Source organism: Clostridium sp. DL-VIII (assembly GCF_000230835.1).
GTDB lineage: Bacteria > Bacillota > Clostridia > Clostridiales > Clostridiaceae > Clostridium.
The window spans coordinates 405,001-462,671 of the sequence record NZ_CM001240.1 but is presented as its reverse complement, the minus strand read 5'-3'; the positions used below and the strand labels follow the sequence as shown (position 1 = coordinate 462,671).

General features: G+C 32.8%; 64 protein-coding genes, 3 tRNA genes, 2 rRNA genes and 1 other annotated feature (2 of these 70 only partly in view). Of the genes, 3 read left to right on the top strand and 66 right to left on the bottom strand.

The features are described 5' to 3' along the window. The 49 genes from map to radA all read right to left on the bottom strand — a co-directional run. Positions 1 to 492, bottom strand: partial view of a type I methionyl aminopeptidase gene (gene map, locus CDLVIII_RS02245; protein WP_009167834.1) — the 5' portion only. The gene continues 258 nt to the left of window position 1, outside the view; the window shows 492 of its 750 coding nt (coding positions 1-492); it begins with the start codon at positions 490 to 492; the stop codon falls past the left edge of the window. Then, positions 492 to 1,142: an adenylate kinase gene (locus tag CDLVIII_RS02240; RefSeq protein WP_009167833.1), complete on the bottom strand. Its 651-nt coding sequence runs from the start codon at positions 1,140 to 1,142 to the stop codon at positions 492 to 494. Before CDLVIII_RS02240 ends, map begins: the two co-directional genes overlap by 1 nt. Before the next feature lie 25 nt (positions 1,143 to 1,167). Continuing rightward, the gene (secY, locus tag CDLVIII_RS02235) at positions 1,168 to 2,454 is read right to left on the bottom strand and encodes a preprotein translocase subunit SecY (RefSeq protein ID WP_009167832.1); all 1,287 of its coding nucleotides are present in this window, start codon (positions 2,452 to 2,454) and stop codon (positions 1,168 to 1,170) included. Position 2,455: 1 nt separating this feature from the next. Continuing rightward, positions 2,456 to 2,896: a 50S ribosomal protein L15 gene (rplO, locus tag CDLVIII_RS02230; protein ID WP_009167831.1), complete on the bottom strand. Its 441-nt coding sequence runs from the start codon at positions 2,894 to 2,896 to the stop codon at positions 2,456 to 2,458. A 20-nt stretch (positions 2,897 to 2,916) separates the two neighbouring features. Beyond that, a complete protein-coding gene (rpmD, locus tag CDLVIII_RS02225; RefSeq protein ID WP_009167830.1) occupies positions 2,917 to 3,096 on the bottom strand; it encodes a 50S ribosomal protein L30 in 180 nt (59 codons plus the stop codon). An 11-nt stretch (positions 3,097 to 3,107) separates the two neighbouring features. Further along, positions 3,108 to 3,605 carry a 30S ribosomal protein S5 gene (gene rpsE / locus CDLVIII_RS02220; RefSeq protein ID WP_009167829.1) on the bottom strand — a complete coding sequence of 166 codons (498 nt, stop codon included), beginning with the start codon at positions 3,603 to 3,605 and terminating at the stop codon, positions 3,108 to 3,110. A gap of 19 nt (positions 3,606 to 3,624) precedes the next feature. After that, entirely contained in the window at positions 3,625 to 3,984 is a 360-nt protein-coding gene (gene rplR / locus CDLVIII_RS02215; RefSeq protein WP_009167828.1) for a 50S ribosomal protein L18, read from the bottom strand. Positions 3,985 to 4,002: 18 nt separating this feature from the next. Beyond that, the gene (gene rplF, locus CDLVIII_RS02210; RefSeq protein ID WP_009167827.1) at positions 4,003 to 4,545 is read right to left on the bottom strand and encodes a 50S ribosomal protein L6; all 543 of its coding nucleotides are present in this window, start codon (positions 4,543 to 4,545) and stop codon (positions 4,003 to 4,005) included. Between the two features lie 71 nt (positions 4,546 to 4,616). Beyond that, a complete protein-coding gene (rpsH, locus tag CDLVIII_RS02205) occupies positions 4,617 to 5,015 on the bottom strand; it encodes a 30S ribosomal protein S8 (RefSeq protein WP_009167826.1) in 399 nt (132 codons plus the stop codon). Positions 5,016 to 5,047: 32 nt separating this feature from the next. Continuing rightward, positions 5,048 to 5,233, bottom strand: a complete 186-nt coding sequence (locus CDLVIII_RS02200) for a type Z 30S ribosomal protein S14 (RefSeq protein ID WP_009167825.1) — start codon at positions 5,231 to 5,233, stop codon at positions 5,048 to 5,050. 16 nt (positions 5,234 to 5,249) lie between these two features. Next, on the bottom strand, positions 5,250 to 5,789 hold the full coding sequence (gene rplE / locus CDLVIII_RS02195) for a 50S ribosomal protein L5 (RefSeq protein ID WP_009167824.1): 540 nt from the start codon (positions 5,787 to 5,789) through the stop codon (positions 5,250 to 5,252). A 22-nt stretch (positions 5,790 to 5,811) separates the two neighbouring features. After that, on the bottom strand, positions 5,812 to 6,126 hold the full coding sequence (gene rplX / locus CDLVIII_RS02190; protein WP_009167823.1) for a 50S ribosomal protein L24: 315 nt from the start codon (positions 6,124 to 6,126) through the stop codon (positions 5,812 to 5,814). Positions 6,127 to 6,141: 15 nt separating this feature from the next. Further along, complete coding sequence (rplN, locus tag CDLVIII_RS02185; RefSeq protein ID WP_009167822.1) at positions 6,142 to 6,510, bottom strand: 50S ribosomal protein L14; 369 nt, start codon at positions 6,508 to 6,510, stop codon at positions 6,142 to 6,144. Between the two features lie 28 nt (positions 6,511 to 6,538). Continuing rightward, a complete protein-coding gene (gene rpsQ / locus CDLVIII_RS02180) occupies positions 6,539 to 6,793 on the bottom strand; it encodes a 30S ribosomal protein S17 (RefSeq protein ID WP_009167821.1) in 255 nt (84 codons plus the stop codon). A gap of 23 nt (positions 6,794 to 6,816) precedes the next feature. Beyond that, positions 6,817 to 7,029, bottom strand: coding sequence for a 50S ribosomal protein L29 (gene rpmC, locus CDLVIII_RS02175; protein ID WP_009167820.1), 213 nt, complete (start codon positions 7,027 to 7,029; stop codon positions 6,817 to 6,819). Next, positions 7,029 to 7,463, bottom strand: a complete 435-nt coding sequence (gene rplP / locus CDLVIII_RS02170; protein ID WP_009167819.1) for a 50S ribosomal protein L16 — start codon at positions 7,461 to 7,463, stop codon at positions 7,029 to 7,031. Before rplP ends, rpmC begins: the two co-directional genes overlap by 1 nt. A gap of 17 nt (positions 7,464 to 7,480) precedes the next feature. Continuing rightward, on the bottom strand, positions 7,481 to 8,146 hold the full coding sequence (gene rpsC / locus CDLVIII_RS02165; protein WP_009167818.1) for a 30S ribosomal protein S3: 666 nt from the start codon (positions 8,144 to 8,146) through the stop codon (positions 7,481 to 7,483). Positions 8,147 to 8,168: 22 nt separating this feature from the next. Further along, positions 8,169 to 8,504, bottom strand: coding sequence for a 50S ribosomal protein L22 (rplV, locus tag CDLVIII_RS02160; protein ID WP_009167817.1), 336 nt, complete (start codon positions 8,502 to 8,504; stop codon positions 8,169 to 8,171). A gap of 20 nt (positions 8,505 to 8,524) precedes the next feature. Then, positions 8,525 to 8,800, bottom strand: a complete 276-nt coding sequence (gene rpsS, locus CDLVIII_RS02155) for a 30S ribosomal protein S19 (RefSeq protein WP_009167816.1) — start codon at positions 8,798 to 8,800, stop codon at positions 8,525 to 8,527. Positions 8,801 to 8,865: 65 nt separating this feature from the next. Beyond that, positions 8,866 to 9,699 carry a 50S ribosomal protein L2 gene (gene rplB / locus CDLVIII_RS02150; protein ID WP_009167815.1) on the bottom strand — a complete coding sequence of 278 codons (834 nt, stop codon included), beginning with the start codon at positions 9,697 to 9,699 and terminating at the stop codon, positions 8,866 to 8,868. A 64-nt stretch (positions 9,700 to 9,763) separates the two neighbouring features. Continuing rightward, positions 9,764 to 10,060, bottom strand: coding sequence for a 50S ribosomal protein L23 (gene rplW, locus CDLVIII_RS02145; RefSeq protein ID WP_009167814.1), 297 nt, complete (start codon positions 10,058 to 10,060; stop codon positions 9,764 to 9,766). Continuing rightward, entirely contained in the window at positions 10,060 to 10,680 is a 621-nt protein-coding gene (gene rplD, locus CDLVIII_RS02140) for a 50S ribosomal protein L4 (RefSeq protein ID WP_009167813.1), read from the bottom strand. Before rplD ends, rplW begins: the two co-directional genes overlap by 1 nt. A gap of 26 nt (positions 10,681 to 10,706) precedes the next feature. Beyond that, positions 10,707 to 11,336: a 50S ribosomal protein L3 gene (gene rplC / locus CDLVIII_RS02135; RefSeq protein ID WP_009167812.1), complete on the bottom strand. Its 630-nt coding sequence runs from the start codon at positions 11,334 to 11,336 to the stop codon at positions 10,707 to 10,709. A gap of 75 nt (positions 11,337 to 11,411) precedes the next feature. Beyond that, on the bottom strand, positions 11,412 to 11,720 hold the full coding sequence (gene rpsJ, locus CDLVIII_RS02130) for a 30S ribosomal protein S10 (protein ID WP_002582605.1): 309 nt from the start codon (positions 11,718 to 11,720) through the stop codon (positions 11,412 to 11,414). Between the two features lie 446 nt (positions 11,721 to 12,166). Next, entirely contained in the window at positions 12,167 to 13,360 is a 1,194-nt protein-coding gene (gene tuf, locus CDLVIII_RS02125; protein ID WP_009167811.1) for an elongation factor Tu, read from the bottom strand. 180 nt (positions 13,361 to 13,540) lie between these two features. After that, complete coding sequence (gene fusA, locus CDLVIII_RS02120) at positions 13,541 to 15,607, bottom strand: elongation factor G (RefSeq protein ID WP_009167810.1); 2,067 nt, start codon at positions 15,605 to 15,607, stop codon at positions 13,541 to 13,543. A gap of 84 nt (positions 15,608 to 15,691) precedes the next feature. Beyond that, positions 15,692 to 16,162, bottom strand: a complete 471-nt coding sequence (gene rpsG / locus CDLVIII_RS02115; protein WP_009167809.1) for a 30S ribosomal protein S7 — start codon at positions 16,160 to 16,162, stop codon at positions 15,692 to 15,694. A 151-nt stretch (positions 16,163 to 16,313) separates the two neighbouring features. Beyond that, positions 16,314 to 16,691: a 30S ribosomal protein S12 gene (gene rpsL / locus CDLVIII_RS02110; protein WP_009167808.1), complete on the bottom strand. Its 378-nt coding sequence runs from the start codon at positions 16,689 to 16,691 to the stop codon at positions 16,314 to 16,316. A gap of 256 nt (positions 16,692 to 16,947) precedes the next feature. After that, positions 16,948 to 20,484: a DNA-directed RNA polymerase subunit beta' gene (rpoC, locus tag CDLVIII_RS02105; RefSeq protein ID WP_009167807.1), complete on the bottom strand. Its 3,537-nt coding sequence runs from the start codon at positions 20,482 to 20,484 to the stop codon at positions 16,948 to 16,950. 21 nt (positions 20,485 to 20,505) lie between these two features. Further along, on the bottom strand, positions 20,506 to 24,216 hold the full coding sequence (gene rpoB / locus CDLVIII_RS02100; RefSeq protein WP_009167806.1) for a DNA-directed RNA polymerase subunit beta: 3,711 nt from the start codon (positions 24,214 to 24,216) through the stop codon (positions 20,506 to 20,508). Between the two features lie 332 nt (positions 24,217 to 24,548). Next, entirely contained in the window at positions 24,549 to 24,917 is a 369-nt protein-coding gene (gene rplL, locus CDLVIII_RS02095) for a 50S ribosomal protein L7/L12 (protein ID WP_009167805.1), read from the bottom strand. 48 nt (positions 24,918 to 24,965) lie between these two features. Beyond that, a complete protein-coding gene (rplJ, locus tag CDLVIII_RS02090) occupies positions 24,966 to 25,469 on the bottom strand; it encodes a 50S ribosomal protein L10 (protein ID WP_009167804.1) in 504 nt (167 codons plus the stop codon). Positions 25,470 to 25,505: 36 nt separating this feature from the next. Next, positions 25,506 to 25,634 (bottom strand) — a sequence feature (ribosomal protein L10 leader region). 43 nt (positions 25,635 to 25,677) lie between these two features. Then, positions 25,678 to 26,367 carry a 50S ribosomal protein L1 gene (gene rplA, locus CDLVIII_RS02085; RefSeq protein ID WP_009167803.1) on the bottom strand — a complete coding sequence of 230 codons (690 nt, stop codon included), beginning with the start codon at positions 26,365 to 26,367 and terminating at the stop codon, positions 25,678 to 25,680. A 55-nt stretch (positions 26,368 to 26,422) separates the two neighbouring features. Continuing rightward, positions 26,423 to 26,848: a 50S ribosomal protein L11 gene (gene rplK / locus CDLVIII_RS02080; protein ID WP_009167802.1), complete on the bottom strand. Its 426-nt coding sequence runs from the start codon at positions 26,846 to 26,848 to the stop codon at positions 26,423 to 26,425. Positions 26,849 to 26,926: 78 nt separating this feature from the next. Continuing rightward, a complete protein-coding gene (gene nusG, locus CDLVIII_RS02075; protein WP_009167801.1) occupies positions 26,927 to 27,448 on the bottom strand; it encodes a transcription termination/antitermination protein NusG in 522 nt (173 codons plus the stop codon). A 39-nt stretch (positions 27,449 to 27,487) separates the two neighbouring features. Continuing rightward, positions 27,488 to 27,718, bottom strand: coding sequence for a preprotein translocase subunit SecE (gene secE, locus CDLVIII_RS02070; protein WP_009167800.1), 231 nt, complete (start codon positions 27,716 to 27,718; stop codon positions 27,488 to 27,490). A gap of 48 nt (positions 27,719 to 27,766) precedes the next feature. After that, positions 27,767 to 27,916 (bottom strand): 50S ribosomal protein L33, encoded by a 150-nt coding sequence (rpmG, locus tag CDLVIII_RS02065; protein WP_002583138.1) that lies wholly within the window; start codon positions 27,914 to 27,916, stop codon positions 27,767 to 27,769. Between the two features lie 178 nt (positions 27,917 to 28,094). After that, the gene (gene tuf / locus CDLVIII_RS02060) at positions 28,095 to 29,288 is read right to left on the bottom strand and encodes an elongation factor Tu (RefSeq protein ID WP_009167799.1); all 1,194 of its coding nucleotides are present in this window, start codon (positions 29,286 to 29,288) and stop codon (positions 28,095 to 28,097) included. A gap of 64 nt (positions 29,289 to 29,352) precedes the next feature. After that, a tRNA-Thr gene (locus CDLVIII_RS02055) sits at positions 29,353 to 29,428 on the bottom strand. 77 nt (positions 29,429 to 29,505) lie between these two features. Continuing rightward, positions 29,506 to 30,153 (bottom strand): RNA polymerase sporulation sigma factor SigH, encoded by a 648-nt coding sequence (gene sigH / locus CDLVIII_RS02050; RefSeq protein ID WP_009167798.1) that lies wholly within the window; start codon positions 30,151 to 30,153, stop codon positions 29,506 to 29,508. Between the two features lie 59 nt (positions 30,154 to 30,212). After that, positions 30,213 to 30,725, bottom strand: a complete 513-nt coding sequence (locus tag CDLVIII_RS02045) for an NYN domain-containing protein (protein ID WP_009167797.1) — start codon at positions 30,723 to 30,725, stop codon at positions 30,213 to 30,215. A gap of 13 nt (positions 30,726 to 30,738) precedes the next feature. After that, positions 30,739 to 31,608: a 23S rRNA (guanosine(2251)-2'-O)-methyltransferase RlmB gene (gene rlmB / locus CDLVIII_RS02040; protein ID WP_009167796.1), complete on the bottom strand. Its 870-nt coding sequence runs from the start codon at positions 31,606 to 31,608 to the stop codon at positions 30,739 to 30,741. A 29-nt stretch (positions 31,609 to 31,637) separates the two neighbouring features. Continuing rightward, positions 31,638 to 32,051, bottom strand: a complete 414-nt coding sequence (locus CDLVIII_RS02035; RefSeq protein ID WP_009167795.1) for a ribonuclease III domain-containing protein — start codon at positions 32,049 to 32,051, stop codon at positions 31,638 to 31,640. A 50-nt stretch (positions 32,052 to 32,101) separates the two neighbouring features. Then, positions 32,102 to 33,502, bottom strand: coding sequence for a cysteine--tRNA ligase (gene cysS, locus CDLVIII_RS02030; RefSeq protein ID WP_009167794.1), 1,401 nt, complete (start codon positions 33,500 to 33,502; stop codon positions 32,102 to 32,104). A gap of 17 nt (positions 33,503 to 33,519) precedes the next feature. Then, positions 33,520 to 35,232, bottom strand: coding sequence for a proline--tRNA ligase (locus CDLVIII_RS02025; protein ID WP_009167793.1), 1,713 nt, complete (start codon positions 35,230 to 35,232; stop codon positions 33,520 to 33,522). A 424-nt stretch (positions 35,233 to 35,656) separates the two neighbouring features. Beyond that, positions 35,657 to 36,331: a 2-C-methyl-D-erythritol 4-phosphate cytidylyltransferase gene (gene ispD / locus CDLVIII_RS02020; RefSeq protein ID WP_009167792.1), complete on the bottom strand. Its 675-nt coding sequence runs from the start codon at positions 36,329 to 36,331 to the stop codon at positions 35,657 to 35,659. Between the two features lie 20 nt (positions 36,332 to 36,351). Further along, positions 36,352 to 37,455, bottom strand: coding sequence for a PIN/TRAM domain-containing protein (locus tag CDLVIII_RS02015; RefSeq protein WP_009167791.1), 1,104 nt, complete (start codon positions 37,453 to 37,455; stop codon positions 36,352 to 36,354). 242 nt (positions 37,456 to 37,697) lie between these two features. After that, a complete protein-coding gene (gene disA / locus CDLVIII_RS02010) occupies positions 37,698 to 38,762 on the bottom strand; it encodes a DNA integrity scanning diadenylate cyclase DisA (RefSeq protein ID WP_035301635.1) in 1,065 nt (354 codons plus the stop codon). A 266-nt stretch (positions 38,763 to 39,028) separates the two neighbouring features. Next, positions 39,029 to 40,405, bottom strand: coding sequence for a DNA repair protein RadA (gene radA, locus CDLVIII_RS02005; protein WP_009167789.1), 1,377 nt, complete (start codon positions 40,403 to 40,405; stop codon positions 39,029 to 39,031). A gap of 469 nt (positions 40,406 to 40,874) precedes the next feature. Here radA and CDLVIII_RS02000 point away from each other — a divergent pair, with 469 nt between their 5' ends. After that, positions 40,875 to 41,102, top strand: a complete 228-nt coding sequence (locus tag CDLVIII_RS02000; protein WP_009167788.1) for a glutaredoxin family protein — start codon at positions 40,875 to 40,877, stop codon at positions 41,100 to 41,102. Between the two features lie 94 nt (positions 41,103 to 41,196). On the opposite strand, the gene trxB is transcribed toward CDLVIII_RS02000, so the two are convergent. The 5 genes from trxB to CDLVIII_RS01975 form a co-directional block, all read right to left on the bottom strand. Beyond that, positions 41,197 to 42,123, bottom strand: a complete 927-nt coding sequence (trxB, locus tag CDLVIII_RS01995) for a thioredoxin-disulfide reductase (protein ID WP_035301634.1) — start codon at positions 42,121 to 42,123, stop codon at positions 41,197 to 41,199. Between the two features lie 120 nt (positions 42,124 to 42,243). Beyond that, positions 42,244 to 44,715, bottom strand: coding sequence for an ATP-dependent Clp protease ATP-binding subunit (locus tag CDLVIII_RS01990; RefSeq protein ID WP_009167786.1), 2,472 nt, complete (start codon positions 44,713 to 44,715; stop codon positions 42,244 to 42,246). A 25-nt stretch (positions 44,716 to 44,740) separates the two neighbouring features. Further along, positions 44,741 to 45,754: a protein arginine kinase gene (locus CDLVIII_RS01985; protein ID WP_009167785.1), complete on the bottom strand. Its 1,014-nt coding sequence runs from the start codon at positions 45,752 to 45,754 to the stop codon at positions 44,741 to 44,743. After that, a complete protein-coding gene (locus tag CDLVIII_RS01980; RefSeq protein WP_009167784.1) occupies positions 45,747 to 46,325 on the bottom strand; it encodes a UvrB/UvrC motif-containing protein in 579 nt (192 codons plus the stop codon). The genes CDLVIII_RS01985 and CDLVIII_RS01980 overlap by 8 nt, the downstream gene beginning before the upstream one ends. Positions 46,326 to 46,339: 14 nt before the next feature. Beyond that, the gene (locus CDLVIII_RS01975; RefSeq protein ID WP_009167783.1) at positions 46,340 to 46,795 is read right to left on the bottom strand and encodes a CtsR family transcriptional regulator; all 456 of its coding nucleotides are present in this window, start codon (positions 46,793 to 46,795) and stop codon (positions 46,340 to 46,342) included. Between the two features lie 170 nt (positions 46,796 to 46,965). Here CDLVIII_RS01975 and CDLVIII_RS01970 point away from each other — a divergent pair, with 170 nt between their 5' ends. Continuing rightward, positions 46,966 to 47,610, top strand: a complete 645-nt coding sequence (locus CDLVIII_RS01970; protein ID WP_009167782.1) for an MBL fold metallo-hydrolase — start codon at positions 46,966 to 46,968, stop codon at positions 47,608 to 47,610. A 178-nt stretch (positions 47,611 to 47,788) separates the two neighbouring features. On the opposite strand, the gene CDLVIII_RS01965 is transcribed toward CDLVIII_RS01970, so the two are convergent. The 7 genes from CDLVIII_RS01965 to CDLVIII_RS01935 all read right to left on the bottom strand — a co-directional run bounded on the left by CDLVIII_RS01965 (position 47,789) and on the right by CDLVIII_RS01935 (position 51,491). Continuing rightward, positions 47,789 to 47,959: a 4Fe-4S binding protein gene (locus CDLVIII_RS01965; protein WP_009167781.1), complete on the bottom strand. Its 171-nt coding sequence runs from the start codon at positions 47,957 to 47,959 to the stop codon at positions 47,789 to 47,791. A 122-nt stretch (positions 47,960 to 48,081) separates the two neighbouring features. After that, entirely contained in the window at positions 48,082 to 48,285 is a 204-nt protein-coding gene (locus tag CDLVIII_RS01960; protein ID WP_009167780.1) for a heavy-metal-associated domain-containing protein, read from the bottom strand. 11 nt (positions 48,286 to 48,296) lie between these two features. Next, positions 48,297 to 49,202: a stage 0 sporulation family protein gene (locus CDLVIII_RS01955; protein WP_009167779.1), complete on the bottom strand. Its 906-nt coding sequence runs from the start codon at positions 49,200 to 49,202 to the stop codon at positions 48,297 to 48,299. 3 nt (positions 49,203 to 49,205) lie between these two features. Next, on the bottom strand, positions 49,206 to 50,138 hold the full coding sequence (locus CDLVIII_RS01950) for a DNA polymerase III subunit delta' (protein WP_009167778.1): 933 nt from the start codon (positions 50,136 to 50,138) through the stop codon (positions 49,206 to 49,208). A 19-nt stretch (positions 50,139 to 50,157) separates the two neighbouring features. Beyond that, a complete protein-coding gene (locus CDLVIII_RS01945) occupies positions 50,158 to 50,490 on the bottom strand; it encodes a cyclic-di-AMP receptor (RefSeq protein ID WP_009167777.1) in 333 nt (110 codons plus the stop codon). 72 nt (positions 50,491 to 50,562) lie between these two features. Next, on the bottom strand, positions 50,563 to 51,204 hold the full coding sequence (tmk, locus tag CDLVIII_RS01940; RefSeq protein ID WP_009167775.1) for a dTMP kinase: 642 nt from the start codon (positions 51,202 to 51,204) through the stop codon (positions 50,563 to 50,565). Positions 51,205 to 51,287: 83 nt separating this feature from the next. Continuing rightward, on the bottom strand, positions 51,288 to 51,491 hold the full coding sequence (locus CDLVIII_RS01935; protein WP_009167774.1) for a sigma factor G inhibitor Gin: 204 nt from the start codon (positions 51,489 to 51,491) through the stop codon (positions 51,288 to 51,290). 223 nt (positions 51,492 to 51,714) lie between these two features. On the opposite strand from CDLVIII_RS01935, the gene CDLVIII_RS01930 reads away from it, so the two are divergent. Then, positions 51,715 to 52,662 carry a magnesium transporter CorA family protein gene (locus tag CDLVIII_RS01930; protein ID WP_009167773.1) on the top strand — a complete coding sequence of 316 codons (948 nt, stop codon included), beginning with the start codon at positions 51,715 to 51,717 and terminating at the stop codon, positions 52,660 to 52,662. 56 nt (positions 52,663 to 52,718) lie between these two features. Here the strand turns inward: CDLVIII_RS01930 and CDLVIII_RS01925 are convergent, their stop codons facing one another. From CDLVIII_RS01925 to CDLVIII_RS01905, 5 genes are all read right to left on the bottom strand, one after another. Continuing rightward, complete coding sequence (locus CDLVIII_RS01925; RefSeq protein WP_009167772.1) at positions 52,719 to 54,122, bottom strand: sugar porter family MFS transporter; 1,404 nt, start codon at positions 54,120 to 54,122, stop codon at positions 52,719 to 52,721. 984 nt (positions 54,123 to 55,106) lie between these two features. Further along, positions 55,107 to 55,181, bottom strand: a tRNA-Cys gene (locus CDLVIII_RS01920). A gap of 4 nt (positions 55,182 to 55,185) precedes the next feature. Continuing rightward, positions 55,186 to 55,261, bottom strand: a tRNA-Phe gene (locus CDLVIII_RS01915). Between the two features lie 5 nt (positions 55,262 to 55,266). Then, positions 55,267 to 55,383 (bottom strand): 5S ribosomal RNA (rrf, locus tag CDLVIII_RS01910). Positions 55,384 to 55,461: 78 nt separating this feature from the next. Beyond that, a 23S ribosomal RNA gene (locus CDLVIII_RS01905) occupies positions 55,462 to 57,671 on the bottom strand; it runs 700 nt beyond the window's last position.

Genomic DNA, 57,671 nt, shown 5'->3' with positions numbered 1-57,671 from the left:
ATCTCTTACAACTGAGAAACCTGCTGCTTCTACGTAGCTTTGTATTTCATGTGATATATCAGTTAATTTATTTCCTTCTCTAGCGAATTTTATACCTTCAAAGAAACTTTCCCTTGTTATATCAATTAATTTTTGAGCATCTGCAGAGATATTTCCAACAGGAAATGTTCTTGCTGCGTCCCCATGAAATCCATCAAAGAATGCCCCACAGTCGACACTAACTATGTCCCCTTCTTTAAGAACATACTCTCCTGGAAATCCATGTACTACCTGCTCATTTACTGAAATACACAGTGACGAAGGAAAACCATATAAGCCTTTAAATGAAGGTTTTGCTCCATGCTTAGTTATAAATTCTTCTGCTATTCTATCTAAATCTGCAGTTGTCACTCCGGGTTTTACTTCTTCTTCAAGCAATAGCAATGTTTCTCCTACTATTCTACCTGCTTTTTTCATTATGGCTATTTCATCATGATTTTTTATTATAATCATTACTTATTGTTCCCCAGTATTTCACATATGCCTCTGAAAACATCATTTATAGCTTTTGTGCCATCTACTTCTGAAAGCAATTGTTTTTCAGAGTAAAATTCAACTAATGGTTGTGTTTCTCTTTCATATACATCAAGTCTTTCTTTTACAGTATCAACCGTATCATCTTTTCTTTGTATAATCTCACTTCCACACAGGTCACATTTTCCTTCATTTGTTGGAGGATTGAATTTAACGTGATAACTTGCTCCACACGATGGGCAAACTCTTCTACCAGTCATTCTTTCTAAAATGAATTCATTAGGTACCTTTATTAGTAATGCAGTATCTAATTGTTCGTCTCTCTCTATAAGAAAGCTGTTAAGAGCATCAGCTTGAGCCACAGTTCTAGGAAAACCATCCAGTAAATATCCAACCTTACAATCTTCCTGTTGCAATCTATCCTTAACCATGTTAATTGTTACTTCATCAGGAACTAACTGTCCGTTATCCATGTAACTCTTTGCTTCTATTCCTAGAGGAGTGTTTTCAGAAATGTTTTTTCTAAAAATATCTCCCGTAGAAATATGTGGTATTGAATATTTATTACTGATTGACTTAGCCTGTGTTCCCTTTCCAGCTCCTGGAGGTCCTAGTAATACTATCTTCACTGGCTTCATCTCCATTTATTCTAATCTATTTAAGAAATCCTTTATAATGTCTAACTATCATTTGTGATTCTACTCTTCTCGTAAAATCTAATGCAACATTTATAACAATCAATAGTCCTGTTCCTGAAAAAGCTATATTTTGAAATTGTGTATAATTCTCTATAATCTTTGGAGTAACAGCTAAAATTGCAGCTAAAATTCCTCCAATAAAAGATACTCTATTCAAAACTCTTTCAAAAAATATTGTGGTCTCTTCTCCTGGTCTTACTCCTGGTACAAAACCTGCTGATTTATGAAGATTTTCAGACATTTCGTCAGGTTTAAAAGTAATTTGAGTATAGAACCAATTAAAAAATATTGTTAGTACTGCATATAATACCAAATACATCCAACTCTTAGAATTAAATATACTTGTATTATTAGTCAATATCCATTTTGCCCACTCTTTATCGCCACCGAACAGTGTTGCAATTGTCCTTGGAAAATCCATTACTGACATGGAAAATATAATTGCAAGAACGGCAGATCCTATTATACTTAATGGAATATGAGTCGATTGTGATTTTACCATATTACTATTTCCAGAGGAGAATTTGCCTGCATATTGTACAGTAACTCTTCTCTCTGATAAAGAGAAATATAGGATGGTTCCAAGTAAAAGCACAATAAACGCTCCAAATAATATAATTTCTACAATACTTGCACTCCCAGCTTCCTGCATTGTCATCATTGACCCAATTGTCATTGGAACTCTTGAAATTATATTAATGAATATCAAAATAGATGTTCCATTACCAATACCTTTAACTGTAATTTGGTCTCCAAGCCACATACAGAATGTTGTTCCAACTACTAACGCAAACACAATAATAAGCTTTTGCATTAAGTTTATCCCATTTGTAGCACCACTACTTGAGATTGTAGCTAGAATTCCATAAGCTAATATAAATGAAATTCCAAGAGATACATAACGCGTAGCGCTCTGTATCTTTTTCCTTCCTGTATCTCCCTCTTTTTGAAGTTGCTCCATTTGAGGTATAGCAACAGTTAATAGCTGCATTATAATTGATGCATTAATATATGGCATAACTCCTAATGCTAATATACTAGATCTACTAAAAGCACCTCCAGAAAGCATATCATAAAATCCTAATAAACCACCAGAATTTGATAGGTTTTTCAAATAATCAGAGTTAATTCCAGGAAGAGGAATATGACTTCCTAACCTGAAAGCTGCAACTAATAATATTGTCCATAGAATCTTTTTTCTAAGTTCAGGAACCTTGAATGCATTACGTAGAGTTTGAAGCACTTTACATCACCTCAACTTTTCCCCCAGCTGCCTCAATCTTTTCTATAGCAGACTTAGAGAACTTACATCCTTTAACTGTTAAGCTTTTTTCTAATGTCCCGTTTCCAAGAATCTTAACTCCATCTAATACTTTACTTACTACTCTTCTTTCAAGTAATACTTCTGGAGTAATTTCTGTACCATCTTCAAAAATATTTAATCTGTCAAGATTTATACTAACAATCTTCTTTGCAAAAATGTTAGTAAAACCTCTCTTAGGAAGTCTTCTATATAAAGGCATTTGACCACCTTCGAAACCAGGTCTTACACCACCGCCTGATCTTGCATTTTGGCCTTTTTCACCTTTACCAGCATTTCTTCCTAAGCCAGAACCAGTACCTCTACCAATTCTTTTAGGTGCTTTTTTGCTACCTTCTGCTGGTTTTAATTCGTGAAGTTTCATATTCAGTGCACCTCCTTATTCTATACTTCTTCTACTTTTAGTAGATATTCAATCTTTTTTATCATACCTTGTACTTGAGGTGTTGCCTCAGGTTCTACTATTTTACCTATTTTTTTAAGTCCAAGAGCATTTGCAGTAGCGATATGGTCCTTCTTTCTACCGATTAAGCTCTTTACTAATGTAACTCTTAATTTAGCCATTGCAATGCCTCCTAACCTAATATTTCTTCTACAGATTTGCCTCTTAATTTAGCTATATCTTCAGCTGTTCTTAAACTAGCTAATCCGTTTATTGTAGCACTTACCATGTTATTAGGATTGTTTGAGCCTAATGATTTAGCTCTAACATCCTTTAATCCAGCTAATTCAAGTACTGCTCTAGCTGGGCCTCCAGCGATAACTCCTGTACCTTCTTTAGCTGGCATAATTAGAACATTTGCAGTTCCAAATTTACCATTCACTTGGTGAGGAATTGTTGTTCCTACCATTGCAACACTTACTAAGTTTTTCTTAGCATCTTCTATTCCTTTTTTAATTGCTTCTGGGATTTCGATTGACTTACCCATTCCAACTCCAACGTGTCCGTTCTCATCACCGACAACAACTAGAGCGCTGAATCTGAAGTTTCTACCGCCCTTAACAACCTTAGTAACTCTGTTTATAAAAACAACCTTTTCTTTAAGGTCTAGTGTACTAGGATCGATTCTCATTTATTTCCCTCCTTGTTTATTAGAATTTCAAGCCTGCTTCTCTAGCTGCTTGTGCTAATTCTTGAATTCTTCCGTGATATATGTATCCGCCTCTATCAAATACCACTGCATCAATTCCTTTTTCTATAGCTCTCTTGGCAACAACTTCTCCAACAAGTTTAGCACCTTCTTTAGTTCCACCTTTAGCAGCAAAATCTTTGTCTAAACTTGAAGCAGCTACTAGTGTAACTCCATTTATATCATCAATAACTTGTGCATAAATATTCTTTTCACTCTTAAAAACTGAAAGTCTTGGTCTTTCTGCAGTACCAGAAACTTTTCTACGAACTCTAAGGTGACGCTTTTCTCTACCTGCTTTTTTGTCTACCTTTTTGAACATAAAACTCACTCCTTTCTATTATTTCTTACCAGTCTTACCTTCTTTACGTCTAATCACTTCGTTCTCATACTTAATACCTTTGCCCTTATATGGTTCTGGTACTCTCCATTTTCTTATATCTGCTGCTGCAAATCCAACTTTTTCTTTGTCGATTCCGCTAACTACTACTCTAGTTGCAGCTGGAGTTTCAAATGTGATTCCGTCAATAGGTTCAATTTCAACTGGATGTGAATATCCAAGGTTCATTACAAGTTTCTTTCCTTGTAATTGAGCTCTATAACCAACACCAACTAAATCTAAAGTTTTTTGGTAACCTTGCTTTACTCCAATTACCATATTATTAATTAATGCTCTTGTCAAACCGTGAAGAGCTCTGTGATCTTTTTGTTCACTATGTCTAGTAACAATTACTTCATTGTTTTCAACAGCTATACTAATATCTTTATGCATAGTCTTAACTAGCTCACCTTTTGGTCCCTTAACTGTAACAGCATTATCTGGTGTTACAGTAACAGTTACATCAGCAGGAATAGCTATTGGTAATCTACCTACTCTTGACATAATTGCACCTCCTGTATTATTTTAAAATTGCACTTTTCTACAATTCTACTTTGTTAAATTTATCTTAAATATTACCAAACGTAACAGATTACTTCTCCGCCTAATCCGTTCTTTCTTGCTTCTCTATCTACCATTATTCCATTTGAAGTTGAAACAACAGCAACACCTAATCCATTAAGAACCTTTGGTACTTCATCTTTCTTACAATAAACTCTTAATCCTGGCTTAGAAATTCTCTTAATACCAGTTATAACTCTTTCTTTGTTTGCTCCATATTTAAGAGATAATCTTAACATTGGAACAACTCCATCATTATATTCATTTATTTCTTTTATATAACCCTCTTGTAATAATATATTTGCAATTTCCTTCTTTACATTTGAAGAAGGTACTTCTACCACTTCATGTCTTACAGCATTAGCATTTCTTACACGAGTTAATAAATCTGCTATAGGATCTGTCATAACCATTTAATGTGCCTCCTTTCGTTACATTGTATCTATTACCAACTTGCTTTTCTACAACCTGGAATTTCGCCCTTATAAGCAAGTTCTCTAAAACAAATACGGCATACTCCATATTTTTTTAACACAGCATGTGGTCTTCCACATATTCTGCATCTTGTATAAGCTCTTGTTTTATATTTAGGAGTTTTGCTCCACTTTTCAATAATAGCCTTACGTGCCAATGTGTTTCCCTCCTTATTATTGAGCGAATGGCATTCCAAGGAATCTTAATAATTCCCTAGCTTCTTCGTCAGTGTTTGCTGTAGTAACGAAGATTATATCCATTCCTCTTACCTTATCTATTTTATCATATTCTATTTCTGGGAATATTAATTGTTCTTTGATTCCTAATGAATAATTTCCTCTACCATCAAAAGCCTTACTAGAAACTCCTCTGAAATCTCTAACTCTTGGTAATGCAATACTCATTAGTTTATCTGCAAATTCAAACATTTGAGCTTTTCTTAGAGTAACCTTACATCCTAATGGCATGTTTTCTCTAATTTTAAAGTTAGCTACAGATTTCTTTGCTCTTGTCAATATAGGCTTTTGACCTGCTATTAAAGTCAAATCATTAACAGCTGATTCTAAGACCTTTTGATTTTCTTTAGCTTCTCCAACTCCCATATTGATTACAATCTTTTCTAACTTTGGAACTTCCATTATGTTTTTATATCCGAACTTTTCAATCATAGCTGGAATTACTTCTTTTTGATATTTTTCTTGAAGTCTTGTCATATTAGTTACCTCCTTTCAAAGTTTAGAATGTTTCTCCACACTTCTTGCATTTTCTAACTTTAGTGCCGTCAGCTAAAATCTCATTTTGGATTCTAGTTGCATTCTTACATTTGTTACAATATAACATAACTTTTGAGCTGCTGATAGCTGCTTCTTTTTCAATTATAGCGCTTTCAACTTGACCCTTATTAGCTTTTTGATGTTTCTTTACTATATTAACTCCTTGAACAAGAACCTTTCCTGTCTTTGGATACGCTTTTAATATTTCGCCAGTTTTGCCTTTATCTTTTCCTGATATAACAATAACTGTATCATTCTTTCTTACATGTATCTTCAAGTTGGCCACCTCCTCTTATAGAACTTCTGGTGCTAATGATAGAATTTTATTAAATTCTTTATCTCTTAGCTCCCTAGCAACAGGTCCAAAGATACGAGTTCCTTTTGGTTGCTTATCATCTTTGATTATAACTGCTGCGTTTTCATCAAATTTAATATATGAACCATCTGCTCTTCTTACACCTTTTACTGATCTAACTACAACTGCCTTTACGACTTCACCTTTTTTAACAACTCCACCTGGTGTTGCACTTTTAACGCTAGCTACTATAATATCACCGATATTACCAAACTTTCTTTTAGATCCGCCTAAGACTCTGATACACATAATTTCTTTTGCACCTGAATTATCCGCAACCTTTAATAAGGTTTGTTGTTGTATCATTAAATTACCCTCCTTTCAGTTTTACAGCCTATTTAGCCTTTTCAACTATTTCAACAAGTCTCCATCTCTTATCTTTAGATAAAGGTCTAGTTTCCATTATTGATACTCTATCGTTAATTTTAGCTTCATTATTTTCATCATGTACTTTAAACTTTGTAGTTCTATTAACTGTTTTTCCATATAACGGATGTCTAACTTTAGTTTCAACAGCAACTACAATAGTCTTTTCCATTTTATCAGAAACAACCCTACCAATTCTTCTTTTTCTTAATGATCTTTCCATTAGGGCTTACCTCCTTCCAACTTTTATTGTTCCAATGCTTTTAATTCTTCTTCTCTTAAGATGGTTTTTATTTGGGCTATAGATTTCTTAACTTCTCTTATTCTCATTGGATTTTCTAATTGTCCTGTAGCTAATTGAAATCTCAAGTTAAATAATTCAGCTTTAAGATCTCCTAACTTAACTGTTAAGTCTTGAGGATTGCTTGATTTCAATTCTTTTAATTCTCTAGCCTTCATTATTCTTCACCACCCATTTCCTCAAAATCTCTTTTTGAAACAAATTTTGTCTTTACAGGAAGTTTGTGTGAAGCAAGTCTCATTGCTTCTCTTGCAGTTTCTTCTGGTACTCCTGATAATTCAAATAGTACCCTACCTGGCTTAACTACTGCAACCCAGTATTCTGGTGATCCTTTACCTGAACCCATTCTTGTTTCAGCTGGTTTTTCTGTAACTGGCTTATCTGGGAAAATCTTTATCCAAAGTTTTCCACCTCTTTTAATGTATCTATTGATAGCAATTCTGGCAGATTCAATTTGATTACTTGTTATCCATGCACAAGATAGTGCTTGAATTCCGTAATCGCCATAAGCTAAGAAATTACCTCTTGTTGCTTTACCTTTCATTCTGCCACGTTGCACCTTACGATGTTTTACCCTCTTAGGCATTAACATGATCTATTCCTCCTTTCCTATGCGTTAGCCTCTTCCTTTTCTACTTTCTTAGTTGGAAGAACTTCTCCATTATAAACCCAAACCTTAACTCCAATTTTTCCATATGTTGTATCTGCTTCTGCAAATCCATAATCGATATCAGCTCTTAATGTTTGTAGTGGAATTGTTCCTTCATGGTAGTGTTCAGTTCTTGCAATTTCAGCTCCACCTAATCTACCAGAACATGCAGTCTTTACACCTTTAATTCCATGTTTCATAGCTCTTTGCATTGTTTGCTTCATAGCTCTTCTGAATGAAATTCTTTTTTCTAATTGTGCAGCAATATTTTCAGCCATTAATTGAGCATCAGCTTCTGCACTCTTTACTTCTACTATGTTTATTAAAACATTTTTACCTTCAATGAATTGAGTTAATTTATTTTTTAAACTCTCAATCCCTGATCCACCTTTGCCTATGATGACACCTGGCTTTGCTGTATATATGTTTAATTTAACTCTCTTAGCAGCTCTTTCAATTTCTATTTTAGAAATACCTGCTGCAAAAAGTTCTTTTTTTACAAATTTTCTAATTCTGTTATCTTCAACAAGATTATCAGCAAAATTCTTCTTATTAGCATACCATTTTGCATCCCATCCCTTGATAACGCCTACTCTAAGGCCGTGAGGATTTACTTTTTGACCCACTTGCTTTTCCCTCCTTTATTTACTAAGCTCTTTCTTTAACAACTACTGTTATATTGCTTGTTTTCTTTAATATTTTGAATGCTCTACCTTGAGCATGAGGTTGGAATCTCTTTAATGTTGATCCTTGACCAACGAAGCATTCTGAAACATATAAGTTATCAGCATTTAATTCTAAATTATTTTCTGCATTTGCAACAGCTGATTTTAAAACCTTATTTATTACTACTGCTGCTTCTCTTGGAGTATATTGTAAAATAGCAAAAGCTTCATTAACTTGTTTTCCTCTTATTAAATCAAGAATTACTCCTACCTTTGTTGGAGACATTCTGATATATTTTGCTATAGCTCTAGCTTCCATTTATGATCCTCCTTTCCAGGCTATCTTTTTGATGTTTTATCTGCGTCATGACCTTTATAAGTTCTAGTTAATACAAATTCACCTAACTTATGGCCAACCATATCTTCTGATATATATACTGGTACATGCTTTCTTCCATCATGAACAGCTATTGTGTGTCCAATGAATTGTGGGAAAATTGTTGAACTTCTTGACCAAGTTTTAACAACCTTTTTTTCTCCATTACCATTCATTTCTTCTATCTTCTTGAAAAGACCTTCATGAACAAAAGGTGCTTTCTTTGTTGATCTACTCACTAATATGCCTCCCTTCCTAAGCACTAAGTCCTAAGTTATGAAGAGAACTTACTATTCTCCTCAAACTACTTAGCTCTTCTATCTTTGATAATAAATTTATCTGAATACTTCTTAGTTTTTCTAGTTTTGTATCCAAGTGCTGGTTTACCCCAAGGAGTAACTGGACTTGGTCTACCTACTGGTGACTTACCTTCACCACCACCATGAGGGTGATCATTAGGGTTCATTACAGATCCTCTAACTGTTGGTCTCCATCCCATATGTCTCTTTCTTCCTGCTTTACCGATATTAACGATATCGTTAGTTGCATTAGAAAGTGTTCCGATAGTAGCTCTACATTCGATTCTTACATATCTCATTTCACCTGATGGTAATCTAAGAGTTGCATAATCTCCTTCTTTAGCCATTAATTGAGCTGAATTTCCTGCTGCTCTAACTAATTGACCACCTTTTCCTTTTTGTAACTCTATGTTATGAATAACTGTACCAACTGGTATATTCTTTAATGGAAGAGCATTACCTGGTTTGATATCAGCATTTGCTCCTGATTCAACCACATCCCCAACCTTTAATCCTGCTGGTGCAAGGATATATCTCTTTTCTCCATCACTATATACAAGAAGTGCAATATATGCTGTTCTATTTGGATCGTATTCTATAGTTGCAACCTTTGCTGAAACTGCATCTTTATTTCTTTTAAAATCTATTATTCTGTATTTTCTCTTAACAGTACCACCACGATGTCTAACAGTGATTTTACCTTGATTATTTCTACCCGCTTTAGTTTTTAATGCAACAAGAAGTGACTTTTCTGGCTCTTGTGAAGTTATTTCTTCAAAAGTTGGCATAGTCATTTGTCTTCTTGATGGTGTAATCGGGTTAAATTTTTTAACTGCCATTTAAAATTCCCTCCTTCTTTAAGCTTCTCTGGTGATCCTCACCAATAATGGCTTTATTGAAATACTATTGCATTCCTTCGAAGAATTCAATTCCATTGCTTTCTTCTGTTAATGTAACAACAGCCTTCTTATAATCTGCTCTCTTTCCTACATGTACGCCCATTCTTTTAGTTTTCCCTATACCGTTAATAGTGTTGATAGATTCAACTTTAACGTTGAAAACTTCTTCCACAGCTCTCTTTATTTGAGATTTATTAGCATCAACATGAACTATGAAAGTGTACTTCTTTTCGGCCATAGACGCCATACTCTTTTCAGTTATAATTGGCTTTCTTATTATATCATGGCTTGTTAACTTCATTATGCGTACACCTCCTCAATTTTTGATACAGCATCTTTTGTAATGATTAATTTTTCATATTTTAATAAATCATATACATTGATGTTGTTTGCTGGAATAATGCTTATTCCTTGAATATTTCTTGCTGACTTATAAACAACTTCGTTTGACTCTGCTGTTATAATTAATGCTTTATTAGCTTCTAATGCTTTTAACATTTCAACTACATTTTTAGTTTTTGGTGCTTCAAAATTTAGTGAATCAAGAACTATCATTTGATTATCTTGAACCTTGCTAGTTAAAGCAGATTTCATAGCAACCTTTCTCATACTCTTTGGAACTGAAACTCTGTAATCTCTTGGCTTTGGTGCGAATACAATACCACCTTTGATCCATTGTGGTGCTCTGATAGAACCTTGTCTTGCTCTTCCAGTACCCTTTTGTCTCCAAGGCTTAATTCCGCCACCTCTAACTTCAGATCTAGTTTTAGTTGATTGAGTCCCTTGTCTCTTGTTAGCTAATAATGCTACTACAACTTGATGTAATGCATATTCGTTAACTTCTGCTGCAAATACGCTTTCGTTTAATTCCATATCTGCAACTTTCTTTCCTTCTTTATTAAATACTCCTACTGTAGGCATTTTATTTCCTCCTTTCTTCAAAGAAATTAAGCTCTAACTGTGTCTTTAATTACTACTGTACCTTTGTTAGGTCCTGGGATTCCACCCTTAATTAGTATTAAATTCTTTTCAGCTATTACTTTTACAACTTCTAAATTAAGTACTGTTGTATTAACAGATCCCATATGTCCTGGCATTCTCTTGTTTTTGAATGTTCTAGATGGATCTGATGAAGCTCCCATTGAACCTGGTGCTCTTTTAAATTTAGAACCATGAGTCATATCTCCTGTATGTTGATTCCATCTCTTTATAGCTCCTTGGAAACCCTTTCCTTTAGAAACTGCAGACACGTCAATTTTTTCTCCTGCTTCAAATACATCAGCCTTTATTTCGTTACCAACTTCATATTGACTTATATCATCAAGTCTGAATTCTTTAAGAGTTCTTCTTAATGTAGCTCCAGCCTTAGCAAAATGACCTTTCTTTGGCTTATTAGCTAACTTTTCTCTAATTTCATCGAAACCAACTTGTATTGCTTCATAACCATCATTTTCTAATGTTTTCTTTTGAACAACAACACATGGGCCAGCTTCTACTACTGTTACAGGAACCACCTTACCATTTTCATCAAAGATTTGTGTCATTCCTATTTTCTTTCCTATTATAGCTTTTTTCATGTATTTACACCTCCCAAACTAATTAGCGGACTGTTAACAATCATAACTAGCCGTTTTTTATATTATTTCCAAGCATTATAGTTTGATTTCTATATCAACACCTGCTGGAAGATTTAATCTCATTAATGCATCAACAGTTTTTGGTGATGGATTAACAATATCGATTAATCTCTTATGAGTTCTTATTTCAAATTGTTCTCTTGAATCTTTGTACTTATGAACTGCTCTTAAGATTGTAACAACATCTTTTTCAGTAGGTAGTGGCACTGGACCTACAACCTTAGCTCCTGATGTTTTAGCAGTTTCAACAATTTTTTCTGCTGATTGATCTAATATTGTGTGATCAAAAGCTTTTAATCTAATTCTTATTTTTTGCTTTGACATTTCATTTCCCTCCTTCTTTATGTACGTTTTACTTCTAACGCACAACAGCGGTTGTTCTGTAAACTGTTCCAGGTGTTTCATAATTCCACAACAGCTCACCGATTCCCTGTCGTCGGATTCTAGATCCAAACTTACTCATCAAGAATTACCCGGAAGTCCGGCAACCTCCTGATTCATCGCTGTATGCTATGCAACTTCTTAATTATACTATTGTTGTATAGTCTTTTCAAGCTTTTTTTCATATTTTCTCAACTTTTTGTTTTTTAATATTATTTTTTTGCTGGATTTATAATTTTAATCTCATTTTCACACAATTCAATTACTAATTTATTATTTTATTCTCTATATAAGATTAATCATTTCATATAGAATTTTTTATAGAATAAAAGCAAGGATTAATTCCTTGCTTTTATCTATAAAAATTAAATGTAAATCATTTAATTCTATTATTCTACTATCTTAGTAACAACTCCAGAACCTACAGTTCTTCCACCTTCTCTGATAGCGAATCTTAATCCTTCATCCATTGCTATTGGTGTGATTAATTCAACATTCATGTCGATATGATCTCCAGGCATTACCATTTCCATTCCATCTGGTAATTTGATTGATCCTGTAACGTCTGTTGTTCTGAAATAGAATTGTGGTCTATATCCATCAAAGAATGGTGTATGTCTTCCACCTTCTTCTTTTTTAAGTACGTATACTTGACCTACAAACTTAGTGTGTGGATGTACTGAATTTGGTACTGCTAATACTTGACCTCTTTCGATATCAGTTCTTTGCACACCTCTTAATAATGCTCCGATATTATCTCCTGCTTGCGCTTCGTCCAATAACTTTCTGAACATTTCGATTCCAGTTACTACAACCTTCTTCTTTTCTTCTGTTAATCCAACGATTTCTACTTCGTCTCCTACATGAAGTACTCCAGCTTCAACTCTTCCTGTTGCAACTGTTCCTCTTCCTGTAATTGTGAAGACATCTTCGATTGGCATTAAGAATGCTTTATCTGTTGCTCTTTCTGGAGTTGGGATATAGCTATCTACTGCTTCCATTAAGTCCATTATTGGCTTAATTGCTTCTTCATCTGTTGGGTTTTCTAATGCTTTTAATGCTGATCCTGTTATTACTGGAATATCATCTCCTGGGAAGTCATATTCACTTAATAATTCTCTTACTTCCATTTCAACTAATTCTAATAATTCTGGATCATCTACCATATCTGCTTTATTTAAGAATACTACTATATATTGGATTCCTACTCTTGATCCTAATAGTATATGTTCTCTTGTTTGTGGCATTGGACCATCTGCTGCCGATACAACTAAGATTGCTCCATCCATTTGTGCTGCTCCTGTAATCATGTTCTTAACATAGTCAGCATGCCCTGGACAGTCAACGTGCGCATAATGTCTGTTTTCTGTTTGATATTCAACGTGCGCTGTATTGATTGTGATTCCTCTTTCTTTTTCTTCTGGAGCCTTATCAATATCTGCATAGTTAAATGCTTCTGCAAATCCTTTATTTGCTAATACTGTTGTGATTGCTGCTGTTAATGTTGTCTTACCGTGGTCTACGTGACCTATTGTTCCAATATTAACATGTGGCTTACTTCTTTCATACTTTGCTTTTGCCATTATAATTTTCCTCCCTTATATAGACATTAATTTAAAGAATCTTTTCGTAAATATTATAACTTATAGATATTTTAATATCCATATTTATTATTCAAGTTTTCCACCATATTATATAAAAATAATTCAAATAAGATTTATTTTACATCATTTGAAAATAATATGGCAAAATTACATTTTTTATTATTTAGATCTTTCACCAGCTATTTGTTCTTGAATATTCTTTGGTACTTCTTCATAATGATCGAATACCATTGAATAAACTCCTCTACCTTGAGTTCTAGATCTTAAAGATGTAGCATATCCAAACATTTCTGATAATGGAACAAACGCTCTAATAACTTGAGCTCCATTAACAGCTTCCATTCCTTCCATTCTACCTCTTCTTGAGTTGATGTCTCCAATAACATCTCCCATATATTCTTCTGGAACTGTTACTTCAACTTTCATCATTGGTTCAAGAAGTGCTGGATTTGCTTTAGCCATAGCATTCTTAAATGCCATAGATCCTGCTATCTTAAATGCCATTTCTGATGAATCGACTTCATGGTATGAACCATGAACTAATTTCACCTTAAAGTTAATAACATTATATCCTGCTATTATACCACTTAAAGCTGCTTCTTTTATACCTGCATCAATAGCTGGTATGTATTCTTTAGGAATAGCTCCACCTACAACAGCATTTTCAAATACATACTCTCCTTCAGTTGGTTCCATTTCAATTACAGCGTGACCGTATTGTCCTTTACCACCTGATTGTTTAGCATATTTTGCTTCAGCTTTAACAGCATTTCTAATTGTTTCTTTGTATGCAACTTGAGGAGCTCCAACATTACATTCAACTTTAAATTCTCTTTGAAGTCTATCAACGATTATTTCTAGGTGAAGTTCTCCCATACCTGCAATAATTGTTTGACCTGTTTCTGTATCAGTCCAAGTCTTAAAAGTAGGATCTTCTTCTGCTAACTTAGCTAATGCCATTCCCATCTTTTCTTGAGCATCTTTTGTCTTTGGCTCAATAGCTACATTAATAACTGGTTCTGGGAATTCCATTGCTTCAAGTATTATTGGATTGTTTTCTGCACATAAAGTATCACCTGTTGTAGTGTTCTTTAATCCAATTACTGCTCCAATTTCTCCAGCTTCTAATGATTCAACTTCTGATCTTGAATTTGAATGCATCTTAACAAGTCTACCGATTCTTTCTTTCTTACCTTTTGTTGAGTTAAGAACATATGAACCACTTTGCATTACACCTGAATATATTCTTGTGAATGCTAACTTACCAACAAATGGGTCAGTCGCAATCTTAAATGCTAAAGCTGATAAAGGTTCAGAGTCTGAAGAATTTCTATGATCTTCTTCTCCATCTAATGTTGTTCCTTTTATTGCAGGAACATCTAATGGTGATGGTAAGTAATCTACAACTCCATCAATCATTTCTTGAACACCTTTGTTTTTGTATGAAGAACCACAAATACAAGGATATATTTCATTAGCAATTGTAGCTTTTCTTAAAGCAATTTTTAATTCTTCAATTGAAAGTTCTTCACCTTCTAAATATTTTTCCATTAATTCTTCATCTGTTTCAGCAATAGCTTCTATCATTGCACTTCTATATTCTTCAGCTTGCTCAACATATTCAGCAGGAATTTCTTCTTCTCTCATATCTTTTCCAAGATCATCATAGAATATAAAAGCAACATTTTTTATAAGATCAACCATTCCTTTGAAGCCTTGTTCACTACCTATTGGAATTTGAATTGGAACTGCATTAGCTTTTAATCTATCTTTAACTGTTTGAATACATCTAAAGAAATCAGCACCTGTTGCATCCATTTTATTTACATATATCATTCTTGGTACACCATACTTATCTGCCTGTCTCCAAACAGTTTCAGTTTGTGGTTCAACTCCACTCTTAGCATCAAGAACTGTAACAGCTCCATCAAGTACTCTTAATGATCTTTCAACTTCAACCGTAAAGTCTACGTGACCAGGAGTATCTATAATATTAAGTTCATGTTCTTTCCAGAAACATGAAGTTGCTGCTGAGGTAATTGTTATACCTCTTTCTTGTTCTTGAACCATCCAGTCCATTGTAGCTTCACCATCATGAACTTCCCCTATTTTATGACTCACTCCTGTATAGAATAATATACGTTCAGTTGTTGTTGTCTTACCAGCATCAATATGAGCCATTATACCGAAATTACGGAACTTTTCTAAAGGATATTTTCTAGCCATTTATTTGTCCTCCTCTCAATGAGTAAATTTAATTTAATTTGACAAAACTGCCTTAGCATAAGCCAAAACAGTTTTATATATATATTAGTATCTGTAATGAGCAAATGCTTTATTAGCTTCTGCCATCTTATGAGTATCTTCTCTCTTCTTAACAGCTGCTCCTGTATTATTAGATGCATCTAATAATTCACCAGCAACTCTTTCGCTCATTAGCTTTTCGCCTCTTTTTCTTGCTGCTATTAACATCCATCTTATTCCTAATGTCTGTCTTCTTTCTGGTCTAACTTCGATTGGAACTTGATAAGTAGCACCACCTATTCTTCTAGCTTTAACTTCTAGTAATGGCATTACATTGTTCATAGCATCCTCAAAAACTTCTAAAGCTTCTTTTCCGCTTCTTTGAGCTATTAATTCAAATGCATCGTAGCATATTTTTTGGGCAACACCCTTTTTACCATCTTCCATTATACTATTTATAAATTTAGTAACAACTTTTGAATTGTACACTGGATCTGGTAATACATCTCTTTTTGCAATATGTCCTTTTCTTGGCACTTTTCTTCCCTCCTTAACATTTTAAATTTAAGTTCATCGGTACTCGGTATTATTACTTTACCGCAAAGTGCTACACTTCTTACATCTATATAAACTTAAGTTAAAATCTATAATTTCTGTTGAAGATAAGCACTACTCTTAGTTAAAAAGCCTATTTTTGTTTAGGTTTTTTAGCACCGTACTTTGATCTTCCTTGTAATCTGTTAGCTACTCCAGCGCAGTCTAATGCACCTCTTACAATATGGTATCTAACACCAGGAAGGTCCTTAACTCTTCCACCTCTTATAAGAACAACACTATGTTCTTGTAAGTTGTGACCTACTCCACCAATATATGCAGTTACTTCAAATCCATTTGTTAATCTAACCCTTGCAATTTTTCTTAACGCTGAGTTAGGCTTCTTAGGAGTTGTTGTTTTAACTACTGTACATACCCCTCTTTTTTGAGGACACTCTTTAAGTGCTGGTGCAGTTGATTTAACTACTGCTGATTTTCTGCCTTTTCTTACTAATTGGCTAATAGTTGGCATTTTTTCACCTCCTGAAATTCATTTATCTATCTTTAAATTAAGATAAAAGCTAATTTATTATATAACACTCATATATAATATGTTATATATTCTTATTAATTATGTCTAAACTCCAAATATAAATTAATATCTTTATTATAAGTTATCAATTCAATCACTAAATGCTCATATGAAATTCATTTGTGTGATTTTATATTTAAAATCACACAAATTGTATTTTATCATTTTACCTTATACATGTCAATATAATTAAATTCTATTCCTCAGCTGTTTCTGCAATGCTTTCTTCAACTAATTCACTGTCTTTCTCTATATTCAATGCTCTATATCTCATCATTCCAGTACCAGCAGGAATCAGCTTACCAATTATTACATTTTCCTTTAATCCAACTAATGGATCAACTTTTCCTTTAATTGCTGCTTCTGTTAAAACTCTTGTTGTCTCTTGGAATGATGCTGCTGATAAGAAACTATCTGTCGCTAAAGCTGCTTTAGTTATACCTAATAAGGTTTCTTCTCCCTTAGCTTCTTCTCCACCGAATTCTCTAACTCTGGCATTCTCTTCGTAAAAATTAAACATATCAATCATTGTTCCAGGTAATAAATCTGTATCTCCTGATTCAAGAACTTTTATCTTTCTAGTCATTTGTCTAACAACTACTTCTAAGTGCTTATCATTGATATCAACACCTTGTAATCTATAAACTTTTTGAACTTCTGAAAGCAAATACCTTCTTGCTCCATCTATACCCTTTATGCTCATTATATCGTGAGGATTTACTGAACCTTCTGTTACTTCGTCTCCAGCTTCAATAACATCATTATCACTCACATTTAATCTTGAACCAAATGGTATATCATAGCTACGTTCTTCCCCTTCTGGACTCATAACTATTACCGTTCTCTTTTTCTTTGTTTCTTCTATTCTAACACTACCTGCAATTTCACTTACTATTGCAAGACCTTTTGGCTTTCTAGCTTCAAATAACTCTTCAACTCTAGGTAAACCTTGAGTTATATCTGCTCCAGCAACTCCACCTGTATGGAATGTTCTCATTGTAAGCTGAGTTCCTGGTTCTCCGATAGATTGAGCAGCTATAATACCTACTGCTTCTCCTATATCAATCTTCTTAGCAGTTGCCATGTTCATACCATAACATCTAGAGCAAACACCAACTTTACAGCTACAAGTGAACACAGATCTGATTTTTACTTTCTTAATTCCTGCCGAAACTATCTTATCTGCAGCATACGGATCCATATATTCATTCTTTGAATGCAACACTTCTCCACTATTAGGGTCAACAATATCCTCTGCTGAGTATCTACCAATTAATCTTTCTCTTAATTCTTCGATAACTTCATTTCCTTCTTTTATTTCACTTACAACTATTCCTTCATCTGTACCACAATCTTCTTCTCTTACAATAACATCTTGTGATACATCAACAAGTCTTCTTGTTAAATATCCTGAATCGGCAGTTTTTAAAGCTGTATCAGCATTACCTTTTCTAGCACCATGTGTAGATGAGAAGTACTCTAGAACATCTAATCCTTCTTTAAATGACGCTCTAATAGGTAACTCGATTATCTTACCTGATGGACTCGCCATAAGTCCTCTCATTCCTGCTAATTGCTTAATTTGTGACTTAGAACCTCTGGCTCCAGAGTCAGCCATCATGTATATTGGATTGAATTTATCAAGACTATCCATTAATGCATTAGCTACATCTTCAGTAGTTTGAGTCCATTTTTCTATAACTCTTTCATATCTTTCATCATTAGATATGAATCCTCTTTTATACATTTTCTCAATTTTTTCAACAGTTTCATCTGCTTCTTTAAGTAGATCATATTTAGCGTCTGGAACTATTATATCTGAGGAAGCAACTGTCACAGCTCCAATTGATGAATAATGATAACCTAATGCCTTAATATTATCAAGCATTATAGATGTCTTTACTGGACCATGTTTCATATAACATTGATCTATTATCTTTCCTAGAGATTTCTTTGTAACTAAGAAGTCTACTTCTAAATCAAACATTTCGTCTTCATTTTCTCTATTAACTAAGCCTAAATTTTGTGGAATTGATTCATTAAATATAATCTTTCCAACAGTAGTCTTAATTATCTTAGACTTAATTTCACCATTCACTTTCTTAGTCATTCTAACGTTAATTGCAGCATGTATATTAATAGCCTTAACTTCATATGCCATTATCGCTTCTTCTTGACTAGAAAAAGTCATCCCAGCACCCTTAGCATTGTCTTTATCCATAGTTAAATAATATGAACCAAGAACCATATCTTGAGTAGGCACACAAACTGGTTTACCATCTGATGGTTTTAAAATGTTTGTTGCTGCCAACATCAAGAATCTAGCTTCCGCTTGCGCTTCCACCGATAATGGAAGATGGACAGCCATTTGATCTCCATCAAAATCGGCATTATAAGCTGTACATGCTAATGGATGAAGTTTGATTGCTCTACCTTCTACTAATACTGGTTGGAATGCTTGAATACCAAGTCTGTGTAATGTAGGTGCACGGTTAAGCAATACTGGATGATCTGCAATTACTTCTTCTAATACATCCCATACTTGTGGTAACACTCTTTCTACCATTCTCTTAGCACTCTTTATATTGTGCGCTATTCCATCTTGTACTAGCTTCTTCATTACAAACGGCTTAAATAACTCTATAGCCATTTCTTTAGGAAGCCCGCATTGATACATCTTTAATTCTGGTCCAACTACAATAACTGATCTACCAGAATAGTCAACTCTCTTACCAAGTAAGTTTTGTCTAAATCTACCTTGCTTACCCTTTAACATATCCGAAAGTGATTTTAAAGGTCTATTTCCTGGACCAGTTACAGGTCTTCCTCTTCTACCATTATCAATAAGTGCATCTACTGCTTCTTGAAGCATTCTTTTTTCATTTCTTACTATGATATCTGGAGCACCTAAATCCAATAGTTTCTTTAATCTATTATTTCTATTTATTACTCTTCGATATAGATCATTTAAGTCAGATGTTGCAAATCTACCACCATCCAATTGAACCATTGGTCTTAAATCTGGTGGTATTACTGGTATTACATTAATCACCATCCATTGTGGATCATTTCCTGATTTTCTAAATGATTCTACAACCTCTAATCTTCTTATGATTCTTACTTTCTTCTGTCCTGTACTTTGCTTAAGCTCTTCTTTTAATTCCTTTGATCCAACTTCTAGATCAATTTCAGCAAGTAGCTCTTGAATCGCTTCTGCTCCCATTCCTGCTACAAAGCTTTCATCACCATATTTATCTACAGCTTCTCTATATTCCTTTTCATTAAGAAGTTGTTTCTTTAATAGTGGTGTTTCTTTTGGATCTATTACTATATAAGATGCAAAATATAAGACTTTTTCTAAAGCTCTTGGTGACATGTCTAAGATTAATCCCATTCTTGATGGAATTCCTTTAAAGTACCAAATATGAGATACAGGGGCAGCTAATTCTATATGCCCCATTCTTTCTCTTCTTACCTTAGCTTTTGTGACTTCAACTCCGCATCTGTCACAAACTATCCCTTTATATCTTACTCTTTTATACTTTCCACAGTGACATTCCCAATCTTTCATTGGTCCAAAGATTCTTTCACAGAATAAACCATCTCTTTCAGGTTTTAAAGTTCTGTAATTAATTGTTTCAGGCTTCTTAACTTCTCCTCTTGACCATTGCCTTATTTGTTCTGGAGATGCTAAGCCAATTTGTATTGCATCAAAATTATTTAATTCAAACAAGGGTAAATCCTCCCTTCAAAATTAGTGTTCATCATTAAAATCATCTAGTTCTAATTCAGTTTCAAGATCAGCTATATCAACGCTTTCGTCATAATCAATTTCATCTATATCATCATCTCTGTTTTGATCATAACTATCGTCATCTAGTACTTCCGGCTCAGGCACCATCATTTCATCAGCACCTTCTATATTAACTTCTAAATTAGCCATATCTTCATCTACAAATTCTTTTAAAGTTACTTCTTCATGCGAGTCATCTAACACTTTAATGTCTAGGCATAAAGCTTGAAGTTCTTTAATAAGAACCTTAAATGATTCCGGAACTCCTGGTTCAGGTATATTTTCACCTTTAACTATAGCTTCATATGTTTTAACTCTACCTACAACATCATCTGATTTAACAGTTAAGATTTCTTGTAGTGTATGTGCTGCTCCATATGCTTCTAACGCCCAAACTTCCATTTCACCAAATCTTTGACCACCAAATTGAGCTTTACCTCCTAAAGGTTGTTGCGTAACTAATGAATAAGGTCCTGTAGATCTAGCATGTATCTTATCATCTACCAAATGGTGCAATTTTAAGATATACATTATACCAACAGTTACAGGATTATCAAATGGTTCTCCTGTTCTACCATCATACAATATAGTTTTAGCATTTGCATTAAATCCAGCCTTTATTAAACATTCTGTAATCTCATCTTGAGTTGCTCCATCAAAAACTGGTGTAGCAATATGCCAGCCTAGATGACTAGCTGCCCATCCTAAATGTACTTCAAGTACCTGCCCTATATTCATACGTGAAGGTACTCCAAGTGGATTTAAGCATATTTGAAGTGGTCTACCATCTGGTAAGAACGGCATATCTTCTTCTGGTAATATTCTAGATATAACACCCTTATTACCATGACGTCCTGCCATTTTATCTCCAACTGAAATCTTTCTTTTTTGCGCAATATAGCATCTTACAAGTTCATTTACTCCAGGATTTAACTCATCCCCATTTTCCCTTGTAAATACTTTTATATCAACTATTATTCCAGCTTCTCCATGAGGAACTCTTAAAGAAGTATCTCTAACTTCTCTAGCTTTTTCTCCAAAGATTGCTCTTAATAGTCTTTCTTCTGCTGTAAGTTCAGTCTCTCCCTTTGGTGTTACTTTACCAACAAGTATATCTCCCGATCTTACTTCTGCACCTATTCGTATGATACCTCTGTCATCTACATCTTTAAGGGCATCATCACTTACATTTGGTATATCTCTTGTAATTTCTTCAGGCCCAAGTTTTGTATCCCTAGCTTCACATTCATATTCTTCTATATGCATGGATGTAAAGATATCTTCTCTAACTAACTCTTCAGAAATTAGCATGGCATCTTCGTAATTGTAACCTTCCCAAGTTATGAATCCCATTCTTATGTTTTTACCTAGAGCAATTTCCCCTAAGTCTGTCGATGGTCCATCTGCAATTACTTGATTCTTATATACTATCTCACCTGTATCCACTATAGGTCTTTGATTTATACAAGTTCCTGAGTTACTTCTCTTAAACTTTAATAATTTGTAAATATCAGTTCCACCATCGGAATCTCTTTTGATTCTGATTTCGGCTCCTGATACATACGTAACAACACCTGCATTTTTAGCCTTTGGCAATACTCCAGAATCTACAGCTGCCTTGTATTCTATTCCTGTTCCAACAATCGGTGCTTGTGGATTCAATAATGGAACAGCTTGACGTTGCATGTTTGATCCCATAAGCGCTCTTGTAGCATCATCATTTTCAAGGAATGGAATCATAGCTGTTGCCACTGATACCATTTGTCTTGCAGATACGTCTATTAAATCAACTTCATTAGCTGGAACAACCAAAACATCTTCCAAATGCCTTACTGTAACTCTTTTTTCTATGAAATAGCCATTTTCATCCATCGGTTGCTTGGCTTGAGCAATCAGACATTGATCTTCTTCATCTGCAGTGAAATATCTTATTTCCTCTGTAGCTCTTGCATTTTCTTTATCTACAATTCTATATGGTGTTTCAATAAACCCATACTCATTAACTTTTGCAAAAGTTGCTAATGAATTAATAAGTCCTATATTTGGACCTTCAGGTGTTTCAATTGGACACATTCTACCATAATGAGAATGGTGAACGTCTCTAACTTCGAAACCAGCTCTTTCTCTAGAAAGACCTCCTGGCCCTAAGGCAGATAATCTTCTTTTATGTGTTAATTCTGACAAAGGATTAGTTTGATCCATGAATTGCGATAATTGCGAACTACCAAAGAATTCTTTAATAGCCGCTGCTACTGGTCTTATGTTAATTAACATTTGAGGAGTTATTGCTTCTTGGTCCTGAATAGTCATTCTTTCCTTAACTACTCTTTCCATTCTAGATAAACCAATTCTAAATTGATTTTGTAGTAATTCTCCTACAGATCTTAATCTTCTATTTCCTAAGTGATCTATATCATCAACATAACCTATTCCATAAGCTAAACCTAATTCATAGCTTATAGTAGCAAATATATCATCTTTGATAATATGTTTCGGAATAAGTCTACTGATATTTTTCTTTATTTCCTCTTTAATAGTTTCTTCATCTGAAAAATTATCTAATATTTCTCTTAATGTAGGATAATGAACTAATTCCTTTACTTTCAAATCTGAAACATCAAAAGAAACTTGCTTCTTTAAGTCTACAAAATTGTTACTAATAACTCTTACAACTTTGTCTTCAACTAATACATCAACTGATTTAATACCTGCATTTTGAATATCTTCAGCCATCAATCTGCTTATTTTTTGTCCTTTTTCCACCATAATTTCACCAGTTTGTGGATTAACTATGTCAGATGCAGCTATTTGATTAGCGATTCGTAAATTTAACGCAAGTTTTTTATTAAATTTATATCTACCAACTCTAGATAAATCGTATCTTTTTGCATCAAAGAATAATGTATCGATTAAAGATATAGCACTATCGACTGTTGGTGGTTCCCCTGGTCTTAATCTCTTATATATTTCAAGTAATGCTTCTTCTTTAGTCTTAGTATTATCCTTTTCTATTGAAGCTCTAAATCTTTCTTCTTCGCCAAAGAAATCCAACAGTTCTTGATCACTGCCCAATCCCATGGCTCTTGCTAAAATAGTAATTGATAACTTTCTAGTTTTATCGATCCTTACATAAATTACATCGTTAGAATCTGTTTCGTATTCTAACCATGCACCTCTATTAGGAATTACAGTTGATGAATATAACTTTTTACCACTCTTGTCTATAGAGTAATTATAATATACTCCTGGAGATCTTACTAATTGACTTACTATAACTCTTTCAGCACCATTAATTACAAAGGTACCTTGCTCTGTCATCAATGGGAAATCTCCCATAAACACTTCTTGTTCTTTAATTTCACCAGTTTCATTATTTTGTAATCTAATTGAAACTTTCAATGGTGCCGCATAAGTTGCATCTCTTTCCTTACATTCTTCGACAGAATACTTGATATTTTCCATATCAAGCTTATAATCTACGAACTCTAGTACTAAATTTCCTGTGAAGTTTGTGATAGGATTAATATCATCAAATACTTCATGCAACCCTTCTCTTAAAAACCATTCATATGAATCTAATTGTACCTCAATTAAATTCGGCATTTCGGTAACATCATTAACCTTACCAAAACTCATTCTTGTTCTTTTTCCAACTTGGACAGGATGTACCATGAATTTTCACCCCTTAGTATAAAATAAACTAAAATAGCCAAAAGCATACTTTCCCTAAGGACTTTTGCTTTCGGACAGCGTCTTTTTATAGTATAACCATTATTCACCAGACTATACTCTTTTTTCAACTATAAATATATAATATCCTATAGTCAATAATACATTATATTATAATATCATATAGAATTTTTATTGTCAATAAATATTATTACAGAATTCTTTTCATTTATAAAGCTATATAAAATACTTATCTATCAACAAATATTTTATATAGCTTCATAAATGTAGTTTAAAAAAGGTGCTTTTTACAAGCACCTTTCAATAAAAACAAACTATTTAACTTCTGCAGTTGCTCCAACTTCAGCTAATTTAGCTTTCATATCTTCAGCTTCTTCTTTAGAAACAGCTTCTTTTAATGTCTTAGGAGCTCCATCAACTATTTCCTTAGCTTCTTTTAATCCTAATCCAGTTATTTCTCTAACTGCTTTGATAACTTTAATCTTGTTATCTCCAGCACTTGCTAATACTACGTCGAATTCAGTCTTTTCTTCAGCAGCAGCAGCTCCTCCAGCTACAGCTCCTCCAGCTACAACAGCAGCAGCAGCACTTACTCCAAATTCTTCTTCACAAGCCTTTACTAATTCATTTAAATCTAAAACACTCATTTCTTTTATTGCTTGAATTATATCTTCTCTTGTCATTTTTATAGCACCTCCGAAATTTTTTCTTAATTTTTCATTTTTTCTTAATTATTCTGCAGATCCAGTTTCCTTACTATCAGCAATAGCACTTAATACACGTGCAAAGCTTGATATTGGAGACTTGATACTTCCAAGAAGTTTTGCAATAAGAACTTCTTTTGATGGTATTGTAGCAAGTTGTTTAATCTTATCTACATCGTAGATTTCTCCTTCTACAACACCTGCTTTTAATTCTAATTTTTTATGGTCCTTAGCAAAATCATTTAAAACTCTTGCTGGTACTGTTACATCTTCATAACCAAATGCAATAGACACAGGTCCTTCTAAATATTCTACTAAACCATCTAAACCTAATTCTTTAGCTGCTAAAGTAACTAAAGTATTTTTATATACCTTATACTCAACTCCAGCTTCTCTTAGATTTTTTCTAAGTGTAGTATCTTCTTCTACAGTTAAACCTTGATACTTACTAAGAACAATAGTTTTTGACTTTTCTAGCTTTTCCTTAATTTCAGCAACTTTTGCTTCTTTAAGTTCTCTGTTTTTATTCATTACTGTAGTCCACCTCCTCACAGTTTAAAACTGCTTCTTTCTATTAAAAAAGACCTTCCGCAGACATGGAAAGGTCTATAATAACATCTATTATAACTCACCTAGGCGGGTAGTATATCTTTACGCTTTCGCACCCACTGTCTACGGAAATAATATTCTCTTTTCACAACATTAAGTATTATACTACTTAATCTTACTTAAGTCAATATTAATCTAAAACTTTTGTAGGATTAACCTTTGCACCAGGTCCCATTGTGCTTGAAACTGATACTGATTTTAAGTATTGACCCTTAGCTGCTGCTGGCTTTGCTTTAATTAAAGCATCCATTAACGCAACGAAGTTCTCCTTTAACTTTTCAGTTCCAAATGATTTCTTACCAATTGGGCAGTGAACTATAGCTGTTTTATCTACTCTATATTCAACTTTACCAGCTTTAATTTCTTCAATTGCTTTAGCAACATCAAATGTTACTGTTCCTGATTTTGGATTTGGCATTAATCCCTTAGGTCCTAATACTCTACCAATTCTACCTACAACTCCCATCATATCTGGTGTTGCAACAACTACATCATATTCAAACCAATTTTCTGTTTGGATCTTTTGAACTAATTCTTCTGCTCCAACAAAATCTGCTCCTGCTTGTTGTGCTTCTGTAGCTTTATCTCCTTTAGCAAATACAAGCACTCTAACTGTTTTACCTGTTCCGTTTGGTAATACAACTGCTCCTCTTACTTGTTGATCTGCATGTCTTGGATCTACACCAAGTCTTACATGTAATTCAACAGTTTCATCAAAGTTTGCCTTTGCAGTCTTTAATGTAAGTTCTAATGCTTCTACTGGATTATATAATGCACTCTTATCTATAAGCTTTGCACTTTCAATGTATTTTTTTCCCATAATTTGCCTCCTCTGTGGTGTTAACGGTTTTGACCTCCCACTTATTTTTTACGAATTACTCTTCAATAGTTACTCCCATACTTCTAGCTGTTCCTGCAATCATTCTCATTGCTGATTCAACATTTGCAGCATTTAAGTCTGGCATTTTAGTTTCAGCGATCTTTCTAAGTTGATCTTGAGTTAACTTACCAACCTTTGTCTTATTAGGCACTCCAGAACCACTTTCTAATCCTAATTCCTTTTTAATTAGAACTGCAGCTGGAGGAGTCTTTAGTATGAAGCTAAAAGACCTATCTTGATAAACTGTAATAACTACTGGTATTATTAAACCAGCTTGATTTGCAGTTTTTGCGTTGAACTCCTTACAGAATCCCATTATGTTTACACCATGTTGACCTAAAGCTGGACCTACAGGTGGAGCTGGTGTTGCCTTACCTGCTTGAAGTTGAAGTTTAATCATTCCAGTTACTTTCTTAGCCATTTTTGTTATTCCTCCTATTACTGTGGTATATACGAACTTTTTAGTTCTCCCACTTAATTAAAATTAGTTTATTTATAATTAAACCAATTTTTCAACTTGATTAAAGTCTAGTTCGGCAAGAGTTTCTCTACCAAACATATCCACTAAAGCTTTCACTTTACGTTTCTCTAAAATTATCTCTTGTATCATAGCTACTGAATCTCTTAATGGACCTGAGATAATTCTAATGCTTTCCCCTATCTCTAAATCAATATCAACTGGTGTTTCTAACACACCCATTGATTCAACTTCTTCATCCGAAAGGGGCACTGGTTTAGATCCCGGGCCGACAAAACCTGTTACACCTCTTGTATTTCTAACGACGTACCATGCTTCATCACCCATTAGCATTTTTACAAGCACATATCCAGGAAATTTTTTCTTTAATGAGACCTTTTGTTTACCATCTTTCTCTTCAATTACTTCTTCCATGGGTACTTGTATATCATGGATTAATGATTGAAGATTTCTATTTTCTATTGCTTTTTCTAAATTCGCTTTAACTTTATTTTCATATCCAGAATATGTATGTACCACATACCATCTTGCTCTATCGCTCATACTTATCAGGTGATATTAATAAATCACCAAACCTCCCTTTTACTTCAATTTTAAAATCGCTTGGAGGAGTTTCTCGAAAATAGAATCCATTCCACCAACTAATATAGTATACATTAGTGTGAATACCATAACTGCAACAAAAGCTTTTTTCGTCTCATCTTTTGAAGGCCAAGTTATTTTTTTTATCTCTGCCTTAACATCTTTAAAAAAACTAACTAAGCCATTACCTTTAACAGCTTTTTCAGTTTTCACATTATCTTTTACTGACATATCTTCACATCCTTATTTTTAATAACTATATGTCATTACAGCAGCTGATTATTTAGTTTCTCTATGAAGAGTGTGCTTTTTACAGAATTTACAATACTTTTTCATTTCTAATCTATCTGGATCATTTTTTTTGTTTTTCATTGAATCATAATTTCTTTGTTTACACTCTGTGCATGCTAAAGTTACTTTTGTTCTCATGATTGTGCACCTCCAGTTTTTTTCATATATATTAAACAAGAAATTTAATTTCTTATTCTTTACTAATTTGCATAGCTTAAAATGTCACTTTTATACAATATCATAGAATATTTAAGTTGTCAATTATCCTTTAAATAGGACTAAGTTAATAAACTTAGTCCCATACATTAAACTTTTATTATTCTACTATCTTAGTAACAACTCCAGAACCTACAGTTCTTCCACCTTCTCTGATAGCGAATCTTAATCCTTCATCCATTGCTATTGGCGTGATTAATTCAACATTCATGTCGATATGATCTCCAGGCATTACCATTTCCATTCCATCTGGTAATTTGATTGATCCTGTAACGTCTGTTGTTCTGAAATAGAATTGTGGTCTATATCCATCAAAGAATGGTGTATGTCTTCCACCTTCTTCTTTTTTAAGTACGTATACTTGACCTACAAACTTAGTGTGTGGATGTACTGAATTTGGCACTGCTAATACTTGACCTCTTTCGATATCTGCTCTTTGTACACCTCTTAATAATGCTCCGATATTATCTCCTGCTTGCGCTTCGTCCAATAACTTTCTGAACATTTCGATTCCAGTTACTACAACCTTCTTCTTTTCTTCTGTTAATCCAACGATTTCTACTTCGTCTCCTACATGAAGTACTCCAGCTTCAACTCTTCCTGTTGCAACTGTTCCTCTTCCTGTAATTGTGAAGACATCTTCGATTGGCATTAAGAATGCTTTATCTGTTGCTCTTTCTGGAGTTGGGATATAGCTATCTACTGCTTCCATTAAGTCCATTATTGGCTTAATTGCTTCTTCATCTGTTGGGTTTTCTAATGCTTTTAATGCTGATCCTGTTATTACTGGAATATCATCTCCTGGGAAGTCATATTCACTTAATAATTCTCTTACTTCCATTTCAACTAATTCTAATAATTCTGGATCATCTACCATATCTGCTTTATTTAAGAATACTACTATATATTGGATTCCTACTCTTGATCCTAATAGTATATGTTCTCTTGTTTGTGGCATTGGACCATCTGCTGCTGATACAACTAAGATTGCTCCATCCATTTGTGCTGCTCCTGTAATCATGTTCTTAACATAGTCAGCATGCCCTGGACAGTCAACGTGCGCATAATGTCTGTTTTCTGTTTGATATTCAACGTGCGCTGTATTGATTGTGATTCCTCTTTCTTTTTCTTCTGGAGCCTTATCAATATCTGCATAGTTAAATGCTTCTGCAAATCCTTTATTTGCTAATACTGTTGTGATTGCTGCTGTTAATGTTGTCTTACCATGGTCTACATGACCTATTGTTCCAATATTAACGTGTGGCTTACTTCTTTCATACTTTGCTTTTGCCATTATAATTTTCCTCCCTTTATTATCTTGTAATAAACTTGGCCTAGTGTTTTTTATTTTTATTATTTGGAGCTCACAATCGGGATTGAACCGACGACCTCCACCTTACCAAGGTGACGCTCTACCGACTGAGCTATGTGAGCGTTCAAAATTTGTTATGTTCTTTGATATACCAATTATAAAGTTTACTATTATTCTTTTTATTTGTCAATATGCATTTTCACTTTAAATCAAGGCATTTTTCTAATTTTCTTTTAACTCTTTGCAATGCATTATCAATAGACTTCGAATGCCTTTCCAAATCACTTGCAATTTCCTGATATGATTTGCCATCTAAATACGATGTAAGCACTTCTAACTCTAAATCAGATAATACCTTTGAAATCTTTTCCTCAATATAATCCATTTGCTCTTTACTTATCATTAACTCTTCTGGATCTGAAATTTTAAGTCCTGCTAATACATCTAACAGAGTTCGTTCAGATTCTTCTTCATATATTGGCTTATTTAAAGACACATAAGTATTTAATGGAATATGCTTTTGTCTAGTAGCTGTTTTTATTGCAGTTATAATTTGTCTAATCACACATATTTCTGCAAAGGCTTTAAAAGATGTAGATTTTTCAGAATTAAAATCTCTGATAGCCTTATACAAACCTATCATTCCTTCTTGATAAATATCTTCCTTGTCTGCTCCAATTAAAAAGTATGACTTAGCCTTTGACTTTACAAAATTCTCATATTTAGAAATCAAATATTCCTGTGCTCTGTTATTCCCATTCTTAGCTTCCTCAACAATTTTTTCGTCTGATTTATCCTTGAAATCCAAAAAAACTTTCAATTGCTTACTCTCAACTCTCTTCTGCATTAAACTGACTACTTATTTAAACAATTATACCTTAGTAAAATTAAATTCGTCAACCGGATTTACTTGCCTCTTCTAATTTCTTCCAACACCTTGGCTATATCATCATCTAAATTATCACCAATACTATTTTTATGTGAACTTCTATTTTTATCTGTTTTAATCCTTATAGACTTTTCTACTTTTAAAATCTCATTATAAAACTCTATGGAGGACATTCTAACTGCACCACGCTGAAAAACAGTTTGTTGTTCTAAATTATCCGATGTAACAACAACTATTTCGTACTTCCGGCCTAAAGCATTTACCTTCTTTTCAATATAACTGTCTGCAGTCTCTCCATCTTTTGTAAAGACCACCGATACATGCTTATTTACTTCCTCTTTCTTTTCAAGGCTTCCAGCAACTTTATGTGCATCAAATACTACAATTATATTACAAGCTTTGAAAACACCATAATTATGTAATTTATCTATCAACGTTTGCCGTGCTCCTTCGAAACTAGAGTCTTTATTTCGCTTTAAATCCGGCCAGCTATTTATAACATTATATCCATCCACAAAAATAGTTTTCACTATATACCTCTTTCTATTTTAATCGTCCTTTTAAAACCTCATACATAATTATACCACCAGCTACTGAAGCATTCAAAGAGTTAATCTTTCCTACCATCGGTATTTTTATTAATTTGTCGCATTTCTGCACTGTTAACTTAGAAATCCCACGCCCTTCATTTCCAATTATAACTGCACAAGGACCACTAAAATCTATCTGATAACTATACTCTTTTGCTCTTATATCCGCTCCGTAAACCCAAATACCTTTTTGTTTTAATTCCTCTATTGTTGAATTTAAATTTGTTACTTTTGCTATTTTTACATGCTCTATCGCACCAACTGAAGATTTGTATACAGTGGTACTTACAGAAGCGCTCCTTCTTTTAGGGATTATTATTCCATGAACTCCAAATAATTCAGCAGTTCTCACAATAGAGCCCAAATTATGAGGATCTTCAACCTCATCTAATATAACAATAAATGGTGCTTCATTTCTTTCTTCTGCTAAATCTAAAATATCGGATACTTCTGAATATTTATAAGGACTTACCTTTGCTATTACCCCTTGATGATTTTCTCCCCCACACATTAAATCAAGCTTTCTTTTATCTACTTCTTTAAGTATAATTCTCTTCTCTTTTGCTAGGCTAACAATTGCATTTATGGATCCCTCTAATTTGCCATTTGCTATGTATAAGGTTTCAATAGTTCTATCTCCTTTTAACGCTTCAATTACCGCATTCCTTCCAATAACTATATCTTCTCTTTCCTGCACTTCAGTATTTCCTTTTTCATCTTTATTACTTTTCTTGTTATCATTGCCATTTTTCACTTCAAATTTATCTTCCTTTTTTTCAGATTTACTGAATCGGCTTTTTGAATTAAATGTTTTCCCTTGCATTACAATTCCTCCTTGTCATAATTATCGGACTATTTAATAACTTCAATACTTTTCTTAAATATAAATTCTAATCTCTCTTTATTTCCTATTAAATATAAATATCCTACTAATGCTTCAAAACCTGTTGCCATCCTGTAATCTCTTACATCTGCATTCTTAGGAACTGTAGGCGACTTAGCATTTCTCCCTCTTTTATAAATAGCCTCTTCTTCCTCTTCTAATAGTTCTTCTATTTCATGCATTATACACGCCTGACTCTTCGCCTTAACATATCCAATAGCCTTAACATGCACTTTATTGGCAGATAATGCCGTGTTTTTCATTAAAATAAAATTTCTAATAAAGACTTCAAACACTCCATCTCCTATTAATGCCAACTGAAGTGGATTTAGCATTCTTGCTTCTTCTTTTGAAAATTCTCTTATTCTTAAGTCGTTTAACATTATAATTCTCCTTTTAAATAAGGGCTGCAAACTCGCAGCCCTTATTTTAATTAATCAATCTTTTTCCATCTAACTCCTTGAGGTGTATCTTCTAAAACTATATTTCTACTCTTTAAATCGTCTCTAATCTTATCAGCTAACGCAAAATCTCTATCTTTTCTTGCTTGCTGCCTCTTATCAATAAGCTCCTGAATTTCACTCTCCAAGTCCTTCTCCATATGATTTTGAAGAATTCCAAGTGGATTCGCTAATTCCCTCATTAAAGCTTCTGCCTTTTCACACAATTCTGAAGATGAACTAATATTAATATTGTTATTAAGGTCTTTAGCCAAATCAAATAGTACTGAAATAGCATCTGCAGTATTAAAATCATCATCCATTTTTTCAATGAAGTTTTCTCTATATTTATCCAAAGATTTTAAATACTCTCTTTCCTTATCATCCAATGTTTTCTTACTAACTTCATTTTTTAAATTTTCGAGATTATTTATGCAATTATATAATCGTTCTATTGATGATTTTGCTGAGTCCAATAATTCTTTTGTGAAATTTATTTGAATTCTATAATGCCCTGATAGCATTAAAAACCTAATAGCATCTGCATCATATTCTTCAAGAATTTCTCTAGCAGTAAAAAAGTTGTTTAATGACTTTGACATTTTCTTGTTATCCACATTAACAAATGCTGCATGCATCCAATAATGAGCAAAAGGCTTACCAGTAACCGCTTCACTTTGAGCTATTTCATTTTCATGATGTGGGAACTTTAAATCCATTCCACCTGCGTGAATATCAATTGTGTCTCCTAAAAGCTTTTTAGCCATACATGAACATTCTATGTGCCATCCTGGTCTTCCAAGTCCCCAAGGACTTTCCCATGCTGGTTCCCCAGGTTTCTTCGCTTTCCAGACTGCAAAATCCATTGGATCTCTTTTTCTCTCATCAACGGATATTCTAGCACCCACTTGAAGGTCATCCAAGTTTTGACCACCTAGTTTTCCATAGTTAGTAAATTTTTTTGTACTATAATAGACATCTCCATCTATTTCATATGCAAATCCATTTTTAATAAGCTGCTCGATGAACTTTATTATGTCATTAATATACTCTGTGGCTCTAGGATTAACAGTAGCTCTTTCAATCTTAAGTGCATCTGCATCTTGATAATATTCTTTTATATATTTATCTCCAAGCTCCTTTACTGTAATACCTTCATCATTAGCTTTATTAATCATCTTATCATCTATGTCAGTAAAGTTTTGAATAAAAGTAACCTTGTATCCTCTATACTCTAAATATCTTCTAATTGTATCAAAAACAATAAACGTTCTTCCATTACCTATATGAAAAAAATTATAGACAGTAGGTCCGCAGACATACATTTTTACCTCACCTGAAGTAATAGGGATAAATTCTTCTTTTTGCTTAGTTAAAGTATTATATATCCTCATCATCTGACCTCCTAAAATTATCTTAGTTTGATATCATTCTTTTCAAATTCACCCTTTATTATATTACAAACATCACTTATTTTGATTACTTCCATTTCACTATCTCTAAGTTTAAATTCAACTTCTCCATCATTGATTTTCTTTCCTACAGTTACTCTCATTGGTATACCCATCAATTCCGAATCTTTAAACTTCACTCCAGCTCTCTCATTTCTATCATCTAAAAGAGCTTCTATGCCCATATTGATTAATTCTTCATAAAGTTCATTTGCTATCCTTGTTTGTTCTTCGTCTTTGACATTTACAGGAATTACTGAAACATGGTATGGAGCAACTGACAATGGCCATATTATTCCATTTTCATCATGATGTTGTTCAATTATAGATGCCATTGTTCTTGTAACACCAATTCCATAGCATCCCATTATGAATGGTTTTTCTTTACCATCTTCATCTATAAATTTAGCATTCATTGCTTCTGAATATTTTGTTCCAAGTTTAAATATATGGCCAACTTCGGTTCCTCTTGCAATAGTAACCTTTCCCCCACAAACTGGACATTTTTGACCCTCAGTTACATTTCTAAAATCTCCGATTGTTCCTTCAAAATCTCTTTTATAATTTAAATTTTTTAAGTGATATCCTGTTTCATTTGCTCCTGCTACAAAATTGTACATATTTGTAACTTCTTCATCTACCAATATTAAATCTGCCTTTATTCCTACAGGTCCCGCAAACCCGATATCACATCCAGTTGCCTTTATATATTCTTCACGAGAAGCCATTTCTATATCTCCAGAAGCATTTGAAGCATTTGCAACCTTAACTTCATTAACCTCTCTATCTCCTCTCACAAATACAGCAACAATCTTTCCATCAACATTATATAATAGAGCTTTAACTGTTTTTTTAGGTGATATATTTAAGAATTCTGATACCTCTTCTATTCCTCTACTATTAGGAGTTGCTATCTTTTCTACTTCCATTAACTCCTGTCTCTCTTCTTTTTCAGCAGGAGATGATGCCTTTTCAATATTAGCTGCATAATCACATTCACTGCAGAATACTACATCATCTTCACCAACTTCCGATTTAACCATAAATTCCGCTGAATTGGCTCCTCCAATAGCTCCTGAATCTGCTGCAACACATTTAGCATCTAGGCCGCATCTATTAAATATCTTAACATAAGCATCATGCATTTTATCATATGCTAGATCCAATCCCTCTTGATCTTTATCAAAGCTATATGCATCCTTCATAACAAACTCTCTAGATCTCATAACTCCAAATCTTGGTCTACGTTCATCTCTGTATTTAGTTTGAATCTGGTATAAATTAAGAGGTAATTGCTTATACGACTTAATTTCGTTTCTTGCAATGTCAGTAAACACTTCTTCATGAGTTGGTCCTAAACAGAAATCTCTTTCTCCCCTATCTTTTAATCTAAACATTTCTGCTCCATATGCATCCCATCTGCCAGATTCTTGCCATAATTCTGCTGGAATAATAGCTGATGCTAAGAATTCTTGAGCACCTGCTGCATTCATTTCTTCTCTAACTATATCTTCTATTTTTTTTAGAGCTCTCAATCCAATTGGCATGTAGTTATATACACCAGCTGCCATTTTTCTTATCATTCCAGCTCTTAACATAAGTTTATGGCTATCAATTTCTGCTTCAGCTGGCACTTCTCTTAATGTTGATATTAGCATATTAGACATTTTCATAGTAATATTTCCTCCTAAATACTTTTTTAGCTAAGTAGCTGTTGATTGTTACATTGAACGATTATAATTTAATAAAACTTTCACTAACCTGTCTTTATATAATACAGATAAACATTTTAAAGTTTGTAAATATTATTGAACTTATTTTTCTAAATAAAAAAAGCCCGCCTAATATTATACATTAGGGCGAACTTTTATCGCGGTACCACCTAAATTTGTTCTCTAATAATGTTAACGGTTTTAAACCGATAGTTTTTACCTATACTCAAAAGCTGGTTCAAAGTCTGTTCAAAAGTCTTTCAGCCTAGGGACTTTTTCTCTTAACAATCGACCTCTACTATTCTTCATCATCGTTTTATAAATTTAATTTTATTTTAATTTATTATAACTTCTTGAATTTCGCATGTCAATATTCAGCATTATGCTATTTTCCCACTAAATGCTTTGCCAGTGCCAAATCCTCCGGAGTTGTTATTTTTATATTTGTATAGTCTCCTTCATATATGTATACCTTATTTCCAAAAAATTCCACCACACTAGTATCATCAGTAACAACTATTCCTCTTTTTTTTACTTCTTTATGACAGTCATATATTAAATTAAATTCAAAAGCCTGCGGGGTCTGGATTGCCACAAGCTTATTTCTTGTTAATGTCTCCACAGAAAAATTATTTTCTCCTTTAACTTTTATAGTATCCTTAGGCATAACTCCTGGTGCTGCCGCTTTATAAATCTCTGCATATTTAACAGCATCATTTATTATCTTGTCTGAAACAAATGGCCTTGCTCCATCATGAATTAATACTATATCGGAGTTTTCCATCTGAGATAAGGCATTATATACAGAATCTTGTCTTTCTTTGCCACCAGCCACTAGTTTATCAACTTTTAAACCATATCTATTCAAAACTTTGTTTTTACAGTAACTTACTTCATCTTCCGGAACTACTAAAATAATATAATCAATCAATTTATTCATTATAAACTGTTTTAAAGTGTAATAAAGAATGGGCTTACCATTCAAATCAATATATTGCTTGCTTTGAACAGCTCCCATTCTCTTACCTCTTCCTCCAGCTAATACTATCGCACTAACCATACAGAAAATCTCCTTAAATTTTAATTATCTTTTGGTTTTGCAAAAATCATTCTTCCTGCTGCTGTTTGGAGCACAGAAGTAACTATTACGTCTGTTGTTTGTCCTATAAGCTTTCTTCCACCCTCTACAACAATCATAGTTCCATCTTCTAAATATGCCACCCCTTGGCTTGACTCTTTTCCATCTTTTACTATATCAACTGTCATTTCCTCCCCTGGTAATACAACAGGTTTTATCGCATTTGATAATTCATTTATATTTAATACTGGAACTCCTTGAAATTCAGCAACTTTATTTAGATTGTAATCATTAGTTATGACTTTTCCATCCATTTTTTGTGCAAGCTTTAATAATTTTGCATCAACTTCTGCAATTTTAGGAAAATCATCCTCTACAATTTGAGTCTCTATTGATAATTCTTTTTGTATTTTATTTAATATATCTAATCCTCTTCTTCCTCTATTTCTTTTTAAGGAATCAGACGAATCTGAAATATGTCTTAATTCATCTAATACAAAATTTGGTATAACCAATGGCCCTTCAATAAATCCTGTTTCACAAATATCAAATATTCTTCCATCAATTATAACGGATGTATCTAGCACCTTAGGAATTCCCTTAATTGATTCTTTAACTACTTCTTTAACTTTTTTCTCTTTAATTACAGGCTTTTTAATATTAAGCAAAAGAGCCGTTATATCTTCCTTTTTCTTAATCATTATTTCTGCACCTATTATAGCTGCTACTATATTTAATAAAGTTAGTAAAATAGGTCCTATTACTTTGTGTATATCATTTATCGGCTTTGCAATAAATGTCATTAAAATCAAAGCAATAACAGCTCCAAATGTTCCATATAGTATTTCTGTTATGCTCATTTTTTGCATACTCTTCTCAATATATTCAATTAGATTAGAAATACCCTTATATATAATAGGAGAAATAATATAAAATATAAGTCCAAAAATAAAAGATATAATAATAATAAAAATAATTATAGAAATAGTACTTGAAAGATAATTCAAGTTAGCAATTTGAGGAATTTCCAGCAATATTTCAGCTATAAAATATCCTATTATCAGCCCAATTACAGAAAAGACTCCCCTTAATATCCTTTTTAACACTAATTTCACCTCCTTCTAATTGTTTACAACATTACAATATTTTAATCATATTTTTAATATTTTCTCTGCATAAAATTAATTATAGCATACAATAACCCTATCTAAAATGAATAAATTATTAAGTTTACTTAATAATTACCTATAAATAATAAGGGACTGACTTAAAATATAATATAACAAATCTAAATGTTAATTAATATCTACATCAAATAATCTCTATTTTAAGGCAGTTTCTTACTTCATTATATTTCTTTTTTCAAAGACACCTGTTCCTTTATCCTCTTTAGTCCATCTTTAATAGCAGTAGCTCTTGCTTCTCCTATTCCCTCAACATTATCTAAATCCACTATATCTGCATCTATTATATTGCTCAGCTCTTTAAATTCTTTTATAAGATTATCTATTACATTTGATGGTATTCTCGGAACCTTACTTAACATTCTATATCCTTTAGGCGATATTAATGTATCCATAAGAGGCACTCCTCCATAGCCTAGACTTCTAGAAATTGCATCCAAATCCAATAATTCAGATGAATTTAATCTTTGGATATGTTCATATACGTCACTATACTGCAATCCTTCTTTGCAATAATCCCTAATCAGTAATATTCCATCTCTTTCTATATGTTTAACCAATTCGTTGAGCTGCATAGATATTAATCTTCCCTCATTTCCGAGTTCCAATATATACATGTTAATTTCTTCTACTATTCTCATTACCATTTCAGTTCTTTGAATTGCAGTAACCACATCAAAAAGTGTTGTTAAATCCTGAAATTCCAGCAAATTCAAATTATTTATCACACGCTCGAGTACTGCAACATATTTCTCTAGTGTTTGAAGTGCCTGATTGGCCTTTCCCAAAATCACACTGCTTTCTCTCAATACGTATTTTATATCTCCCTTATACATTGTTATTATATTTCTTCGCTGAGAGATTGCAATTACTACATTATTAGTTTGCTTCGCTACTCTATGTGCTGTTCTATGCCTAGTTCCCGTTTCATACGTTGGAATAGATGAATCTGGTATTAACTGAGCATTAGCGCATACAATTCTCTTCAAATCTCCTGTTATTACTATTGCTCCATCCATTTTAGCCAATTCATATGCGTATGATGGGGTATACTCTGAATTAATATAAAACCCTCCATCAACGAGTTTCATAACTTCCTCGTCATCCCCTATTACTAATAGCCCTCCTGTTTTGGCTCTTAATATGTTTTCAAGACCTTCCCTTAGTTGAGTGCCTGGGCACATTATCTTTAAGACATTTTTTATTCCTATTCCCTTTTCAATTCTCATACACTCACCCATTTCCCTTAAATTATTATCCAATGCTAAAATAGCCAAATTTCTAATAATATTATATTTTTAATTCTGTCACATAAACATATGAATAGTATTTAAAATTTCACACTTAAAACATTAACTTCTAAAAACTATCATACTATAATAGCCATAATCTCTCAACATTATTTGTTAAATTTAAGCTATAATATATTTTTTTTGTAGAAAAATGTTCTTATTTCCTATTCCAAAAATATTAACTATTTTTCTATCTATATAAATTAAGAATTATACACATGTTTTATTACATCTATCAATGTTTTTAATTCAATAATATTTATATTTTTTAATCTGTTTTCTTTTATAACAGAATCCTTTGCAACGTAAACTTTCTTAAAACCCATTCTTTCAAGCTCTTTAATCCTACTTTCTAAGGATGGTACTTTTTTAAGCTCACCAGTTAGCCCTACATCAGCTATGAATGCGACATTTGATTCTATGCCTTGCTGTTTTACAGATGATACTATACTCATTATTACAGCTAAATTAATGCCCTGTTCTCTTATTTTTATACCTCCTGTAGTTTTAATAATTACATTTTTGTCGTACAGATTAATTCCTCCACGTTGCTCTAATATTGATATCAATGTATTTAATTTATCCTTCCCTAATGTTTCTCCTATTCTAGTAGGATACGGAGTAAAGCTCTTAGAGACCAAACTCTCTATTTCTGTTATAATGGCCCTTGTTCCTTCTTTAATTACAGTCAATGCACTTCCTGATACTATTTCACCTTCCTCACGCCTTGTCATAAAAAATTCCGAAGGATTATCTATTGAAATAACGCCTTTCTCACACATTTGAAAGAACCCGTTTTCTATGCCACCAAATCTATTTTTGGAACTAACAAGTACGCGCAATTCCTCATCGTTATCATCTTCTATAATAAGAACTGTATCAACTAAATGCTCTAATGCTCTTAAACCAGCAAGTTCATCATTCTTAGTCATTTGTCCTACTATAATAACTGCTCGTGGTCTTTTTTCATTTTTAGCAATTTGAAGCAATGCATTGGCACACTCCATAGTCTGTGTAGGCGATCCTGCTCTTGCAGGCAGAGAGGCTTCCATAGTGAATGTTTGAATACTATCAATAATTAATATATCTGGATCTATTTCAACAACTGCGTCCAAAACATTATCCAAGCTAGTTTCTTGCAACACCCATATATCTTCATGAATTTTATCTAAAATTCTGTCGGCTCTATTCTTTATTTGGCTATCGCTTTCCTCTCCAGATGCATAAATTACCTTATACCCATTTTGTGCTACGGCATCTGAAATTTGAAGCAATAATGTAGATTTTCCTGCTCCAGGTCTAGCAGTTATTATAGAAATCGAGTCCTTTACAATCCCGCCTCCCATAACTCTGTCAAATTCATTTATTCCTGTAATTATCCTATCACTTTTATTTGAAACAACTTCTGAGAGCTTTTTTATTGTTCTTTTAGCCCCTTGCCTTGCCTTACTTCCCGTATTATTTGCGTCAACTGTAACTTCCTCTAATGTGCTCCAATTATTGCACATTGGACATTTTCCAAGCCACTTTATACTTTCAAAACCACAGCTTGAACACCTATATAATGTTTTCTTTTTCATGAATATCTCCTTACCACATTTTAAACTAATCTCATTCACACTGTCTTATAAACTAATTTACTGAATATATATGCTCTATATTAAATAATATTATTTTCAAAAAACTTCTTAACTTTATTATAACACACCAATCTATTTTGTAATTTCATAAAATTTTAGACTTAAATTATTAGTTTTTTATAAATATTTTCTTAAACATCATATTATTCTAAATACTCTTAATGGATTTTCCTTTTACCTATTACATAGTTAATAAATTATTACAAATACTATTATAAATATCCATAAGAATCACTAATTCATATAGCTTATACTTATCTAGTATCAAACTATTACTCAAAATAAGCATATAAATCTACAATACATTATTACTAAAACAATTACCTATTCTTATTATATTGATAGGATATGAAAATAATATTATAATAATACTTATAAAACAATAATTATCGATTAAGGAGATGTTTTTATGATAAAAGTATATACTACCAATTCTTGTCCTTGGTGTATTAAAGTAAAGAATTATCTTAAATCTGAAAATCTTGAATTTGAAGAATTAAATGTACAAGATAATATGGAAGCTAGAGAAGAAATGATAAAAAAGTCTAATCAAATGGGAGTTCCTGTATTAGATATTAATGATGATATAATTGTAGGATTTGACAAACCTGCTATTTTAAAAGCTTTAGAAAAATAATTTAGAGGCGTACATTCGCCTCTTTTATTCTTATCGCATATTCAATATTAATTGAGGTCTTTATTATTTATTTATGATTTCCTTGTTTATTCTATTAGCTCTTAATATATTTCTCAGCATTTAATAACGCAATAGTTCCATCTGCAACCGCCGTTGTTATTTGTCTGTACTTTTTTTGCCTAACATCACCAGCCGCGTATACCCCCTTGATATTTGTCTTCATATCTTCATCTGTAATTATATATCCCTGCTCATCCATCTTTAAATATTTTTTTACAAACTCAGTTCTAGGTTCTGTTCCTATATATCCAAATATAGCATCCACTCTTAAGTTACTAATCTTTTCTGTTTTTGTATTTTTCATAGTAACTGATTCTAAAAACATCTCTCCACTAGCTTCTATTAAATCTTCATTTAAAAATACTTCTATTTTTGAATTATTGAAAACTTCATTTATCAGAGCTTGTTCTCCTTTAAAATAATCATATCTCCTTATTAAATAAACTTTTTCAGCAAATCTAGTCAAAAATATAGCTTCCTCTAAGGCCGAATTCCCTCCTCCAACCACAGCTATCCTTTTCCCTTGATAAATTGCCCCATCACAAACAGCGCAATAATGAATTCCTCTTCCTAAAAACTTGCTTTCTTGTGGAATTGGTAACCTTTTAGGCGTTGCACCTGTAGCAATTATTATAGCTTTAGGTTCGTATATATGAGTTTCAGTTTCAACTACTTTTCTGTCATCTGAAATATCTATATTCTGAATTGAATCAAATTCATCAATCTCCGCCCCAAGTGCTTTTGCTTGTTCTTGAAATATATCTGCTAAGTCTCCACCATTTATACTTTTAAACCCTGGATAATTTTCTATTGTATAACTATTCCTAACTTGCCCACCTAAAATTTCATTTTCCAACAATAATATATTCAGCTTAGCTCTTCCGGCATACATTGCTGCAGTTAATCCTGCCGGGCCGCCACCTATTATAAGTAAATCTAGTTTCTTTTTGTCCATATCCATCTTCTCCAATCTAAAGCGCATTTTATAACTAATTTATCAATATTATCTTCTTTAAACTATATTTATCAAAATGGACCATTTCAATGTATACACCTTTGAAACAGTCCATTAAATATAAGATTAACTTCTATTCATTTCTAAATTATTCTCAGTGAGCTTCTTGAAGATAAGTTTGTTTTCTAGTTCACTTACTCTTACTCTGTCTCCAATTCGTATATTTCCTTGCAAAATCTCTTCACTTAATCTGTCTTCTACTTCTTTTATAATAAGCCTTCTTAAAGGTCTTGCTCCATAATCCAAGTCAATTCCTTTATTCAACAAGAATTTCTTACTATTTTCTTCAAAATTCAAGTAAATCTCTCTACTTTCAAGTCTTTTTCTTATTGACGCAAGCATTAAATCTATAATTTGATTTAAATCTTCATCACTTAGTTTATGGAATACTATTGTATCATCTATTCTATTTAAGAATTCAGGTCTAAATTTCTGCTTCAATTCTCCTAATATATTTTCCTTCATCTTCTCGTATTCTGTTTCATTATTAGAATCATTATTGCTACTAAATCCTATACTTTTCTGCTTCTTAATCTGATGAGCACCAACGTTTGAAGTCATTATAATTATTGTATTCTTAAAATTAACTATCTTTCCTTTACCGTCAGTAAGTCTTCCATCTTCCATTATTTGAAGTAATATATTAAATACTTCAGGATTAGCTTTTTCAATTTCATCTAATAGAACTATTGAATAAGGCTTTCTTCTAACAGCTTCAGTAAGCTGCCCACCTTCTTCATATCCTACATATCCTGGAGGAGAACCTATTAATCTAGCTACAGAGTGGCTTTCCATATATTCTGACATATCAACTCTTATAATACTATTTTCATCGCCAAACATAGCCTCTGCAAGTGCCTTTGAAAGTTCTGTTTTTCCAACTCCAGTTGGTCCTAAAAATATGAAACTTCCTATAGGCCTATTAGGATCCTTTATACCAACTCTTGCTCTTCTCACAGCCCTTGCTATAGATTTTACTGCTTCGTTTTGACCTATCACTCTTCTATGCAATATATCTTCTAAATTTAGCAGCCTCTCACTTTCAGATTCTGTTAATTTCTCAATTGGAATTTTAGTCCAAGATGATACTACACTAGCTATATTCTCTGCATCTACAATCAATGTCTTGATTGAATTTTGAGTGTCCCAATTATCCTTCATATTATTTAATTGTTCTTTTAAAGCTCTCTCTTGATCTCTTAACCTTGCAGCTCTTTCAAAATCTTGAACTCGTATAGCCTCTTCTTTTTCTTTACCTATATTCTCAATCTTTTCTTCTAGGTCTTTTAAATCTGGCGGAGTTGTTAAACTTTGTATTCTGACTTTTGCAGCTCCCTCATCTATTAAATCAATAGCTTTATCAGGCATAAATCTATCTGTAATATATCTATCTGATAAATTCACAGCAGCTTCCAGTGCTTCATCTGTAATTTCAACTCTATGATGTGCTTCATACTTATCTCTTAAACCTTTTAATATCTCTAAAGTTTCTTCTTTAGATGGTTCACCTACAGTTATTGGTTGAAATCTTCTTTCTAGTGCAGAATCTTTTTCAATATACTTTCTATATTCATCAATAGTTGTTGCTCCAATACATTGAATTTCTCCTCTAGCTAGGGCTGGTTTTAATATGTTTGATGCATCAATGGCACCTTCTGCACCACCTGCTCCTATTATTGTATGGATTTCATCAATAAAGATAATTATATCTTTATCTTTAACAATTTCCTCCATAGTCTTTTTTAATCTTTCTTCAAATTCGCCTCTATATTTTGCACCTGCAATCATAGATGTTAAATCCAAAGAAATAACTCTTTTACTTTTAAGTATCTCCGGAATGTTTCCTTCAACTATTCTCTGAGCTAATCCTTCAACTACTGCAGTTTTACCAACTCCTGGTTCGCCAATTAAGCATGGATTATTTTTTATTCTTCTACAAAGTATCTCTAGTAATCTCTGAGTTTCATTATCTCTTCCTATTACAGGGTCTAATCCCTGCTCCTTAGATAAGGCTGTTAAATCCCTGCCATATTTGTCAAGCATAGGAGTAGCAACTTTTTTATTTTCTACTGTACTTTTATCACTAACCTTATCTTCATAATTTCCTGATAAAAATACTAATAGCTCTTCACTTATAATAGCAAAATTCAAACTCAAACTTTTTAATATAGTATAAGCCATGCCTTCTTCCTGATTAAGCAATGCTAACAAAATGTGCTCTGGGCTAACATATTTATGATTTAGCTTTTTAGCTGCTGCAAAACTTTCGTCTATTAATCTCTTTGTTCTAGGAGTTAATAGAATATTCTCATCTGTTTTCTTTATATCACCATAACCTAAGTATCTCTGTATCATTGTTTTAATATTATCACTATTAACTCCATATTTCTTTAACAATTTAGCTGAATATCCATCTTCTTTTAAAATACCTAATAACACATGCTCTGTTCCAACATATCCATGTTTAAATTTCTCTGATTCACTTTCAGCTTCCAAAATTACTGCTTGTGCCCTTTCCGTTAATTTATTGTATTCCATCCTTTTCGAACCTCCCATCTTTTCCTTATGTCAATATTTCCTTTACAAGCTTTGCTCTTTCATATTTACTCTCTTTTTCATCTAAAACTCTTCCCAAATAATTTTGCAGTGAGGCATTGCTTGTAAGTCTAAATAAGTTATCTATTTTTCTTAATTCAATATCTATTATTGATAATTCTGCTCCTAATCTAAGATTAGACAACAAATCTACAGTTTCTTTGGAATCCAATAGAACTGCATGCTTTAAAATTCCATATGCTCTATATACCCTATCTTCTAATTCATGTCTGCATTTGTTAATCAATATTTCTCTGAATTTGTTTTCTTCTGCTATCGTATTTAATATTGCCTCTTTTAATTTATTTATTATATTACTTTCTGTTAATCCTAATGATATTTTATTGAATATTCTATATAAATTTCCATAAACCTTTGTGCCTTCTAAATGAAGGCCTTTAATGCCCATACCCATTTTACTAAGATTCTTAGAAATATTTTTAATCTCTTCACTCATGGTAAGTGCAGGCAAATGCAATACCACAGAAGCTCTTAATCCTGTTCCGATATTCTCTGGAGATGATGTTAAATATCCAAGAGTTTCATCAAATGCATAATCTAAGTTTTTCTCTATTTTATCGTCAATATCAGTGGCCTTACTAAAAGCTTCCTCTAAATTCAACCCTTCACTTATACATTGAAGAACAATATGATCCTTTTCATTTATCATAATACTAAAAGTCTCGTTATCATTTAATATGAATGCTCCTTTATCTGAATTTTTTAGAAGCTCTTCACTAATTAGATCCTTTTCTAAATATTGTTTACTTAATTCTTCTTTTATATTCCAAACTTCATATAATGTAATTTCTTCATCGGTTAATTCATTTTTAAGAAAATTATATATATTTTTCCCACTTTCTCGACCTTTTATATAATTCAATTTATTAGGAAAAGGCAAATTGCTAAAATTTCTAGATAATAATATTTTACTTGTTAGTACAGCTTCACTGCCTTCACTCTTATTAATCCAGCTATTCATGGCAATCCCCCTCCTTAGTATTTATTGTTTCTTTAATATTATTTTCTAAAATACATAACTCTAATTTTTTTATTTCATCTCTTACAATTGCTGCTCTTTCATATTCTTCAGCAACTATTAATTTTTGCATTTCTTCCTTTAGATCTTTAAGCTTTCGCTTCTGAACTAATTCTTTTCCCTTGATTTTAGGCACTTTCCCTACATGTTTTACTCCCGCCTGTAAACTCTTTATCCTTGGCTCAAGTACAACCTTAAATTCTTCATAACACTCAGAACAGCCTAATCTTCCTGTTTTTTTAAATTCATCATAGGTTAACCCACAACTTGGGCAAACAATTTCTTTTACTTTACTACTATCTATATTAGTTTTATTACTATCTGCATTAGTTAATAGCTCCGACAATACTCCTTGAAATGGAAAATTTATATTTTGCATAATAGGACTGAAAAATGGAATATTAGCTATGTCCTTTGCACAATTTTCACATAACCAAATTTCATGCTTTTGCCCATTCATTACTGTAATTAAGTTTATCTTTGCTTCATTTTTTTTACATTTTTCACATAACATATATATCCCCACCTTTAAGATAAAATTATCATAATCATTGCCTTTAAAATATCAGCTCGTACCTTATTTTTATTTTCGGCTGAAGTTAAACTTCTATCATTTATTGCCATTTTCATTATTTCACATTCTCGTTCTTCAATAACTCCAGATTCCAACAAATGATTAAGCAAAGCATTTGCATTATGATATGTTATTGTATCTCCTATGCTTTGATTTATTATCTCTTCTCTTTTATTAGAATCATCATATTCTAACTGCTTAATAGCAATATGTCCACCGCCACCTCTTTTACTTTCGATTAAGTATCCTCTTTCGTAAGTAAATCTAGTAGTTAATACATAATTGATCTGAGATGGTGCACACCTAAATTGATCTGCCAGCTCATTTCTTTGTATAAAGATCACATTATCTCGATTTTCATTAAACATTTGCTTTATGAAATCTTCTATTATATCTGAAAGTCTTGCCATAACATCACCTGCTTAAACCTTTTTTTAATATTTGTTTTTGACTTACTTTGACTTTTTATAATTATACTATATTTCTTTTATTTTTTAAAGTATTAATATAAACTATGATTATTTTCAATTTTATATGTTAATAATTATTAATATTTGAATATAGTTTATGGAGGCTTCTTATGCAGATAATCTGGTATGGACATTCATGTTTTATTATAAAAACACCTACTGGTAAGCGGATTCTTATTGATCCATTTAATGATAATCTTGGATATGATAACAATTTTCCGAAATGCGACTTGATAACCCTTAGTCATAATCATTTTAATCGCTTATTACTAAATAATTATAATAACCTAACCAAAGTTATTAATGAAATTGGAGCTATTGATATGAATTTTATAAAATTAGAAGGCTTTAATTCATTTCATGATAAATGTAATGGATTAAAAAGAGGTTCGAATATTATTTATACATTTAGAACTGATAAATATTCTATATGTCATTTAGGACATTTAGGGCATATACCTTCTTCATTAACTTTAGAAAAACTAAGAAATATTGATATTTTACTTATTCCAATTGGTGGTCACTTTACATTAAACGGATTTGAAGCCGCAAAACTCTGTAAATTAATTTCACCTAAATACATAATTCCTATGCAATATAAGACTAATAAAACATCTTTATATCTAGATGACCCTAAAAATTTTATTATATCCATGAAGCATATAAAAAAAATCAAATCAAATATATTAGATATTTCAACATTAGACTTAAATTGTGGGTCACAATGTATATTGCTAACACCACCTAGCAGCTAGCTAAAACTCATAGAAATATCTCTGCTCATCTCTTTAAACCTAACTTCTTAGCTTCCTCTTTACACTTTATAAAATAATTCACTTGAAGTTAACCCAAAAAATATGCCTTTTACCTATTAAAAGTTCTACAATTTTTAATATATGAAAAAAAGATCGTCTAAAGACGACCTTTCTTCTATTATTCTTGGTTTGGAGCTCCTACTGGGCAAACATTCGCACAGTTTCCACAATCAATGCAAGTATCTGCATCGATAACGTATTGAGAATCCCCTTGAGTTATAGCGCTAACTGGACATTCTCCAGCACATGCTCCACAACTAACGCATGAATCATTAATTACAAATGCCATCTAGAACACCTCCTAATAAATTGCGGTAATTAACCTCTTACATTTTAACATGTATTCTAATGTTTTTAAAGTCTTTTGTGCCTTAGACAAGCGTATTTTTAATTCTGCTTGATGATTTAAACTTAGATTACTATATATCCCAAATCCTCTATTGAATTTACAATTTTCTCAATATTTAAAAAAGTTTCATTATATATTACTGTTATTTCTTTTTTTCCTAGTGATATCTCTATAGCGATTACTCCTGAATTATTAACAATGGTTTCCTGAATTATATTAGCATCTTGGTGCGATTCCATATTACAAATCGTAATAACAGATTTCATAGAAACTCCCCCTATTTCTCGTTAATAAGATTCTTTATTAATGTCTTATCTTCTTCTGATTCCACTATTAACTTTATGTTATTTTCATCAATTGTATCTTCATATTTTCCAGACACAAGTTCTACATCTGTTATTTTAAACTCCTCGACAACATCCTCATCACCTTTTCTAATACGTACCTTAACAATTTCCTTAACTATTGAATTACTTACAACTTCTCCGTTTCCGAATTCAGTTTTGACAATAGCTCCAACTTTAGGCAATCTCTTTCTTATTCCCTCATATGTCGTTTGCTCATAATTTAGGCAGCACATTAATCTTCCACATATACCTGATATCTTAGTTGGATTTAATGAAAGGTTTTGTTCCTTTGCCATCTTTATAGATACTGAAGCAAAATCTCCTAAAAATGTAGAGCAGCACATTGATCTTCCACATGGTCCAAGACCTCCAACCATCTTAGCTTCATCCCTTACCCCTATTTGTCTTAGTTCTATTCTAGTCTTAAATATAGTCGCTAGATCCTTGACTAGTTCTCTAAAATCAACTCTGCCGTCTGCTGTGAAATAAAATATAACTTTATGATTATCAAATGTATATTCTACATCAATTAATTTCATATCTAATTTATGTTCTTGAATTTTAACTAAGCATATATCCAATGCTTCTTTTTCTTTAGCCTTATTTTCTTTATGCTTATTAATATCATTTTCGTCCGCTATTCTAATAACATTCTTTAATGGTGATACTATATCTTCTTCTTTTATCTCTTTGGTTCCTATAACACATTCACCAAACTCTACTCCTCTAGCTGTTTCTACTATTGCATAATCACCTTTTTTTATAGGTAATTCTGATGGACTAAAATAATATATTTTTCCTGCTTTCTTAAATCTTACTCCTATAACATTTATCATTAATTATACCTCCGCAAATCCCATAAGAAGAACACTTATGGTCATTGAATAGTTTGTATTACTATTAAAATTTCTTCTAGCTTCTGTTATGTATTCTAACATACTATTTAATTTTTTATAAGACATTCCTCTTGCTATATCTTTCATTTTATGGATTTTATCAAAATTAACAATAAGTTCACTACCATTAAGTTCTTTAAAAAGCATAATATCTCTTATATATGACAGAAGTATATTTAGTAGTTCAAATCTGTCATCTTTTGAATCTTTTAGTAATTCCTCATATTTTAATACAAAGCTTTGTTCCCTTTTTAAAATATCCTCAAATAATTCTATGCATGTATTTCTTAATTTTTTTAAGTTTTGATCACTTATAAATTTATCTATATTTCCTGGCACTCCTGCACTATATGCCATTGCAGATTTTTTATCTTCTGAAGGTATATCTATATACTTATCTTCCATGTACATTGAAATTTCTTCTTTATTCAATGGAGTTAATTTATATATTTGACAACGAGATTTAATCGTATCTAATATTATTTCTAACGAATCGCTAAGCAATATTAAATATACTCCCTTTGGAGGTTCCTCGATTGTCTTAAGCAATGCATTTTGTGCTTGAACTGTTAGTTTATCGCATCTATATAATATTAATACCTTCTTATCTCCTTCGTATGGCTTTTTATTGACTTCATCTATTATTTTTCTTACGTCATCAACTCCAAACGAAATAGATGAAGGTACATATTTTACAATATCAACACTTTCTACATCATTTTTGGGTCTTATAATCTCATTCGAAAGGTATCTAGCTATTATACTTTTCCCGATTCCGTCATTTCCAACTATTAAATTTGCATGAGAAAATGAGTCATTTAATTTTCTATTATTTATACTATCAATAATTTCCTTATGGCCAATTATTTTTCTCAATGCTTACCTCTCCTTGAAATCATATTTTTACGAATTGATCGACATCAATTACAAATACAGTTGCTCCTCCAACATTAATTTGTACAGGATACTGCTGCATATATCCGCCTTCACTTCCTCCTAGAGTAGTTTGCGTAACTAACGTTTCTTTTCTTTCTTTACATATTTTTTTAATCACAGCAATGACAGCCTGAACTCTTTCTTCTTCAATTCCTACCATTAGTGTAGTATTACCAGACTTTAAAAAGCCACCCGTAGTTGCTAATTTAGTAACCCTATAGTTTTCTTCTGTTAATGCCTCTATAACATTTCTTGAATCTTCATCCTGAACAATTGCAATTATCAGTTTCATTATAATTACCACCTTCAAATAATACTAACTCACTAACTATTATTTTACCACAAATCAAAGGTATTTTATTATTTAGTTTATATTTGTCCATATTTTAAGCCTTAAGATATCCTTAATTTGTTTCACTACATTTTCTTTTGACACACTTGCATCTATCTTTATAATTCTTTCCTTATTATTTTCGTAGATAATATTATACCCTTCTCTGACTTTTTCATGAAAATCTAATTTTTCCAGATCTAATCTGTTAATTTCTCTAGAATCATTACTATTAATCCTATCTAATCCAATTTTAGGATCAAGATCAAACAATATTGATATATCAGGCATATATTTTCCAATTGCAAATTTATTTATACTCATAACTTCATCAATACCTAGATTCCTTGCATACCCTTGATATGCTAATGAAGAATCTATAAATCTATCACAAAGAACTATTATTCCTTCATCTAATGCTGGTATTACTTTTTCTACAAGATGCTGTCTTCTTGCTGCAGCATAAAGTAGCGCTTCTGTTCTACCATCCATTAGATTGTTTTCTTTACTTAAAATAACTTGTCTTATTTGCTCTGATATTTTAATTCCGCCGGGTTCTCTAGTTTTTATACACTTAAGATTATTACTAATAATCCAGTTATATATTTCATCAATTGCTGTTGTTTTTCCGGTACCCTCTCCACCCTCAAAAACTATAAATAAACCGTTTTTCATCATTAAATCCCTACCTTAAAGACTGTTTATATAAAAGCTTCACTCTTTAGGCACATATAAAAGTAATAGACAAGCATTCTAACCTATTCCTTTTTCAATTGTACCTTAACATGTTCATTAAATAGAATTAACTTGAGTTCATCCTTGTAGACATCATAATTAGAATCTGTTATGGTTGTCCTTACAATTTTTTCTTCACATGCTTTGCAAATCTTTTCTCCATTTATTATTATACCATCACAATCACTTTTCCCGCACATAAAACATGATTTATTTATATCCTTCATTTATTCTTCCCCCTTAAAGTTATAATTCTTTTACAATTATTCCCTTATAAGGTAGATTTAATACAAGCTTACAGCTCAAAAAGCTAATTATAACTATATTTTTATAAATATTAAGATTATCAATAATAAAAGTCTGCTTAAAAATCCAATAGAAATTCTTATCTGTTTACAAAGTTTTTTATAATAGTATAATATTAATTGAACTGCCCAGGAGGTGTTATAATTGATTCAAATTTATAAAAGTGAAAGTGAATCCAATTCTACTCTAAAATTAATAGATACAATCGAAAATGGATCTTGGATAAACATAATCGCTCCATCTGACGATGAGTTGATACTAGTATCAAAAAAAACAGGAGTTACTCTTGAATTTTTAAAAGCAGCTCTAGATGATGAAGAGACCTCACGTATTGATGTTGAAGATGATTCACTATTAATAATAGTGGATATTCCTTTCACCGAGATGGAAGATAACTCATTGACATATGATACATATCCATTGGCTATAATACATACTGATAGACAGTTGATAACTGTTTGCTTAAAAAACAGTAAAGTATTAACTGATTTTGCTAATAATAAAATAAAATCATTTTATACTTTTAAGAAATCAAGATTTACATTACAAATTCTAAATAGAGTTTCCACTTATTACTTATTATATTTGCGCCAAATTGATAAGAAGAGCTTAATGATAGAAAAAAGACTCCATAAATCTATGAAAAATAGAGAACTGATACAGCTACATTCTTTGGAAAAATCTCTTGTTTATTTTTCTACATCATTAAAAGCTAATGAAATAACATTAGAGAAAATGTTAAAGCTTGATTTAGTGCAAAAATATGAAGAAGATAAAGACGTATTAGAAGACGTCATTATTGAAAATAAACAAGCTATAGAAATGACTGAAATTTATAGTAATATATTAGCTAGTACAATGGATTTCTTTGCTTCTGTAATATCTAATAATTTAAATATTGTAATGAAAGTTTTAGCTTCCGTCACAATACTTATGGCAATACCAACTATAATCGGTGGAGTTTTTGGTATGAATATCCCATTACCTTTATCTGAAAATGATCCACATGCATTTTCAATAGTTATGGGTCTAACCTTAGGAATATGCGCACTTGTCGCTTTCATATTATACAAAAAAGACATGTTTAGATAACATGTCTTTTTTGTTATATATCTTTCTATAAACTAACTAAATAAATTTTCAAATATTTATCCCTCAATTTTATTAGTGACATTTAATACATTGTATGTAGCTTGTTGTTTCTCTTTTCCAGAGCGTGCGCGGAGGGTAGCTTCAATTTCCTCAAGAGAACGATTACGTGTTTCAAACACCTTTGAAGAAACAAACCATATTGAAATAAAACAAACAATACCGTAACCTATAAATAAACTTCCAGTCCCGAAGTAATTTAATAATGATGGAAATGTCAACGATACCATCATGTTTGCAGTCCAATTAACAACACTACTAAATGAATTTCCTAAGCCACGAATGTTTAAAGGGAAAACCTCTCCTATCATAACCCACATTACTGGACCCCAAGTAGCTGAAAAGAATGCTATATACACAGTTAATGCAACAACACAAATAATTGATGCAGTAAAGGAACCATTTGAGAATTTCATTGAAAGACTCATCACCATTAAAGAAAGTCCCATTCCAATAGCACCATAAATCAGCATCTTTTTGCGGTCAACTTTATCCATAATCATAACAGCTATAATAGTAACAATAACATCAAATATACCAATTCCTATATGTGCAAGTAAGGCTGCTTCAACACCAAAGCCAACATTAGTAAAGATAGTTGGTGCATAGTAAAGAACCGTATTACAACCCATAATCTGCTGAAAAATTGCTAAACCAAAGCCAATCACCAATGCTGGATGAACAAATTCACCGAATAATTCTTTAATTCCACCACTTTTAATTTCAGCTTGTTTTTTAATCTCTGCAAGTTCATTCTTAACAGCATTTTCATTGTATCCATTCATTTTTGCTAAAACGCTTTTAGCTTCATCAAATCGTTTATCCTTAACTAAGAATCGTGGACTTTCTGGCAATATAATAGCGCCCAAAAATAGAACCGCAGCTGGAATAGCAGCAAAACCTAGCATCAAACGCCATCCACTATATACGTTAGAGAAAGTATAATTTGTAACATAAGCTAATAATATTCCTGTCATTACCATTAATTGAAATAAGCTTGACATTGATCCACGCTTATCAGCTGGTGATAACTCTGCTAAATATGTTGGAATTAACGCAGATGAAGCTCCAACTGCAATACCAAGAACAATACGTGATAAGATTAGTGTCCAAAATTCTGGTGAAAACGCTGAACCAAGCGCACCTAAAAGAAAAATTATAGATGATAGTAAGATTAATTTTTTACGTCCATACTTGTCCGACATAGGTCCTATAATTGCAGAGCCAAGAATAGCACCTAACAATACAGAACTAACAACCCATCCTTGCTGCCATGAGTCAAGATGCATTTGATCTTGAATAAAAAGAATTGCACCTGAAATAACTCCAGTATCATAACCAAACAAGAGACCACTAAGTGCACCAAAAACATATATTATAGAATTACCAACTTTCATTTTCATTAGAATCATCTCCTACTTTTGCTTTATTTAGTCTTCAATTCATATTTCCATTATGTTTATAATATTTCTCAAAATTATTCTTTTAAAATATTTTTCAATTATTATAGTGTATCTCTATGCCTTTATTTTCAATATTCTGATATACTTTGTTTTCGAAATGACTGTACTTTTCCAATACTTTTTTGCTATAATACACATTGAGATTATCTTTAATCAATTTAATGATAATACTCTTGTAATTAGAGCATACTTTTAACATTTTGTAGAGTGGTATAAAGATGCTCTTTTTCATTAATGATTTACATGTTGAAATGTAATTATCCATACTTTTAAATAAACGTCATACAAATGATATTCGTTTTCATTAAACGTTATCACAAAGCCTAGCATACTATCATTTTTTTGTTTTAACTCTTCTAATAGAATTCAATTATTTTAAAAATGACATGAATTTATCAATATCATATTCATAAATTTTATGAAATACGATTATATTGATCATATTATCAATACATATTATTATACTTCCATCGTTTTCATAATTAATATTAATTAGCTTCTAAAGTGAATACGAGTTATTAATATACTAGATTCTTAATTTATTACATTTTGTTTGAAAACTTCTTATCATACATTATCTTCATATTCGTTTATATTATTTTATTAGTTTGGGACTTTTTAGTTAGGCGCCTAAAATTTAACCTTCAACAACTTTAGTATACCACTTCAAAAAAACTTTTTCAATATATTTTAAAAAGTCATTTTAAAAGACTTCTAATATATTATTGGACTTCCTTTTAATTTAACAATAAAAATTTAAATACTAACTCCCTTGCTCTCATAATCAATAATATTATTTTAATATCAAGTAAGTTCAATTTTCTATTCACAACTCATTAGTTATATATTATTTGCTTTATTTATGTAACAAAAAATAGCTTATATTTAACTTAATAGAGTTAAATATAAGCTATTTAAACAATTTGGAGGCGCCACCCAGATTTGAACTGGGGAATAAAGGTTTTGCAGACCTCTGCCTTACCACTTGGCTATAGCGCCATTATGGTGGCTCGAACTGGAATCGAACCAGTGACACGAGGATTTTCAGTCCTCTGCTCTACCGACTGAGCTATCGAGCCATCTTACCTCGCAATTTCCTACTCTTCCACACAGTCTCCCATGCAGTACCATCGGCGTAATAGACCTTAACTTTCCTGTTCGGAATGGGAAGGAGTGTTACCTCTATGCCATCATCACGAGATATTATATTCTTAGAAAGAACAAATTATTCTTTCAAAATTGCATATAATTTTCAATGTATATTACAACTTGATTTATATTGGTCAAGCCCTCGACCTATTAGTATCAGTCAGCTAAATATGTTACCATACTTACACCTCTGACCTATCAACCTTGTAGTCTTCAAGGGGTCTTACTAGCTTACGCTATGGGAAATCTCATCTTGAGGTGGGCTTCACACTTAGATGCTTTCAGCGTTTATCCCTTCCCGACTTAGCTACCCAGCTATGCTTCTGGCGAAACAACTGGTACACCATAGGTCAGTCCATCCCGGTCCTCTCGTACTAAGGACAGCTCCTCTCAAATTTCCTACGCCCGCGACGGATAGGGACCGAACTGTCTCACGACGTTCTGAACCCAGCTCGCGTGCCGCTTTAATGGGCGAACAGCCCAACCCTTGGGACCTACTTCAGCCCCAGGATGCGACGAGCCGACATCGAGGTGCCAAACCTCCCCGTCGATGTGAACTCTTGGGGGAGATCAGCCTGTTATCCCCGAGGTAGCTTTTATCCGTTGAGCGATGGCCCTCCCACGAGGTACCACCGGATCACTAAGCCCGACTTTCGTCCCTGCTCCACTTGTAAGTGTCGCAGTCAGGCTCCCTTCTGCCTTTGCACTCTTCGAACGATTTCCGACCGTTCTGAGGGAACCTTTGGGCGCCTCCGTTACATTTTAGGAGGCGACCGCCCCAGTCAAACTGCCCACCTAACAATGTCCTGTCACCAGTTTCATGGCATCCAGTTAGAACTTCAATACTATCAGGGTGGTATCCCAACAACGACTCCTCCAAAGCTGACGCCCTGGTATCCCAGTCTCCCACCTATCCTGTACAGACAATACCGAAATTCAATGCTAAGCTACAGTAAAGCTCTACGGGGTCTTTCCGTCCAATCGCGGGTAGCGAGCATCTTCACTCGCACTACAACTTCGCCGGATTTGCAGTTGAGACAGTGCACAAGTCATTACGCCATTCGTGCGGGTCAGAACTTACCTGACAAGGAATTTCGCTACCTTAGGACCGTTATAGTTACGGCCGCCGTTTACTGGGGCTTAAGTTCATACCTTCGCTTGCGCTAAGTATTCCCCTTAACCTTCCAGCACCGGGCAGGCGTCAGCCCCTATACATCAGCTTTCGCTTTAGCAGAGACCTGTGTTTTTGTTAAACAGTTGCTTGTGCCTATTCTCTGCGACCTACATTTCTGTAGGCACCCCTTATTCCGAAGTTACGGGGTCAATTTGCCTAGTTCCTTAACTGCAATTCTTCCGTCGGCCTTAGGATTCTCTCCTCATCTACCTGTGTCGGTTTGCGGTACGGGCACTACTTCTCTCTCTAGATGCTTTTCTTGGAAGCATGGAATCAGATACTTCGGCTCCGTAGAGCCTTCCCCATCACGCCTCAGAATTGTTGGAACGGATTTGCCAATCCCAACTCCCTAAACGCTTAGACTAGCATCCAATAGCTAGCACATCCTATCCTTCTCCGTCACACCCTCGATATTAACGATGATAGTGGTATTGGAATATCAACCAATTGTCCATCGGCTACGCCTCTCGGCCTCGCCTTAGGTCCCGACTAACCCTGAGAAGACAAACTTTACTCAGGAAACCTTAGATATTCGGCCTGTAAGATTCTCACTTACATCTCGCTACTAATGCCAACATTCTCACTCGTAATCAGTCCACCGCTCCTTTCGGTACGACTTCAGCCCGATTACGACGCTCCTCTACCGCTCACGCAAAAGCGTGAACCCGTAGCTTCGGTGGTAAGTTTGAGCCCCGGACATTTTCGGCGCAGGATCTCTTGACTAGTGAGCTATTACGCACTCTTTTAATGAGTGGCTGCTTCTAAGCCAACATCCTAGTTGTCTTAGAAATCCCACATCCTTTTCCACTTAACTTACACTTTGGGACCTTAGCTGACGATCTGGGCTGTTTCCCTTTTGACCATGGAACTTATCTTTCACAGTCTGACTGCCGGACTGATAGTATATGGCATTCGGAGTTTGATAAGGTTCGGTAAGCGCTATGCCCCCTAGCCTATTCAGTGCTCTACCTCCACTACTCACATTTTCCGACGCTAGCCCTAAAGCTATTTCGAGGAGAACCAGCTATATCCGAGTTCGATTGGAATTTCTCCGCTATCCACAGCTCATCCCATGCTTTTTCAACAGCAACGTGGTTCGGTCCTCCACGAGGTTTTACCCTCGCTTCAACCTGGCCATGGATAGGTCACCCGGTTTCGGGTCTACA

What these genes read in the sequence shown, in the direction of transcription:
- CDLVIII_RS01975 (WP_009167783.1), bottom strand. Translation starts at nt 46,795, where the DNA reads ATGGCAAGACTTTCAGATATAATAGAAGATTTCATAAAGCAAATGTTT.
- rplJ (WP_009167804.1), bottom strand. Translation starts at nt 25,469, where the DNA reads ATGAATAAAAACAGAGAACTTAAAGAAGCAAAAGTTGCTGAAATTAAG.
- rplO (WP_009167831.1), bottom strand. Translation starts at nt 2,896, where the DNA reads ATGAAACTTCACGAATTAAAACCAGCAGAAGGTAGCAAAAAAGCACCT.
- CDLVIII_RS01935 (WP_009167774.1), bottom strand. Translation starts at nt 51,491, where the DNA reads ATGAAGGATATAAATAAATCATGTTTTATGTGCGGGAAAAGTGATTGT.
- CDLVIII_RS01965 (WP_009167781.1), bottom strand. Translation starts at nt 47,959, where the DNA reads ATGGCATTTGTAATTAATGATTCATGCGTTAGTTGTGGAGCATGTGCT.
- rplK (WP_009167802.1), bottom strand. Translation starts at nt 26,848, where the DNA reads ATGGCTAAGAAAGTAACTGGAATGATTAAACTTCAACTTCAAGCAGGT.
- rplW (WP_009167814.1), bottom strand. Translation starts at nt 10,060, where the DNA reads ATGAAGTTAACAAGCCATGATATAATAAGAAAGCCAATTATAACTGAA.
- rplP (WP_009167819.1), bottom strand. Translation starts at nt 7,463, where the DNA reads ATGTTAATGCCTAAGAGGGTAAAACATCGTAAGGTGCAACGTGGCAGA.
- rplA (WP_009167803.1), bottom strand. Translation starts at nt 26,367, where the DNA reads ATGGGAAAAAAATACATTGAAAGTGCAAAGCTTATAGATAAGAGTGCA.
- secE (WP_009167800.1), bottom strand. Translation starts at nt 27,718, where the DNA reads ATGTCAGTAAAAGATAATGTGAAAACTGAAAAAGCTGTTAAAGGTAAT.
- rplF (WP_009167827.1), bottom strand. Translation starts at nt 4,545, where the DNA reads ATGTCAAGAGTAGGTAGATTACCAATAGCTATTCCTGCTGATGTAACT.
- CDLVIII_RS01990 (WP_009167786.1), bottom strand. Translation starts at nt 44,715, where the DNA reads ATGGAATACAATAAATTAACGGAAAGGGCACAAGCAGTAATTTTGGAA.
- rlmB (WP_009167796.1), bottom strand. Translation starts at nt 31,608, where the DNA reads ATGCAAGGGAAAACATTTAATTCAAAAAGCCGATTCAGTAAATCTGAA.
- CDLVIII_RS01925 (WP_009167772.1), bottom strand. Translation starts at nt 54,122, where the DNA reads ATGAAAATGAAAGTTGGTAATTCTATAATATATGTTTTTGGTGCACTT.
- CDLVIII_RS02035 (WP_009167795.1), bottom strand. Translation starts at nt 32,051, where the DNA reads ATGTTAAACGACTTAAGAATAAGAGAATTTTCAAAAGAAGAAGCAAGA.
- rpsH (WP_009167826.1), bottom strand. Translation starts at nt 5,015, where the DNA reads ATGGTTATGACAGATCCTATAGCAGATTTATTAACTCGTGTAAGAAAT.
- rpsL (WP_009167808.1), bottom strand. Translation starts at nt 16,691, where the DNA reads ATGCCAACTATTAGCCAATTAGTAAGAAAAGGCAGAAAATCAGCAGTA.
- CDLVIII_RS02000 (WP_009167788.1), top strand. Translation starts at nt 40,875, where the DNA reads ATGATAAAAGTATATACTACCAATTCTTGTCCTTGGTGTATTAAAGTA.
- disA (WP_035301635.1), bottom strand. Translation starts at nt 38,762, where the DNA reads ATGAGAATTGAAAAGGGAATAGGAATAAAAAATGTCTTAAAGATAATG.
- CDLVIII_RS01980 (WP_009167784.1), bottom strand. Translation starts at nt 46,325, where the DNA reads ATGTTATGTGAAAAATGTAAAAAAAATGAAGCAAAGATAAACTTAATT.
- rpmD (WP_009167830.1), bottom strand. Translation starts at nt 3,096, where the DNA reads ATGGCTAAATTAAGAGTTACATTAGTAAAGAGCTTAATCGGTAGAAAG.
- rplR (WP_009167828.1), bottom strand. Translation starts at nt 3,984, where the DNA reads ATGTTCAAAAAGGTAGACAAAAAAGCAGGTAGAGAAAAGCGTCACCTT.
- sigH (WP_009167798.1), bottom strand. Translation starts at nt 30,153, where the DNA reads ATGCAGAAGAGAGTTGAGAGTAAGCAATTGAAAGTTTTTTTGGATTTC.
- rpsQ (WP_009167821.1), bottom strand. Translation starts at nt 6,793, where the DNA reads ATGGAAAGATCATTAAGAAAAAGAAGAATTGGTAGGGTTGTTTCTGAT.
- rpoB (WP_009167806.1), bottom strand. Translation starts at nt 24,216, where the DNA reads ATGGTACATCCTGTCCAAGTTGGAAAAAGAACAAGAATGAGTTTTGGT.
- rplN (WP_009167822.1), bottom strand. Translation starts at nt 6,510, where the DNA reads ATGATACAACAACAAACCTTATTAAAGGTTGCGGATAATTCAGGTGCA.
- tmk (WP_009167775.1), bottom strand. Translation starts at nt 51,204, where the DNA reads ATGAAAAACGGTTTATTTATAGTTTTTGAGGGTGGAGAGGGTACCGGA.
- rplE (WP_009167824.1), bottom strand. Translation starts at nt 5,789, where the DNA reads ATGACAAGACTTCAAGAAAAATATCAAAAAGAAGTAATTCCAGCTATG.
- CDLVIII_RS01955 (WP_009167779.1), bottom strand. Translation starts at nt 49,202, where the DNA reads ATGATAAATGTTATAGGAGTAAGATTTAAGAAAGCAGGAAAAATATAT.
- CDLVIII_RS01985 (WP_009167785.1), bottom strand. Translation starts at nt 45,754, where the DNA reads ATGAATAGCTGGATTAATAAGAGTGAAGGCAGTGAAGCTGTACTAACA.
- CDLVIII_RS02025 (WP_009167793.1), bottom strand. Translation starts at nt 35,232, where the DNA reads ATGAAAATGTCTAATATGCTAATATCAACATTAAGAGAAGTGCCAGCT.
- radA (WP_009167789.1), bottom strand. Translation starts at nt 40,405, where the DNA reads ATGAAAAAGAAAACATTATATAGGTGTTCAAGCTGTGGTTTTGAAAGT.
- nusG (WP_009167801.1), bottom strand. Translation starts at nt 27,448, where the DNA reads ATGAGCGATAGAGCAAGATGGTATGTGGTACATACATATTCTGGATAT.
- fusA (WP_009167810.1), bottom strand. Translation starts at nt 15,607, where the DNA reads ATGGCTAGAAAATATCCTTTAGAAAAGTTCCGTAATTTCGGTATAATG.
- cysS (WP_009167794.1), bottom strand. Translation starts at nt 33,502, where the DNA reads ATGAGGATATATAATACTTTAACTAAGCAAAAAGAAGAATTTATCCCT.
- rplL (WP_009167805.1), bottom strand. Translation starts at nt 24,917, where the DNA reads ATGACAAGAGAAGATATAATTCAAGCAATAAAAGAAATGAGTGTTTTA.
- rplB (WP_009167815.1), bottom strand. Translation starts at nt 9,699, where the DNA reads ATGGCAGTTAAAAAATTTAACCCGATTACACCATCAAGAAGACAAATG.
- rpsJ (WP_002582605.1), bottom strand. Translation starts at nt 11,720, where the DNA reads ATGTCAAAGCAAAAAATAAGAATTAGATTAAAAGCTTTTGATCACACA.
- ispD (WP_009167792.1), bottom strand. Translation starts at nt 36,331, where the DNA reads ATGGTTAGTGCGATAGTATTAGCTGGAGGAAGAGGTAAGAGAATGGGA.
- trxB (WP_035301634.1), bottom strand. Translation starts at nt 42,123, where the DNA reads ATGGATATGGACAAAAAGAAACTAGATTTACTTATAATAGGTGGCGGC.
- CDLVIII_RS01970 (WP_009167782.1), top strand. Translation starts at nt 46,966, where the DNA reads ATGCAGATAATCTGGTATGGACATTCATGTTTTATTATAAAAACACCT.
- rplC (WP_009167812.1), bottom strand. Translation starts at nt 11,336, where the DNA reads ATGAAAAAAGCTATAATAGGAAAGAAAATAGGAATGACACAAATCTTT.
- tuf (WP_009167799.1), bottom strand. Translation starts at nt 29,288, where the DNA reads ATGGCAAAAGCAAAGTATGAAAGAAGTAAGCCACACGTTAATATTGGA.
- CDLVIII_RS01960 (WP_009167780.1), bottom strand. Translation starts at nt 48,285, where the DNA reads ATGAAATCTGTTATTACGATTTGTAATATGGAATCGCACCAAGATGCT.
- CDLVIII_RS01945 (WP_009167777.1), bottom strand. Translation starts at nt 50,490, where the DNA reads ATGAAACTGATAATTGCAATTGTTCAGGATGAAGATTCAAGAAATGTT.
- rplV (WP_009167817.1), bottom strand. Translation starts at nt 8,504, where the DNA reads ATGGAAGCTAGAGCTATAGCAAAATATATCAGAATGTCTCCAACAAAG.
- rpmG (WP_002583138.1), bottom strand. Translation starts at nt 27,916, where the DNA reads ATGAGAACAAAAGTAACTTTAGCATGCACAGAGTGTAAACAAAGAAAT.
- rpmC (WP_009167820.1), bottom strand. Translation starts at nt 7,029, where the DNA reads ATGAAGGCTAGAGAATTAAAAGAATTGAAATCAAGCAATCCTCAAGAC.
- rpsE (WP_009167829.1), bottom strand. Translation starts at nt 3,605, where the DNA reads ATGAGAATCGATCCTAGTACACTAGACCTTAAAGAAAAGGTTGTTTTT.
- rplD (WP_009167813.1), bottom strand. Translation starts at nt 10,680, where the DNA reads ATGCCTACAGTAGGAGTATTTAATAAAGAAGGAAAGAAAGTTGCAGAT.
- tuf (WP_009167811.1), bottom strand. Translation starts at nt 13,360, where the DNA reads ATGGCAAAAGCAAAGTATGAAAGAAGTAAGCCACATGTTAATATTGGA.